This window comes from Embleya sp. NPDC008237, assembly GCF_042956465.1.
Taxonomy (GTDB): domain Bacteria; phylum Actinomycetota; class Actinomycetes; order Streptomycetales; family Streptomycetaceae; genus Embleya.
The window spans coordinates 337,309-394,743 of the sequence record NZ_JBIBGL010000010.1 but is presented as its reverse complement, the minus strand read 5'-3'; the positions used below and the strand labels follow the sequence as shown (position 1 = coordinate 394,743).

Here is a 57,435-nt window from a genome sequence, read left to right as displayed (position 1 = left end):
AGGGCGCGGGTGTCCTGGTGCTGGAACGGCTCGCCGACGCCCGCCGGCAGGGGCACCGGGTGCTCGCGATCGTGCGCGGGTCCGCCCTGAACCAGGACGGCGCCAGCAACGGCCTGACCGCGCCCAACGGCCGGGCCCAGCAGCGGGTGATCCGCCAGGCGCTCGCCGACGCCGGCCTGACCGCGGACCAGGTCGACGTGGTCGAGGCGCACGGCACGGGCACCACCCTGGGCGACCCGATCGAGGCGCAGGCGGTGATCGCCACCTACGGCCGGGACCACTCGCCGGAGCGACCGCTGTGGCTCGGTTCCGTCAAGACCAACATCGGCCACACCGGCGCCGCCGCCGGCGCGGCCGGGGTGATCAAGGTCGTCGAGGCGATCCGGCACGGCGAACTGCCGCGGACCCTGCACGTGGACGAGCCCTCGCCGCACATCGACTGGTCCGCCGAAACGGTGCGCCTGCTTACCGAACCCCAGCCGTGGCCGGCGACGACCGACCGACCTCGCCGGGCCGGCGTCTCGTCCTTCGGTGTCAGCGGCACCAACGCGCACGTGATCATCGAGGAGGCGCCGCCGACCGACGTCGGCGAGCCCGAGGCCGAACCCGATGCGGACCGGATCAACCCGGTCCTGCTCTCCGCCGGCAACGAGCCGGCCCTGCGCGCCCAGGCCGGTCGCCTGTACGACCTGCTCGACTCCGCCGACGCGCCCACACCTCTCGACGTGGCCTACTCGACCGCCGTCACCCGAACCGCCCTCGAACACCGCGTGGCGATCGTGGCCCGCGACCGCGAGGAACTCCTGGGGGCGCTGCGGGCGATCCGCGAAGACCAAGCCGCGCCGGGCATCCGGCGCGGCACGGCGGCGGCCGGGCGGCTGGCCTTTCTGTTCACCGGCCAGGGCAGTCAACGCCTGGCGATGGGCCGGGAACTGTACGACACCTTCCCGGTCTTCGCAGGCGCACTCGACGATGTCGCCGACTACCTGGACATACAACTCGAACCGCCGCTGCACGACGTGCTGTTCGCCGCGCCCGACACGCCCGAAGCCGCCCTCCTGGAGCAGACCGCGTACGCGCAGACCGCGCTGTTCGCGATCGAGGTGGCCCTGTACCGACTCCTCGAATCGTGGGGCGTGGTCCCCGACTACCTGGCCGGACACTCGATCGGCGAACTGAGCGCGGCCCATGTGGCCGGCGCGATGTCCCTGGAGGACGCCGCCCTGCTGGTCGCGGCGCGTGGTCGACTGATGCAGGAACTGCCGTCGACGGGCGTGATGGTCGCGATCGAGGCAAGCGAGGACGAGATCGGGCCGCTGCTCGACGATCGGGTGGGCCTGGCCGCGATCAACGGCCCCGACGCGGTGGTGATCTCCGGCGACGAGGACCGAGTCGCCGCCGTCGTGGCCCGATTCCCCGGCCGCCGGACCAAGCGCCTGCGTACCTCGCACGCGTTCCACTCGCCGCTCATGGCGCCGATGCTCGACGAGTTCCGGCGGATCGCGGAGGCGATGACCTACCGGACGCCGGCCATCCCCGTGGTGTCCGGCATCACCGGGCGCCCGTTCACCCCCGACGCGGCGTACTGGGTGCGGCACGTGCTCGAACCCGTTCGCTTTCGAGACACCGTGCGCCGGCTGGGCGCCGAGGGTGTGACCACGTTCCTGGAACTGGGCCCGGACCCGGTCCTGTCCGCGCTCGGCCCGGCCTGCCTGCCCGCCGACGGCCCGGACACGCTGTTCGTACCGGTCCTGCGGGCAGGGCGGTCGGAGGAACACGAATGCGTCGCCGCCGTGGCCGCCGCCCACGTGCGCGGCACGGCGGTCCACTGGGCGGCCTTCTTCGCCGGCCGCGGCGCCCGACGGGTGGAACTGCCCACGTACGCCTTCCAGCGCCGCCGGTACTGGCTGGACGGGACCGCACCCGCGGATGTCCGCGCGGCGGGACTGCGCAACCCCGAACACCCGCTTCTGGGCGCCGTGGTGAGCCTGGCCGGCTCCGACGGTGTGGTGCTCGCAGGCCGGCTCTCCACGCAGACCCAGCCCTGGCTGGCCGACCACGTCATCTCCGGCGTCGTGCTGCTGCCCGGGACCGCGTTCGTGGAACTGGCGATCCGGGCCGGTGCCGAGATCGGCTGCGCCACTGTCGACGAACTCACTCTGGAGGTGCCCCTCGCGCTGCCGGACAGCGGGAGCGTGGCCCTGCAGATCACCGTCGGCGCGGCGGACGATACCGGCCGGCGGTCGGTCGAGGTGCACGCGCGGGCCGACGACGGCGACGACTGGACCCGGCACGCGAGCGGCGTGCTGGCGCCCAGCGCGGGCGCGGAGCCGGCCGCGGCGGCGTTCGACCTGGTGGCGTGGCCGCCGGTCGGGGCCCAGCCGATCGACATCACCGACTTCTATCGCGACGACGCGCAGAACGGCTACGAGTTCGGCCCGATGTTCCGCAACCTGCGCGCGGTGTGGCGTCGCGGTGGTGAGGTGTTCGCCGAGGTCGCGTTCGCCGACGGGGAGCGCTCGCGCGCCGAGCGCTTCGGCCTGCACCCCGCGCTGCTGGATTCCGCGCTCCAGGCGATGGCTTTCGCCGACGACCGTGCCGACGACGGCGGGACCCGCCTGCCGTTCGCCTGGACCGGCGTCCGCCTGCACGCCGCGGGCGCCGCGGCGCTGCGGGTCGGGATCACCGCGACCGGTCCGAACGCGGTGTCGGCGTCGATCGCCGACGCGGACGGCGAGCCGGTGGCCACCGTACGCTCGATAGCCGTCCGTGCCGTCGACGCCGGGCAATTGCAACGTGCCCGGGCGGCCCGGGACGACGCGCTGCTGCGCGTGCGCTGGACACCCCTGGCGCCCGCGCCGCAGACGACCCGGGGAACCCGGGTCGTGCTGGGGACCGACCACCGCGACCTCGCCGCGGTCGGCGCGGCGATCACTGCGGGCGACCCGGTGCCGGACGCGGTGGTCGTACGCCTCGAACCGGCCGAGGGCGCCCCGCCCGTCGCCGCGCGGACGGCCACCACCGGGCTCCTCGACCTGCTGCGCGACTGGTCGAGCGACGAACGCTTCGCCGATTCGCGGCTCGTGCTGGTCACCACGGGCGCGGTGGCCACCGGCCCCGACGACGAGCCCGCCGATCCCGCCCTGGCCCCGCTGTGGGGCCTGGTGCGCTCGGCCGAGGCCGAGCACCCGGGCCGGTTCGTCCTCGCGGACCTGGACGACGACGCCGCACTGCCCGACCTGCCGGCCGGCGAACCCGAACTGGCGCTGCGGGGCGATACCGTCCTGGTACCGCGACTCGCGCGCGTCACGGAAAGCCCGCAGCCCGCGCCCTGGCCCGCGGACGGCACGGTCCTGATCACCGGCGGCACGGGCGGCCTGGCGAGCCACCTGGCCCGCCACCTGGTGACCGAACACGGCGTACGCAACCTGCTCCTGGCCGGTCGACGCGGACCGCAGGCACCCGGCGCGGACCGACTCCGGGCCGAACTGACCGAACTGGGCGCCGGGGTCACCATCGCCGCCTGCGACGTGGGCGACCGCACGGCGGTGGCCGAGCTGCTCGCCGCCATACCCGCCGAGCACCCACTGAGCGCGGTTGTGCACACCGCCGGCGTGGTCGCCGACAACCTGATCGGCGCGCTGACCGCCGACGACGTCGACACGGTCTTTCGGCCCAAGGTCGACGGGGCCTGGCACCTGCACGAACTCACCCGCGACCTCGACCTGTCGGCGTTCGTCCTTTTTTCCTCCGGCGCGGGCGTCCTGGAGGCGCCCGGGCAGGCCAACTACGCGGCGGCGAACGTCTTCCTGGACGCCCTGGCCGAACAACGCCGAGCGGCCGGCCTACCCGCGACCTCCCTGGCCTGGGGCCTGTGGGGCGGCACCGACGGCATGGGTGGGCGCCTCGACGACGCCACGCTGCGCCGCGCCGACCGCTCCGGCCTGGTGACCCTGTCCGTGGCCGAAAACCTCGCCCTGTTCGACCGCGCCCTGGGCACCGACCGAGCGACGTTGCTGCCACTGCGGATCGACCCGGCCGCGCTGCGCAACCGCCCCGGCGGGGTGCAGGCGTTGCTGCGTGAACTGGTACCCACCACCGTCCGCCGAGCGGGTGCCGGCCGTGCCACGGGGGCCGGCGCGCTGGCCCGCAGGCTGGCCGAACTCCCGGACGGTGAACGGCATCCATACGTCCTCGACGTGGTCCGCACCCAGGTCGCCGCCGTCCTCGGACACGAGGGCGCCGCGTCGATCGACCCGGACCGGGCCTTCACCACGATCGGCTTCGACTCGCTCGCCGCCGTCGAACTGCGCAACGCGCTCGGCACCGCTACCGGGCTGCGCCTGCCCGCCACCTTGACCTTCGACTATCCGACGCCCAAGGCGCTGGCCGACTTCATCCGGTCGAAGGCGACGAACAGCGAGTCCACGGTCGGCATCACCGCGCCCGCGTCGGTCGGCGGCGACGAACCGATCGCCATCGTGGGCATGGCCTGCCGGTTCCCCGGCGGCGTCGGGTCGCCGGAGGACCTGTGGCAGCTGGTCGCCTCCGGGCGCGACGGCATCACCCGCTTCCCCGACGATCGGGACTGGGACGTGGACGACCTCTACGACCCGGAACCGGGCAAGCTCGGCAAGAGCTACGTCCGCGAGGGCGGATTCCTGCACGATGCGGCGGACTTCGACCCCGCGCTGTTCGGCATCAGCCCGCGCGAGGCGCTGGCCATGGACCCGCAGCACCGGCTGCTCCTGGAGACCACCTGGGAGGCCGTGGAACGGGCGGGCATCGACGCCACGACGCTGCGCGGCAGCCGTACCGGCGTGTTCGCCGGCGTGATGTACCACGATTGGGCCACCCGTCTGGCCGAGGCTCCCGACGAACTGGCGGGCTACCTCGGCATCGGCAGCGCGGGGAGCATGGCCTCCGGACGACTCGCCTACACGCTGGGCCTGGAGGGTCCGGCGATGACGGTGGACACCGCGTGCTCGTCGTCGCTGGTGACCCTGCACCTGGCCGCGCAGGCGTTGCGGTCGGGGGAGTGCTCGCTGGCGCTGGCCGGCGGGGTGACCGTGATGTCCACGCCCAAGACGTTCGTCGACTTCAGCGCGCAGCGCGGCCTCGCGGCCGACGCCCGCTCCAAGTCCTTCGCCGCCGCCGCCGATGGCACCAGTTGGAGCGAGGGCGTGGGGATGCTCCTGGTGGAGCGGTTGTCCGACGCCCTGCGCAACGGGCATCGGGTGTTGGCGCTGGTGCGGGGTTCGGCGGTGAACCAGGACGGCGCGTCGAACGGGTTGACCGCGCCCAACGGTCCGGCGCAGCAGCGAGTGATTCGGCAGGCGTTGGCGGGTGCGGGGCTGTCCGTCGGTGATGTCGATGTGGTGGAGGCACACGGGACCGGTACGCGATTGGGTGATCCGATCGAGGCGCAGGCGCTGTTGGCGACGTATGGGCAGGATCGCCCGGAGGGTCGGCCGTTGTGGTTGGGGTCGATCAAGTCGAACATCGGGCATGCGCAGGCCGCCGCCGGCGTGGCGGGGATCATCAAGATGGTGGAGGCGATGCGGCACGGCGTGTTGCCGATGACGTTGCATGTGGACGAGCCGACGCCGGAGGTGGACTGGTCCGCCGGGGCGGTGGAGTTGCTGACGGAGTCGCGGGCGTGGCCCGAGGTGGGTCGACCGCGGCGGGCGGCCGTGTCGTCGTTCGGCGTCAGCGGCACCAACGCGCACGTGATCCTGGAGCAGCCGCCCGAGGCACCGGCTGCCGCACCCGAACCGCCGCACACCCGCCCGGTGCCGTGGGTGCTCTCCGGTCGGACCGAGGACGCGCTGCGGGCCCAGGCCCGTCGGCTGTGGTCGCACATCGGGCCGGACGAGGACGGGTTCGCCGCCGTGGGCCGGGCCCTGGCGACGACGCGGGTGGCGTTCGAGCATCGCGCGGTGGTGTCGGGGCTGGATCGGTCCGAGTTCCTGCGGGGGCTGGCGGCGCTGGCCGAAGGGACGCCGTCTCCCGGCGTGCTGCGCGGCACCGCGCATGTCGGCGGTACGGCCTTCCTGTTCACCGGTCAGGGAAGTCAACGGCTGGGCATGGGACGGGAAGCCGCCCGGGCGTTCCCGGTCTTCCGCGCCGCCCTGGACACCGTGTGCGCCGAATTGGACCGCTGGAGCGACCGCCCGGTGCGCGAGGTGATGTGGGGTGACAAGGCGGGTCTCGACGACACGGCGCGAGCCCAACCGGCGCTGTTCGCGGTCGAGGTGGCGCTGTACCGCCTGTTCGAATCGTGGGGCATCCGGCCGGACGTGGTGATGGGCCACTCGGTGGGCGAGTTGAGCGCGGCCCACGTCGCGGGTGTCCTGTCGTTGCCCGACGCGGCGCGACTGGTGGCGGCACGCGGCCGGTTGATGCAGGAACTGCCGACGGGCGGGGCGATGGTCGCGGTGGAGGCGGATCCCGACGAGATCGCGCCGTGGCTGACCGACCTGGTCGATCTCGCGGCGGTCAACGGGCCGAACTCCGTGGTGGTGTCCGGCGAAGAGGCCGCCGTCACCAGGTTTGTCGCCGAATTCGGCGCCCGGTTCGGCACGCGCCGGAGCAAGCGGCTGCGCACCTCGCACGCGTTCCACTCGGCGCTGATGGAACCCATGCTCGACGAGTTTCGCGAGGTGGCGCAGCAGGTTTCGTACGCGTCGCCGGTGATTCCGCTGGTGTCCAACGTCACGGGCGGCAGCGCCGATGTCACCTACGCCGAGTACTGGGTCGGCCATGTGCGGGAGGCGGTGCGCTTCGCCGAAGGTGTGCGCGCGCTGACCGCGCGTGGTGTGACCCGGTTCGTCGAACTCGGGCCGGACGGCGTGCTGTCCGCGATGGTGCGGGAGAACGTGGCCGAGGACGGCGCCGCCTACGTGGTGCTCCCCGCGCTGCGCAAGGGCCGCTCCGAGATGGCGACGCTCCTCGCGGCCGTGGGCGAATTGCACGTGAGCGGCGTGCCGGTGAACTGGGACGCGTTCTTCGCCGATCACGGTGCTCGCCACGTCGAGTTGCCCACCTACGCGTTCCAGCGGGAGCGCTACTGGTTGACGCCGGCGACCGGGGTGGGCGATGTGACGTCCGCCGGAGTGGACGCGACGGATCACCCGCTTCTGGGCGCGATGATGGCTTTGCCGGAGTCCGACGGCGTGCTGTTCACCGGCCGACTCTCGCCGGCGAACCAGACCTGGCTGGCCGACCATGTGATCCTCGGTCGAGTGGTGGTGTCCGGGTCGGCACTGGTGGAGTTGGCGGTCCGGGCCGGCGACGAGGTCGATTGCGCGATCGTGGAGGAACTCACCCTGGCGGCGGCGTTGGTGCTGCCCGAGGAGGGCGGCGTCCAGGTCCGGGTACAGGTCGGCGGACCGGACGAGAGCGGTCGACGGGTGCTGACCGTGCACTCGCGGGCCGAGGACGCGGTCGACGGCGGGTGGACGCGGCACGCCGAGGGTGTCCTGCGTCCGGCCGCGAACGCGGAGCCGCCGGCCGCCGACCCGCAACCATGGCCGCCGGTCGGCGCCACGGCGATCGATGTGTCGGGTTGCTACGCGGAGTTGGCCGGCCGCGGCTACGGATACGGGCCGACCTACCAGGGGTTGCGGGCGGCCTGGCGGCGTGGCGAGGAAGTGTTCGCCGAAGTCGCGCTGCCCGAGTCGGTACGCGACGAAGCCGGTCGCTACGGGCTGCATCCCGCCCTCCTGGACGCCGCGTTGCACGCCGAGGCGTTGGCCGAGGAAGGCGGAGCCACCCTGCTGCCCTACTCCTGGAACGGGGTCCGGCTGCACGCCGCGGGCGCCGCGTCGCTGCGGGTCCGGCTGCGGCGGGTCCAGGGCGCCGAGGTGTCCTCGATCGAGGTCTCCGACCACGACGGCCGGCCCGTAATGTCGGTGGAGTCGCTGGTCGCGCGGCCCGTGTCCGCCGAGCAGTTGGCGGACGAATCCGCCCTCGACGGCTCGCTGTTCCGGATGGCGTGGGAGCCGATCGCCCCGGCCGACGCGTTCGCGGGCGCGCCGTCGTTCGTGTCGGTGGGCACGGATCTGCCCGGCTCGTACGAGAGCCTGGCCGCGCTGGGCGAGGCCGTCGCGTCCGGCACCCTGGCCGGGCTCGACACGGTGCTGCTTCCGTGCGCGCCGCATGCCCTGGACGACCCGGCCGGGGTGCCCGACGCGGTACGAGCGGGCACCTCGCGCGTACTCGCCGCCGTGCAGGACTGGTTGGCCGACGAGCGGTTCGAGCGGGCCCGGCTGGTGGTGCTGACCCAGGGCGCCATGGCCCTCGACGGCGAGGCCCTCACCGATCCGGTCGGCGCCGCGGTATGGGGCCTGGTACGGGCCGCGCAGGCGGAGAGCCCCGACCGTCTGGTCCTGGTCGACGCGGACGGCCCGGCCGCGGTGGCCCGGGTGCTGCCCGCGATCGTGGCCGCCGGGGAACCGCAGGCCCTGATCCGCGACGGCAGGGGTTATGTGGCGCGTTTGCGTACCGCCGCCTCCGGTGCGGGCCTGGTGCCGCCCCCGGGAGCTTGGCGCCTGGAAGCCGGTGGCACGACGCTGGACCACCTGGCCCTGGTGGCCTCGGACGAGCCCGACGTCGCCTTGGCGACCGGCCAGGTCCGGGTCGCGGTGCGCGCGGCGGGGGTCAACTTCCGCGACGTGTTGGTCGCGCTCGGCATGTACCCGGGCGGCGGCCGGATCGGTGGCGAAGGCGCCGGGGTGGTCGTGGAGGTCGGCCCCGGCGTCGACGGGCTGCGCCCGGGCGACCCGGTGATGGGCATCTTCGAGAACGCCTTCGGGCCGGTCGCGGTGACCGACCATCGGCTGCTCGCCCGGATCCCGGACGGATGGTCGTTCGAGCAGGCGGCCACCGTGCCGCTGGTGTTCCTCACCGCCTGGTACGGACTGGTCGACCTGGCCGACACCCGGGCGGGCGCGCGCGTACTCGTGCACGCGGCGACCGGCGGCGTGGGGATGGCCGCCCTCCAGGTGGCCCGACACCTGGGCGCCGAGGTGTTCGGCACCGCGTCACGCGGCAAGTGGGACACGCTGGCGGGCCTGGGCCTGGACGGCGCGCACATCGCCGACTCGCGTACCCTCGACTTCGAGGAGCAGTTCCTCGACACCACCGACGGCGCGGGCATGCACGTCGTGCTGAACGCGCTGGCCAGGGAGTTCGTGGACGCCTCGCTGCGCCTGCTGCCGCACGGCGGGCACTTCGTGGAGATGGGCAAGACCGACCTGCGCGACCCCGACAAGGTCGCCGCGGACCACCCGAACGTCAGCTATCAGGCGTACGACGTGATGGACGCCGGGCCCGACCGGATCCAGGCGATGCTGGCCGAATTGACCGCGTTGTTCGCGACCGGGGCGCTGCGCCCGCTCCCGGTCCGGAGCTGGGACGTGCGTCGGGCGCCGGAGGCGTTCCGCTTCCTGAGCCAGGCTCGGCACGTCGGCAAGCTCGCGCTGACCATGCCGCGGCGCCCGGATCCCGAGGGCACGGTCCTGGTCACCGGCGGTACGGGTGCCCTCGGCGCCTTGGTGGCCCGGCATCTGATCACCCGTCATGGCGCTCGTCGGCTGCTCCTGGTCGGTCGGCGCGGCTCGGCCGCGCCCGGTGCCCGGGAGTTGGTGGCGGAGCTGCGCGCGCTCGGCGCGGAGGTACGGGCGGTCGCCTGCGACGTGTCCGACCGTACGGCGTTGGCCGACCTGTTGGCCGACGTCCCCGCGGCGCACCCGTTGACCGCGGTGATCCACACGGCGGGCGTGCTCGACGACGGGGTCTTCGCGGCGCTGACTCCGGAGCGGATGGATACCGTCCTGCGCCCCAAGGTGGATGCGGCCTGGCATCTGCACGAACTCACCCGGGACGCGGACCTGGCGGCATTCGTGCTGTTCTCCTCGGCTGCCGGGGTGCTCGACGGGGTCGGGCAGGGCAACTACGCGGCAGCCAACGTGTTCCTGGACGCGTTGGCCCGGCATCGACGCGACCTGGGCCTGCCCGGACAGTCGCTGGCCTGGGGACTGTGGGCAAGCGACGGCGGCATGGGCGGCGCGCTGGGCGAGGCCGACCTGGCGCGGATGGCGAAGAAGGGCGCCAAGGCGCTGACTCCCGACCAGGGCCTCGCGCTGCTCGACGCCGCCGCCACGTTCGACGAGGCCACCGTCGTGCCGGTGCCGCTGGACCTGCGGATACTCGCCGCGAGCGGTGAACTGCCGCCGCTGTTCCAGGGCTTGGTTCGCGGACCGGCGCGGCGAACCGTACGGGCGGCGACCGACGCGACGAACGCGCCGAGCCTGCCCGAACGGCTGGCCGCGTTGCCCGCCGACGAGCGCGGCGCGGCCGTCCTGGAGCTGATCCGGGAACAGGCCGCAGTGGTGATCGGCCACTCCGGGGCGGGGGCGATCGCGCCCGAACGGGCCTTCAAGGACCTCGGGTTCGACTCGCTTACCACGATCGAGCTGCGCAACCGGCTCGGCGCGGCGACCGGACTGCGGCTGCCGGCGACGCTGGTGTTCGACTATCCGGATCCGCACGTGTTGGCTCGCTACCTGCTCTCCGAGCTCGTACCCGACGCGGAGCCGTTGTCGGCCGCCGATCGGGAGGAGGCCTCCGTTCGCGAGGCGTTGGCGAGGATCCCGCTCGGTCGGCTGCGCGAGACGGGCCTGTTGGCCGCGCTGCTCGCGCTCACCGAGGCCGGTGACGGGGCGGCGGCCCCGGACCGGCCGGTCGAGGAGGATCGCGGCGCGGCGTTGCGGAGCATGGATGTGGCCGACCTGCTGCGGGCGGCCCGGCGGGACAACTCCGGCTGACCGAACCGGTATTCGGGTGCGCCCCTCGATCGCTGTTCGATCGAGGGGCGCTTCGGGTGGCGGGCGACCGCTTTTTGGAAGTGACCGACCCAACGAAAACGCCGCCGATTCCCGGGGGTTGGAATCGGCGGCGCTCTCGGTTTCTTCTCTGGGGTGGTCCGTCGACGAGAAGGGCGGGGCCGCCCCGCACTCGCCGCAGTACTCAGGAGAGGATCTCGCGCGCGATCGCCTCGACGTAGTCGGTCACGGTGATGTCCCGATCCAGGTAGGGGACCAGCGCACGGGTCCGCTCGTACAGCTCCCGCGTACCGGAGGACAGGCCCTCCACTCCGCGGATGTCCACCGCCTGGCAGGCACAGAGCAGTTCGAACGCCACCACGTAGGTGGCGTTCGTGAGCACCTCCCGGGCCTTTCGCGCGGCGACGAACCCGAAGGAGACGATGTCCTGGAAGTCCGCCGTCGTGGTCAGCGACTGGATCGACATCGGCACGGCCAGTGCGCGGGTCTCCGCGGTCACCGAGGCGGTCATGAACTGACCGCCCATCAGACCCAGCCGCAGCCCCGGCTCCTCGCGGCACAGGAACGGGGGCAGACCGTTGCTGTTGCTTGCGTCCATGAACCGGTCGACGCGGCGGTTCGACAGGTTCGTCAGCGTCGCCAGCGCGATCACCAGGTGGTCCATGGCCATCGCCACGTACTGCCCGTGGAAGTGCCCGTTGTGGAAGACGTCGTCCTCGTCGGGCAGCACGAGCGGGTTGTCGTTGGACGAGTTCAACTCGTCCGCCAGGGTGCCCGCGATGGTGTTCATGCTGTCCAGCACCGGGCCCAGGATCTGCGGCGTGCAGCGGATCGAGTACGCGTCCTCGATCGGTTCGGAGCCCTTCTTGACGATCGTGCCCATCTCGCTCGCGAGCACGTCCTCGGTGTCCTGCTCGTTGCGTGCGAGTCCCGAGTCGGCAAGCAACTCCCACAGCTTGGCGGCGACTTCCCGCTGTCCGAGGTGCGGCTTGAGTTGGTGCACCCGCGGATCGAACGGCTTGGTCATGCCGCGCAGGCCCTCGATCGACAGGGCCGACACCCGGAGGTAGACGTCGAGCAGACGGCGGGCCCGCTGGTAGACCAGGCTGCCCAGGCCGACCATGCCGGACGTACCGTTGATCAGCGCCAGGCCCTCCTTGAAGCTGAGCTTCATCGGCTTCAGGCCGGCCCGGCTCAGCGCCTCGGCGCCGGACAGCGTCTCACCGTCGAACCGCGCCTTCCACTGACCGGCGCAGACGAGTGCGATCGAGGCGAGCGGGCCGAGGTCGCCGCTGGTGCCGAGCGAGCCCTTCTCCGGTACGCACGGCACGACCCCGGAGTTGTACACCGCGATCAGCTTGTCGAAGTTCTCCTCGGAGATCGCGGAATTCCCGCGCGCCAGGGAAACGATGCGGGACAGCATGATCGCGCGAACGGTGTGGTCGTCCAGGTGCGCACCGACGTTGGTGGCCACCGCGTTGATCAGGTTCTCCTGCAACTCCTGCGCCATCGAGACCGGCACCAGCCGATCGACGAATCCACCCATGCTGGTGTTGACCCCGTAGACCACTCGCCCGGCGTCCACGAAGGACACCAACGTTTCCCGGGACCGGCGGACCCGCTTGCGGACATCGTCGTCCACGGCCACGGGAATCGAGTTCCGTACGGCCGACTCGATTTCGTCTAGGCTGACCCGCCGGCCGGCGGTGAGCGTGAATGTCACGGTGTCGAACCCCATTCTTGAAATCGATTGGAATCGGGACGCGAAGGCGCCTAATACATTTCATTGATGTCATGAGGGTGAAGGGTGGGCCAGGGGAATCGACCCCTAAGTGCCAGGGGTGTGCCCCTAGGTTCAACTCGCGTGTGTGGAAAGGCGTTTGGGTCCTTGCGCGAAGCGCGCGGAGGGTGCTCCGGATAGGGGGACATCGGTCGCGTTTAGGGGTACGCAGCCCTGGCACCGCGTCACGGGGCACGGATTCAATGAGGCGTATATCCGAATCGACGACGTGCCCGACACCGAACACCACGGATGAGAGAGATCACGACGACATGAGCCTTCTCGACCAGCGGAATCCGTTCTTCGCCCACCCGCACCTGGCGGGCTCGATCTGGCCCGAACCGGTTCGGGACTCGTTCAGGGAGCGGGTCGCCGCGGTGGCCGGGGTCGGTTCCACCGGGATGGGCATGGGCGGCTACGAGCTCGAACCGCTCCTGGCCACCGAGTCGGAGGCGACGATCCTGGGCATCCTCAAAGAGTATGGCGTCGTGGTCGGCGAGCTGGAGCTTCTGCTCGGCTGGCACGCCGACGGCGAGGAGGGCGCGAACGCGCGCGCGTCCGAGGAGCAACTGTTCGCCTGGGCCGACCTGTTCGGAGCCACTCGGGTGAAGACGTCGGCGGTGTTCTTCCCCCCGGCCGAGCTGCCGCCGATCGAGCAGATCACCGAACGCTTCGCCGCGCTGTGCGACCGGGCCGCCGTCCGCGGGCTGACCATGGAGCTGGAACCCTTCGCCGTGTTCCCCGCGTTCCACTACGGCGTCGCGGCCGAGGTGGTCATCGCCGCGGACCGACCCAACGGCGGACTCCTGATCGACGCGTGGCACCTGTCCCGCGACCCGCACGGCTTCGCCGCCCTGGACCGGGTCGAGGCCCGGCACATCACCGGCGTGGAGCTGTGCGACGGAGCCGCCGAGCCGAACGGCAGTCTGCAGGAGGACTGCGTCAACAGCCGGCTCCTGCCGGGCGAGGGCGACTTCGACCTGATCCGCATCGTGCGCACCCTGGCGGACAAGGGCGTCGACGTCCCGCTGTCGGTGGAGGTGCTGTCCGAGGACCTGCGCAAGGCGACCCCGGAGGAGAACGCGACCCGGACGACCGCGGCGGTCCGGGCCCTGCTGGATGCCGCACGCACGGCGTAGAGGGGATCCGACGGTGAACATTCCCGACCTGACCGGCCGCACGGCCGTGGTCACCGGCGCCAACAGCGGCATCGGCCTGCCCACCGCGCTCGAACTGGCCCTGCACGGCGCCCACGTGTTCGTCGCCTGCCGCAGCCCCGAACGGGGCAACGCGGCCGTCGCGCAGATCCGCAAGCGCGCCTCGTCCACCCGTGTCGAGTACGTCCCGTTGGACCTGGCCGACCTGGCCTCGGTCCGAGACCTGGCGAAGTCGCTGGTCGACCGGCTCGACCGGATCGACATCCTGGTCAACAACGCCGGGGTCGGGATGATCTCGCGCCAGGTCACCACCGACGGGTTCGAGAAGCAGTTCGGCACCAACCATCTCGGCCACTTCGCGCTGACCGGACTGCTCCTGCCGCTCCTGGTGGCCGGCCCGGGCGCGCGGGTCGTGACGGTGTCCAGCGACAACCACGCCGAAGGCGAGATCGACTTCGACGACCTCCAGGCGGAGCGCAAGTACGGCCGGAACTCGAGCTACGCCCGGTCCAAGCTGGCGAACCTGCTCTTCACCCTGGAACTGCAACGTCGCGCCGACGGAGCCGGCGTCGACCTGGTCAGCGTGGCCAGCGACCCGGGTACCACGGCGACCAACATCGGCGCCCTGCCGCGCGTGATGAGCCTGATGATGCGGCTGTTCCTCCAGTCCGCAGACAAGGGCGCGATCCCGTCGCTGTACGCGGCGACCTCGCCCGAGGCGCGCGGCGGGGAGTTCTACGGGCCCGGCCCCAAGCGGATGACCCCGTCCCCGAAAGCCCTCGACGAGGTCGTCGCCGCGCGCTTGTGGGACGTATCGGAAAACCTCACGGGCGTGCGCTTCGCGGCGCTCGATCACTTCACACCCTGAGGGTGGCGGTCACGAGCGCCGACCGGGCCTGGGAGGGCCCGGCCGGCGCTCGTGGACCGACCCGGTCAACCGGCGGCGGCCGGGACCCGCGATTCGGGTCGCGGATCGGCGACGGGGAAGAGTACGCGTTCCGCCAACAGCCCGAAGACCAGGCCGAACGTGGTCCAGATGACGGTATGGATACCGAGCGAGGCGACCCGGAAACGCCATACCACCGTGGCCGAGAACTCGGCCGGGATCTCGTTCACCGTGGGCATCGCCCACATCGCTACGCCGACCGCGACCACGAACGCCGCGACCGCGAGCGGGACGGCGTTCCAGACCCCCAGCCGCGGGGTCAGCCGCCGGGCGAGCAGTACCGAGGCCGCCGCGAACAGCACGGACAGCGCGAGCATGCCGAAGTACAGCGCGGTGCGCCGCCCGATGGTGTCCGGGTCGCCGACCGCCGGCGGGTTCGCCGGGTACTTCAGGAACGGCACCACGATCACCGTCACGAACCCGAGCAGCGCCAGCAGCCCGGCCGTGGCACGAGGGCGGAACGGCCCGATCCTGCCGTACGCGAAGGCGAAGACGAGGGCGAACAGGCCGCCGATGGCGATCCCGTACACCCCCACGCCGGTCAGCATGCCGATCGTGCTCTGCACGCCCCGACTGACGATCTCCTCTTCGGGATGGTCGCCGTGCGCGCCCGCCTCGTGTTCCTCGAACGCGATCGCGTTCCGGACCTCCGGCTCACCGAAGACCCACGCGAACACCCACGCCAGAACCCCGGCGAGCACGCCGGTGAGCATGCCGCGGATCAACAGATTTCGCACCATGCGTGATGTCGACTTCCTGTATGGCGACCCGCCTCGTCGACGGGTCGCGCGATACCTGTTCCCTACGTGTCGCGCGGTGTGACCGGGCAACCGTCAGTGGCAGGGGAAGCCGAGCAGGTGTCGTCCGTCGTGCACGAACTCGTGCACACCCGATCCCGAGAAGAGCGCGACCGCGCCCTGTTCGGAGGCGACGAAGTAGACGAGGAACAGCAGGAATGCCCCGGCGAACGCGGCCCAGGGCAGGATCGCCTTGACCGGAATCGTGATCGGTGTGACGGCGGGACGGGGAACGGCGGCCTGAGCCACGGAATCCTCCTTCGGGGCAACGCGCCCGGATACGGGGTGCGTCGCGGGAGGGTCTGACTCACGGCCCCGGATCCCGCTCGCGCGGGGTCGGTTGCTCGATCACAGTGGCGCGCCCGTGCCGGAGTTTCACCGGCTTCCTCGTCGCGACGCGAGGTCGATCGGAATCTAGGGGTCGCCCGCCGACGGGGTCAACGGGCGCGGGCCGCCGGCCGAGATCTTTGTGCAAGTCTTGAACCGGGTGGATCGGGCGGATCGGGCGGGGTGGATCATGGCGAATCGGGCAGATCGGGTGAATTGCGTCGGTTGGACTGGTTGGACTCGTCGGGCGGGTTGGGCTGGTTGGGCTGGTGGGGTGGATCGTGCCGGGTCGGTCGGGCGCCGGCTGCGCAGGGGCGTGTTGTGAGTACTCGGGTCACCCTGCTGTGCCACGCCGCCACCGCCGCCACCGGGCGGGCCGCCTTCCCGCTGGACGAACCGATCACGGCGCACGGTCGAGCGGCGGCCGAGCGGTTGGCGCCGCCGGTCGGCGGGAAATTGCTTCGGGTGGTGCGCGGGCCGGAGTTGCGCTGCGCGCAGACCTCGGTCGCGATCGGTCTGGTGGATGCGTTGATCGAGCCGGCGCTGCGCGACTGCGACCACGGGACCTGGGCGGGGCGGACGCTGGACGAGGTGCTGGCCGCGGACCCGGCGGGGGTGGCCGCGTGGCTTGCCGAACCGGAGGCGACCCCGCACGACGGCGAGTCGCTGGCCTCGGTGCTCGACCGGTCCGCGAGTTGGCTCGACGAGCAGGCGCGGGGCGGGCACGGGCGGGTGGTCGCGATCACGCACTCGATCGTCGCGCGGGCTGTCGCGGTGCATGCGCTGCGCGGGGCTGTGGAGGTGTTTTGGCACCTGGATGTGGGGCCGCTGGGGCGGGTTGATCTCAGTCGGAATGGGGCGCGTTGGGCGTTGCGGCTTCGGTAGCCGGGGCTTTTGGCCTCAAGCGCCGGCCGGGCTGAGTGGCCTCAAGCGCCGGCCGGGCTGATTGGCCTCAGGCGCCGGCCCGGCTGATTGGCCTCAGGCGCCGGCCGGGCTGAGTGGCCTCAAACGCCGGCCGGGCTGTCGATGGCTTGCCCGGGCTGTTGGTGGCGTGCTCGGGCCGTGGATGGCTTGCCTGGGCTGTAGATGGCTTGCCTGGGTTGTGGACGGCTTGCCTGGGCTGTGTAGATGGCGTGTCCGGGCTGTGTGGTGGCTTGCCTGGGCCGTGGAGGGGTTGGTCGGCTGTCGGTTTTTGGGGGTCGGTTCGGGTGGGGGTGTGAGGGGTGGTCAGGTTGTTGCGGTGCCGGTGAGTCGGGTTGGGGTGAGGCGGATGACGACTCGGACCGACTCGGGGGGCAGCGCCAGGTATTCCTCGCCCGCGCCGGGGCCCTCGTACTTCTCGGCCAACGCGACGGCGAGCCGACGGTCGACGTCCTCGGTGATCGTGGTGGTGCCGCGCACCTCCAGGTAGACGTCGGGATCGGCCGGATCGTAGATGGTCAGGCTCGCGCGCGGCTGCCGACGCAGGTTGCGCTCCTTCAGACGGCCGGCCTCCGACGAGATCAGCACGTCGTCCCCGTCGCGCCCGACCCACACCACCGAGGTCTGCGGCCCACCGTCACGATTGACGGTGGCCAACACCGCCGGGTGAGCCCCGTCGAGGAGCTTGCGGGCGGCATCGCCCAGCGAAATCGTCATGTTCGGGATCCTACGGCGTGCCCTCGACCCCGGAGGAGTGCGCGCGCACCTTCGCCGAGCGCCGTTCTCGCGCCTGGGTGCGCCCGTGCCGCGCCGTGATTACATGCCGAGCCGCATGCACCACGGCGCACACCACTACGGGGTCACTTCGTGGAACCGGGGGTAGTCGGCGGCCGCGTCGGGCCGACCGTAGGCATGCGCGGTTGGCGCGTCGGGTCGAGGACAGGCTTTGTGCGCACGAGCAGGTGTGCAGCGATCTTCAGGCGGTGTGTGACGAACTTGCGGCTCAGGTCGGGCTGGAGAGCATGCGGGTCCCCGACCGAGCTCAAGGAGCGACGGGAGCGACTTGTGGCCGGGCTCGAAGAGCGCCCGGCTGTGCGTGGCTGACGAGGGGCAATGCGGATCTACGGCCGGATGACGGTTTTGCCGAGGGGGCGGCCGGTGAGTTGCTCACGGAGGACGGTGGGGAGTTCGGGGAGGGTGATCTCGTCGGTGATCAGGCGTTCCACGGGCAGGCTCGGGAGAGTGGTCAGGGCGGTGGCGAAGTCGGCGGAGGTGGTGCCGTAGCTGCCGGCGACCGTGACCGGGCGGCCGGACCACGTGGTGTGGACCGCGTGTTCGTGCCGGCGGACATGGTCCAGGTCGACGGGCAGGCCCGACAGTTCGTCGCCGGGCGCGGTGCCGCCGTAGAGCAGGGCCAGGCCGGACGGGACGAGGACGTGCAGGGCGTCGGCCAGGACGTCCGGACGGACGAAGCTGGTGGCGATCACCGCCGCGTCGAAGGTGGAGGCGGGCAGCGCGGCGATGGCGCACACCTCGAAGCCCCGGTCCCGGAGGAACTTCGCCCGGTCGGCGCTGCGATTGGCCAACGTGACGTCGGCGCCCGCCAGTTCGGCCAGGCGGGCGATCAGCAGACCCGCTGCGCCCGCGCCGAGCACGACGACCCGGCGGCCGGCCGGCGACGTGCCCAGGTGGCCGGCCAGTGCCGCGACGCAGTGCCCGGCACACGCGAGCGGTTCGGCGAACACGGCCTGACGGGAGGGGAGCAGGTCCGGGACCCGGGGGAGTGCGGTGAGCAGGCGGTCGGCCGGCCCGGCCGCGTACATCTCGGTCGCGAAGCCGGTGGTGCGGGCGAGCCGGACGTTCGGGTCCAGGGCCACCCGCCGACCGGTGGGCAGCCGATCCGGAAGGGTGGATTCGGTGATCACGCCCACGAGTTCGTGCCCGAACTGGCTGGGGCCGTGCCGCTCGCGGGCCACCTCCTTGAGGTCGGAGCGGCACAGGCCGGCCAGTTCGACCCGGATCGACACCCGGTGCTCACCCGCCGGCGGGTCCGGCCGGTCGTGCCGCAGACAGGGGCCGTCCGGGCCCAACTCGACCCTCATTCCCGCGAGTCCGAGGGGGTGGTCGTGGTCGCCGCCGCGGGCTCGGCCGGTCGAACCGGCGGGCACGGTGTCCCCGCGGCGGGGCGACCCGAGCGCGCCTCGGGTACCGACCGTGTCTCCGGCCCCGACCGCGCCGCGGCGGCGGTGGGTGCTGCGGCAGCCGTACGGGCCGCCGGGGCCGGAGTCGGACCCGCGTGCGCCGCCGCAGCCGAAGCCGTGCGCGGCGCCGAAGCCGGAGCCGGACCCGTGCGCGTCGCCGAAGCCGAAGCCGCAGCCGAACCCAAGCGCGCCGCCGAAGCCGGCGCCGTCTGCGCCGTCGGCCCCGGGTGCGCCGTCTGCGTCCGCAACATCTCCAGCGCCTCGCCGAACCCGTCCGCGATCAGATGCGCGTCGGTCGGGGTCAGGATCAACGGCGGGCGCAACTCGATCACGTTGCCCAGGCCGTGTTCCGACACGCGGGTGAGGATGCCCCGCGCATGCAGGTGGCGCTGGAACGCCTGGGCCAGCTCCGGTGCCTTCGCGCCGTCCGGGCGGACCAGCTCCACGCCGATCATCAGGCCCGGCCCGCGGATGTCGCCGAGCACGGGGTGCTCACGCTGGAGCGCCCGCAGCCGCTCGCTCAGGATCGCCCCGACCCGGCGCACGTTGGCCAGGAACCCGGGTCGGCGGACGATCTCCAACGTCTTGACCGCCGCCGCCGCGGCAAGCGTGTGGCCGCCGTAGGTGAATCCGTGCAGCGACCGGTCCCAGTCGGCCATCCGCTCCTCGGTCAGGATCGCCGCGAGCGGCAGGCCGCTGCCGGTCAGGCCCTTGGAGACGGTCATCATGTGCGGGGCGACGCCGAAGTGGTCCGCCGCGAACATCTCGCCCGTCCGGCCGAACGCGGTCTGGATCTCGTCGAAGATCAACACGATCCCGTGCTCGTCGCACAGCGCCCGCAGCGCCTGGAAATACCCGGGCGGCGGCACGATGTTGCCGCCCATCCCGCTGATCGGCTCGATCAACACACACGCGACGCTGCCGGAACTCGCGTACGTGATGAAGTCCTCGATCCGCTCCACGCACAACATTCCGCAGGTGTCCGGAGTCTGCCGGTAGAAGCAGCGGAAGCAGTACGCATCGGGCACGTGCAGGGCGCCGGCGGCGTGTGCCGGAAACGGCGCGCGCATCCGGCTGCTGCCGTTGAACGCGGTGGCCGCGATGGTCTGCCCGACGTGGCCCCGGAACGGCACGATCACATCGCGCCGCCCGGTGTGGTGTCGGGCGATCTTGATCGCGCCCTCGTTCGCGGTCGAACCGCCGCTGCTGCGCAGGTTGACCCGGGTCAGGCCGGCCGGTGCCAGGTCCACCAAATCGCACATCAGCCGGTCGGTGGGCTCGGTGCGGAACGAGGAGGAGGCGAAGACCAGTTCCTCGGTCTGTGCGCGCACGGCCGCCATCACCTCGGGATGGTTGTGCCCGAGCACCAGGTTGAACGTCCCGGACACACAGTCCAGATACTCCCGGCCGGTGGAATCCCACGAACGAATGCCCTCGCCGCGCACCAACACCGCGTTGCCCAACTGGTATTGCGCGACCTGCACGGCCCCGGCCGACGGTTCGCGCGCCGGCTCAGTCATCGCGGTGGTCCGCGTCCAGCCAGGCCAACTGGGTGCGGACCCAGGCCTCCAGGGTCCACGGTTCGGCCACCCGGCGCCGCCGCTCGGCCGCCGCCTTGCGCTCGGCGGCGGGTGCGGTCAGCGCGGCGACCAACGCCTCGGCCTGTTCGACCAGGTCGAAGGGGTTGACCGTGCGGCAGACCGGACCCAGGATCTCCGCCGCACCGCACATCTCGGACAGGATCACGTCCGCATCCCGCTCGTTGACCAGCGGTGCCTCGAACGTGCTCAGGTTCTGGCCGTCCACCGTCGAGTTGAACATCAGCACGTCGGCCCGACGGAAGCAGCCGATGGTGTGCTCGACCTCGTTGTCGCAGTGCAACCGCACGGTGTCAGGGCCCAGTTCGGCGTTCGCCTCGGCGATCGTGTACTCCACGCGGCGCAGGTATTCGGCGTTCGCCTCGACGTAGAGCCGATTGGGATTCATCCGGATCAGCAACCTGGACGAGCGCACCGAGGGTTCCAGGCGATGAGCCGCCACGAAGGCCCGCACCGCACGTTCGGCGTTCTTCATCGGGTCGGTCCGGCCGCTGTGCACCACCAGCGGCGCGTCGCCCGCCCACTCCGCGATCCCCTCCGGGAGGCGGGGCCGGTCCGCCTCCAGGGCGAGCGGACTGTAGCCGAGCGGCATCGTGCGCACCCCGGTGCGCCGGCCGCGCCAACGCACCACGCCCGCGTTCCGGTCCACCTCCGCGTCGGGTATCAGATCCGCCACGCAGTCCAGGAAGTTGCGGCACCAGCGCTCCGCGAAGAAGCCGATGGTGGTCGCGGGCAACATGCCCTCCAGGATGCCGACCCGCATCGCCTTGGGCAGGATCCGCCAATAGTCCGGCGACGGCCACGGGATGTGTACGAAGAGCAGGATCGGCGCGTTGGTTCGCACGGCGCGCAACCTGGCGGGTACGCCGACGAGTTGGTAGTCGTGCACCAGGTAGGCCGGGTCCGCCACGTCGGCCGAGTCGGCGAGCAGCGCACCGGCGAAGTCCTCGGTGAACCGGGCGAACCGGTCCAGCGCGGCGTAGGTCTCGGTCCCGAAGGTCGGCGTCTTCCACCTGTCCCAGCCGTAGTTGTTCGCGGCCCACATCAGCTGTGCGGTGAGGAAGTTCTGCACCACCTCGAAGGTGTCCCGATCGTGCCGGAGCAGGCGGACCCGGATGTCGCGGCCGGAACGCAACCGCAGGTCCAGGCCGTTCGGATTCTCCCGGGCCGCCCGATGGTCGTCGTCGGTATCCGCGCTGGCGATCCAGGTGACGTCGAGCACGCCCGCCTGCTCGGCGACCACGTTTCCGGTGCCTCCGGGTGCGAGCCATGGTCGCAACGTGCCGCGCTCGGGATCCGGGGCGAAACTGACGGCGGCGCGCTTGCTGGCCAGGAACAGATGACGGTCCATCAGGGCTGGTCCCTTCCGAAGACGACGGGGGCGTCGAAGGCGGCTGAGGCGTCGAGGGTGGCTGAAGCGTCGGTGTTGAGTGCGGCTGCGGTGTCGGGGGTGTCCGGGGTCCGGTGCGGCCCGGGTGCGGGGTGCTCCGCCGGCGCGGCGATCAGTGCGGCGTCCGCGGCGAAGACGTCCACCGGTGCCAGCCCGCGAAGTTCGGGCAGGTGCGCGGCGCGCTCGCTGTGCAGGCACGCGTTGCGCGGGCGGCACGCGTACGCCGTGTCCCCCTGCGGCACGGCCGTCACCAGCGCGGGGTCGACGCCGTAGGTCGTCGCGATGTGCCGGGCCCACCGGACCCGGGAGAGCCGACGCGGACCGCCCAGATGCACCACGCCCGTGTGCGGCGAGTCGAGCAGCGCGGTGGTCCAGGCCGCCACGTCGTCGATCAGGACGGGCGTGTTCCAGTGTTGGTCCGGCACCGCGACCGGTGCGCCCACGGACAGGCGTTCGGCACACGTGGTGAAGAAGTTCGGCCGCAGCCCGGCCCGGTCCCACCCGTACACCAGGCTGACCCGCAGCACGAGCGCGTCGCCGCCGGCCAGATAGGCGGTCTCGGCGGCCAGTTTCGCGCGGCCGTAGGCGTTGGCCGGCGCGGTGGGGTCGGATTCGGTACAGCTGTCCGCGTGTCCGGCGAACACGTTGTCCGTGGAGATCAGCAGGGTCCGCGCGGTCCGACCCGCGAGCGCGGAGACCACATGCCGGGCCCCGGCCGCGTGTACGGCCGCCGCCCCGGCCGGATCGGCCTCGCACCAGGTGATGTCCGAGGGCCCGTGGGCGGCCACCACCGCGTCCGGGCGGACCGCATCGACGACGGTACGCACCTGGCCCGGATCGGCGACGTCCACCGGGAGCCAGCGCAGCCCGCGGGTCTCCGGAGTGCGCGGGCGGCGCCGCGAGCCGAGCACGACACCGTGGCCGAGGCGGCTCAACCGGGTGCCGACGTGGCCGGCTATGTACCCCGACCCGAACACCAGGACCCGGGTCATCGGGAAACCCCCTTCCGGTTCGGCCCATTGGGCCGGTCGGGCCGGTGCGAACCGCTCGGCCCGCCCGGTTCGCGCGATCCGCTCGGCTCGCTCGACCCGTGCGATCGGCTCGGGCCGTGCGGCGAACCTCGGTCGTCCGCACCGTCGGTCCGGCCGGCCGGATCCGTCGCCGGGTCCTCGCTCCGGCCCGCCGAGCCCACAGTCGGGTCCACCGGGCCCGCCGGGTCCGCCCTCGGATCCGTACCCGCATCGGCCTCCGGATCACCGGTCCCCTCGGTCGGCAGCAGCCGCAGCGCCTGACTTCCCGTCACCACCACCACCCCGCACAGCGCGACGAGGCCGAGGACGGTGCCCAGGCCGAGGTGCCCGGCCAGGGTGCCGACCAGCGGCGGAGCGCCCAGGAAGCCCGCGTACGAAACCGTCGTGACCAGCGAGATCGCCTGCGGGCGCTGCTGCGGGGCGACCGCGCGCCCGGTCGCCGCGAGCAGCGTCGGCACGACCGGGGCCAGCCCGACGCCGGCGAGCGCAAACCCGGCGAGCGTGCTCGCGGTGGACCAGGCCGCCGCCGCGACGGCGAGTCCGAGGCCGCCCAGTGCCCCGCCGACGAGCACCAGCGCCCGGTCGCCGACGCGTTCGCCGCGCCACTGGGCGAGCATGCGACCGACGGACAGGCCGGCCATGTAGGCGGCCGGGCCGCACGCGGCGAGGAACGAACCCGCGCCGAGGTCGTCCGCGAGATGGATCGCGCCCCACTGCTCGACGGTGTTCTCCATCAGCAGCACGGTGCCGCCGACCGCGCCGACCACGAGCAGGGCGACCAGAAGCCGGCCGTGCGCGCGGTCGGTCCGGGCGGCCGGCTCGGGGTCCAGCTCCTGCTCCTGCCACCGCCGCCGGTCGATCGCCAGGATCGCGCTGAGTGCGACCAGCACGGCGATCGCCACCAGGATCGCCCGTGCGGACGCGCCCAGATGCAGGGCCAGGCCGACCGCCGGGGCGGCGAGCACCATCGCCAGCGGGGTGGCCGCCTGGACCTTGTTGAACAGCCGCTCGCCGGTGAGCGCCTCGCGTGCGGCGGTGGTGGCGTTCAGCGCCACCTCGATCGCGCCGCTGGCCGCACCGATCAGGAGCAGCGCGGCGGCGAACGTCCACCGGGATCCGGCCGCCGCGACGGCGAGGGTGCCGAGCGCGAACGCGGCGGTCACCAACGGCAGCGTGCGCGGCCCGAGTCGCCGCGCGAGCGGCCCGGTGAGCAACATCGCGGGTACCGCCGCGACCGGGACCGCGAACAGGGCCAGGCCCAGTTGCCGGTCGTCCAGCGCCAGTTCGTCCTTGAGCGTGGGAATCAGCGCGGCCCAACCACCCCAGAACAGCCCCCAACTCGTCGCGGGAGCCACCAGCCCGAGCACACCGCCGCCGTGCCGCATCGACGCTCCGTCCGTGAGGGGTGACCGAGAGTGCCGCCCACCGTACTGCCCCGTCACCACTCTCGGCCGGCATCCCGCACGGGTAGCGTGACCTGGAGCATTGGATTTCGGCGCATTGCACTTCGACGGACCGGGGAGGCTTTCGACCGTGGGATACCGGGCCGGCAGGTATTGGGCGATCGACGCCGGCGGCACGCGCACCACGGCCATCGTGCTCGACACCATCCGGTACACCCGGGAGTCGGTGAACCCCGCCTCGGCCGGCGCGGCGGCCGAGCAGACGCTCGCGCAACTGTTGTCCGAGATGGCCGCAGACCTGGGCGGCGCGTCGGTCGGCTGGTTCGCGAGCTCGACGATCACCATGGACACCGCGCCCGAGGCGATCGACCGACTGGCCGCGCTCGCGCGCGGGCAGGGCTTCCTGGGCCGGCTCGTGGTCTCCGGCGACGTGCCGCCGCTGCTGTTGACGCCGCCGCTGTCCGGGCGCGGCGTCGTGGTGGTGGCCGGCACCGGCTCGGCCTGCGTGGCGAGTGCCGGGCCGGACGCGGGCCCACCCGTCGTGATCGGCGGGTGCGAGTATCTGGGCAGCGACGAGGGCAGCGCGTACGCGCTCGGCGAGGCGGGCCTGCGGGCCGCCGTGCGCGGGGCGGACGGGCGCGGGCGGCCGACGTCGTTGTTCGCCGCCTCCGGCCCGCGCGAACTCGCGCGCCGACTGGCCGCCGAGCCGTTCCCCAAGGCGGCGGTGGCCGCACTCGCCCCGGAGGTGTGCGCGGCCTGGCAGGCGGGCGACGCGGTGGCGGGCGAGGTGGTGCGAGCCGGCCTGGACGAGTTGATCGCGGGCGTGCGCGCGGCCCGGGACGCGGCCGGGCTGACCGGGACCTGGCGGGCGGTGCTCAACGGCGGCGTATTCCGCGGGTGTCCGCCGTACGCCGCCGAGCTGAGCCGGCGGATCGTCGGCGAACTGGGCGCGGCCGAACCGCCGACCGTGATCGCCGATCCGGTCGCCGCGGTGTATGCCGCGCTGCTGGCGAACGAGGGTTCACCACCCAAGAGTTGGGCACATATCCGCAACCTCTGATGGGCCGGGGCACAGCCGAGCGAGGGGGATCGCCGATGACCGGGCAACCGCACGAACGGGCACCACGAGGGGTCCCGCGACACCGGCAGCCCGGGACGGAATCCGCCGCCGGCCGAACGCACGCACGCGCGGACGAGGCCGGGCCGATCCGGCTCGGGCTGTGTCTGGCCGCACTGGCGCCCATGGGGCTGAGCGGGGCGTTGCGGGTGGCCCGGGATGCGGGGGTGGGCGTGGTGGATCTGCCCGCGGACGCCCACTTCGCGCTGGTGGACCGCGGGCGGCTCACCGATCCCGGGCTGCATCGCGAGGTACGCGAGGAATGCGCGGCGGCCGGGGTCGAGGTGGGCTGTGTGAGCAACAGCCGGGACACCCAATTGGTGCTGGGGCCGCACGGGCCGCACACCGACCCGGTGCTCGTCGGGACGGCCGAGGCCAAGCGGGCGTACGGGCTGCGCGCCGCGCTCGACACGGTACGGCTGGCCGCCGGGCTCGGCGCACCGCTGGCCCGGTTGATGCTGGGGGTGCCCGATCTGGCGCGCTGGTTGTCCTGGTCGGGCAGCGACGCGAGTTGGCAGGACAACGTGGATGCGTGGGCGCTTGCCGCGCGGCCGATCCTGGATCTCGCGGACGCGGTGGGCGTGCGGGTCGTGTTCGAGCCGCACCCCAAGCAGGTCGCGTACGACCCGGCAAGTGCGAGAACACTGCTCTCGGCGGTGAGCGGTGTTCGCCTGTGCCTCGATCCGGCCAACCTCGCCGCCACCGGACACGACCCGGTGGCGGCTGTGCGCGGTTGGGGCGAGCGGCTCGCGGCCGTGCACGCGAAGGACCTCCAGCGCTGGTCCGGCTCCGAATCGCCGCGCGGCGCCGGCTGGTCGCGCTATGGCCCCGGCCCGGCGATCCGCTTCCGCGCACTCGGCGCCGGCGAACTGCCGTGGCCGGCCATCGTGGCCGCGCTGCTCGACGACGACTACCGGGGAGTGATCTACGTGGAACACGAGGACGCCCTACTGCCCACGGAGCAGGGCATCACCACGTCGCTCGTACTGCTGCGCACCCTGATACCCGCCGGACCGGCCCAGGGGCGGACCTGGTGACGCTCGACGGAGTACGCGGCGCGCTGCTCGCGGGCGGCCTGGGCGAGCGCATGGGCCCGCTCACCGCCGACGTGTGCAAACCCCTGGTGCCGTACGCCGCGTCGTGTCGGCTGGTGGACTTCAGCGTGGCCAACGCGATCCGCTCCGGCCTGCCCGAACTGGTCCTGCTCTCCCAGCACCGGGAATCCGACCTGGTCCGGCACCTGGTCACACATTGGGACGAACATCCGGGCACCCGGCTGCACTTCGGCCCACACGACGCACTGGCCCGCAGCGGCCCGGGGGCGATCCTGCCCGCGCGCCCGGCCGAACGCGGCACCGCCGACGCGCTGCTCGCCAACGCGGAGTACCTGTTCGCCCCGGGCGCGAGCGACCTGCTGGTGCAACACGCGGATCACGTCTACGTGTTCGACTATGCGCCGCTGGTCGCCGCGCACCGGGCCGCCGGCGCCGACTGCACGATCGGCGTGCAGCGGATCGAGCGTCGCTACGTGCACCTGTTCGGGATGGTCGAGACCGATTCGGAACTGCGGGTCCGAGCGCTGGTCGAAAAGCCCGCGCGGCCGACGTCGGACCTGGTGTTCACCGCGTTCTGCGTGTTCCGGATCGACGCGCTGCGCGAGGTCCTGGCCGAGTTGGCCGCGCTCGGCGAGGACGGCTGGCAACACGACATCAGCCGCGACGTGCTGCCCGCGATGATCGCCGCGGGGCGCCGGGTGACGGCTTACCGGGTGCCCGACTACTGGGCCGACATCGGCACGGTCGAGCGCTACCGCACCGAGCAACTGCGGCTCGCGGAGCAACCGCACCCGATCGGGTCCGAGGCGCTCCCACGCACCCTGGCGGGCCTGCCGGACGGCTTCCCGCGCTACGTCGACGGGAGTCTGCTGGGCGCCGAGATACCGCCGGGGGCGCACGTCGAGCACAGCGTCGTGCACCCCGGTTGCCGGATCGAGCCGGGCGCGAGCGTACTGCACTCGGTGCTGCTGCCCGGCGCAACGGTCCGCGCGGGATGTACGGTTCGGGACGCCATCGTCACCCCGAGCGGCATTGTCCAGCCGGCCACACCCACCGACCCGCCGCCCCGGCCGGCCTCCGAGGCGCCCTGCGACCCGCCTCCGGAGCCGACCTGCGAGGCACCCGCCGACCGCTCTCCCGCCCCCGTCAGGAGAGCGCACGGTCCAACTCTTTCGCCGTGACGAACGACGTGTGCGTGCCCGCCGTCCGCACGGCGTGCGCGCCCGCGTGGGTGCCGGCGGCGGCGCAGCCCGCCCAGTCGCGGCCGGCCAGGTAGGCGTACAGGAAGCCCGAGACGTAGCTGTCCCCGGCGCCGTTGGTGTCCACCACCTCGTCGACCCGCATGGGCAGCGCCGGTACGTGCCGCATCGGTTGGTCCGCCAGTACCAGGAAGCTGCCCCGGCCGCCCGCCATGGCGACCACGATCTTGGCCCGGCCCCGGGCCAGCACGTCCCGCGCGGCCTCCTCGACCCGGTCGCCGAGCCGGTTCGTGGAGGTGAACACCAGGTCGGCCCCGTACGCGAAGTCCGCCCGGCCGGGGTCCTTCCCGTCCCAGCCGTGCAGGTCGGTCGAGGTGGACACGCCCGCCTCGATCGCCTCGGCCAGCGCGGGCCGGGACCAACCGCCGATCGACACGTGTGCATGTCGGGTGCGGGCGAGCGCGGGGCGGTACAACTCGGGGTCGACGACCAGGTCCGCGGGCAGCCGGCTGTCGTGCAGCGAGAGTCGTTCGCCGTCCGGGCCGACCAGGTTGACGCTGCGCGGGGTACCGCTGGGGTGGGACACGTGCGCGAAGGACAGGCCCTGTTCGGCGTAGTGGGCGAGCACGAAGTCCGCCTCCGGGTCGGCGCCGAGCACGGCCGCGAAGTGGGTGCGCAGACCCAGCGCCCGACAGCCGAGCGCCACCCCGTTGCCGGTGTGCGCGACGTACTGCCGGATCGGCGGGACCTTGAAATCGCTTATCGGCAGCGGCAGTTCCGGCACGCGGACGATGATGTCCACACCGACGCCGCCGACCACGAACACATCCAGCTCAGTCATCGGTGCCTCCGTGGCTGCGGGCGAACGAGACCTCGGCGGCGGGGGAGACCACGAGCGCGGCGTGGATCTCCTCGTCGCTGACGTCGTCGGTGATCACCGTCTCGCCGAGCGCGGTGGGCAGCACGAACCGCAGCCGGCCGTCTCGGATCTTGCGGATCTGGCCGAGCGCCTCGACGGTGGTCGCCGGGTCGAGCCGGGCGGGCAATCCGGCCAGCGTGGTGGGCAATCGCACCCGGTCCAGCAGCCCGGTCACCCGCGCGCACAGGGCCGGGTCGAGCAGCCCGCGTCGTTCGGCGATCCGGGCCGCGCAGGCCATTCCGAACGCGACCGCCTCGCCGTGCAGGACCGGGCCGTAGCCGGTCGCGGTCTCCACCGCGTGGCCGACGGTGTGCCCGAAGTTCAGCGGCCGGCGAAGGTCGCGCTCATAGGGATCACGGGCGATCAACCGGCACTTGAGCACGCTGGAGGCATGCACGAGGGCGGCGGTGGGCACCGGCTCGGCGGCCAGGATGGCCGCATGCCGATGCTCGATCAGCTCGAACAACTCCGGCGAGGCGATGATCCCGGTCTTGATCGCCTCGGCGAGCCCGGCGCGCAGCCCGCGACGGTCCTGGGTGCTCAGATACCCGACGTTGGAGACCACCGCCCTGGGCTGGTAGAACGCGCCGATCAGGTTCTTCGCGGACGGATGGTCGATGGCCACCTTGCCGCCGAGCGCGGCGTCCACGTGGGCGAGCAGCGTCGTGGGCACGTTGATGTAGGGGATGCCGCGCATGTACGCGCTGGCCACCCAGCCGACCGTGTCCATCACCACGCCGCCGCCGACCGCGAGCAGGATGTCGCGGCGGACGAGCGAGGTGCCGGCCAGCCAGTCCAGCAGGGTGCTCGCGGTGGGCAGGCTCTTGCTCGCCTCGCCGGCCGGGAACGAGGTGTGCACCACGTCCAGCCCGGTCGCGGACAGGCGTTCGGCGATCCGGCGCCCGTGCAGCCGGTAGACGGTGTCGTCCGTGATCAGGGCGACGCGCCGACCGTCGATCTCGGTGCACAGCCGCGCGAGCGCGGTGGCCTCGTCGAGGCACACGTGCACCGGGTACGTGTCGAGCCGCCGGGCGGAGGCCATGATCGGATCGACCGGACCGCGTGGCAGCGCCAACTGTTCGGACACTCGGACGTATTCGGTCATATATTCACACCCCGGCGGCTCAACGAAGACGTCGCAGACAATCCGGATATTCGCTGCCGAAATAATTACGGCGAGCGCTACGAAAAGTCAACAAGGACTCACCCAGAGTGCGTCCGCGCGGTTATATCAGACCCCTCGACGCTATTCCCGGCATTCGCCGATGCCGCAAACTTCGCCCGGAAACGGCCTACGCGGCGGGCTGCGCAGGGTTCTGCGCGCCGGCCGTCGCGGGCGCGGTGGCCACGATCTGCTCGACGTTCTCGTGCCCCCACACGCCCAGCGGCAACAGCGCCTCGTTGAGCGAGCGCCCCAGCGGGGTCAGCGAGTAGACCACCTTGGGCGGGACCTCGCGAAACACCTCGCGGTGCACGATTCCCCGGCCCTCCATCTCGCGCAGCTGCTGGATCAGCATCTTCTCGCTGATACCGGGCACCGCCCGGCGCAACTCACCGAAGCGCCGCTCCTGGACATGCAGCGCCCACAGGATCAACGCCTTCCACTTGCCGCCGATGACATCCATGGCGGCATCGAGGCCGCACTGGTAACGCCGAGCCATGCGCGTCTCCCGTTCCTGGCGATCCCTGCCGATCCCCACCGATCCCGAGCCATCCTTACCGACAGGTAGGTACTGCTCCATATTGTCCGTACGCATTCGGCCGAAGGCAAAGGAATCCCCACCGCGACCGTGTCGAGGACGCGGAACCGGGGTGTGACTGCGCGAGCATGGCGGGATGAGTGAGCGTGTCGTGTCGCAGGTTTTCCGGGTCAGCACCGGCCGGCAGGAGCGGGTGTACGACCTGAGCGGTATGTGTGCCGAGTTCCTTCGGGAGGTGGCCGGCGGCCGGGACGGATTGCTCAATGTGTTCGTGCCGCACGCCACCGCGGGCGTGGCGGTGTTGGAGACCGGGGCGGGCAGCGACGACGACCTGCTCGCACTGCTGGCGGATCTGCTGCCGGCCGACGACCGATGGCGGCATCGGCACGGCAGTCCCGGGCACGGGCGCGATCACGTGCTGCCCGCGCTGGTCCCGCCGCACGCGACGCTGCCGGTGATCGGTGGCGAACTCGCGCTGGGTACCTGGCAGTCGGTCACGATGGTGGACACCAACCGGGACAACCCGGACCGGACGGTACGGCTGACCTTCATGGGCTGAACCGGCCGGGGTCTTCCCCGCTCGTATGGGCCGACGCGCCCGGGTGTTCGGCCGTGGGTCGAACGCCCGGGCGCACTCGACGTTTTTCGACGCCCTCGCGCCGTTTTCGGCCACCGGGAGGCCCACCCCCGGCCGCTCCGGCCGCCGGGGAAATGTTCCGGCCAATCTGTCGAATGTGTGCATGGATCTCCTCGGCAATGGATATTTCTTGTATCGGCTCGATCACGTTCCGTTTTCCTGCCGGTCACGTATTTTCCACCCGAGAACTGCGAGGCGGTATTCCGCTTCCACCGGTGGACCGGCTGCCGGGCACCATCGACGCGGGGGAAATTCCATATGCCGAAAATGCCGACCGTGGCGGTCGACGGAAGCCGGATCGACGGATTCGCCGAGTGCGGATACCTGCTGTTACCGGGCTTCCTGCCCGGTGAATTGGTATCCCGGCTCGAAGTCGAGGTGGACCACTGGGTGGACTCCGGACTGCGCGAGCGGTCGATCGCCGCGTGTGTGGATCCGAGCCGGCCGGGTCCGCCCCCGTCGGTCGAGATCGAACTCGCCGCGCACGGCGAACTGGCCACTCACCCGCCCCTGTTGACCCTGCTCAGGGTGCTGATGGGCGCCGACTTCGTGTTCCATCACCTGCACAGCGACCGGCGCCCGGCAGGCGCGGACGGCAAGGCCTGGCATCACGACTACGAACAGACCCCGCAACACGATCGCACGTACACCATGATCCACGCGCTGCACTACCTCGGCGGACTGGACGCCTCCGTCGGCGGATTGGCGGTACTCCCGGGCTCACACCGCGAGGTCGCGGACAAGGACGCGAAGGCGCACCTGGGCAGCGCCGAACTGCCCGGCGAGGTGCTGATCGACGACCTGCCGCCCGGTTCCACGGTGCTCTTGCACTCGGCCCTGTTCCACACCCGCCGGCCGGGTCCGGCGTTCGGCGGCAGGCCGCGCTACATGGTGGACGGCTCGTACGGACAGTGCGGCACCCGCTGGCCGCCGGTGAAACCGTACTGGCGACACGTGCTCGATCGGGCCCGGGAACTGGGCCTCGATCGCGGACACTGGCCCGAACTCTTCGCGGAACACCACTTCACGCACTACCCGGCCTGAGGACCGACGGCCCGTTCCACCGTGCCCCCGCTGTTCGTTCGCCCGTTCGCCTTGCCGCCCGCCCGTCCGCCCGTCCGCTTGTCACCCGAATGGATCCGATTCTTGAAGGTTCTCGAAACCGTGCCCTTCGACGTCGTCTTCGACCGATTCCGGCACGACCACCCGGTCGACGGCGACCATCCGGAGAACAGCAACGCCGAAGGCGAGGAACTGCTGCGTCTCGCGGACGCGTTGCCGGGCGGATGGTTACGGGTCGAACTGGACCGCGCGACGCTGCTCGGCATCATCCTGCCGTGGCACCTGGGCGAGGGCGGCACCTTCGAACTGGTGCCGCCGTGCGGACTGACCCTGGCCGCGACGGTGCGCCGGCTGCGCTCGACCCAAGGGCGGTATACGCACAACAATCCGGTCTGTGCGGAGAAACTCGACTGGCAGCGGGACGCGCCGATGACGCCGCTCTACCTGTGCACCCGCGCGGTCGAGACGGTGGACTACGCGGGCCTGGCGGTGCGCGAGGGGATCGTGCACCTGGACGGGCTGCATCGAATGATCGCCTGGGAACTGCACGGCCGACTGGCGGGTGGGACCCTGGTCGAGGCGTATCTGGCCGGAGCCGGCGGCGAGTTCGGGATCGGGGCGGGGCGCGGGCCCGGGTTCGTGCCTCGCCTCGGCACGGTTGTCGGGCCCGGGTCAGCCGCGGCCGACGTAGGGCATCGCACTGGGGATGACGGTCACCGACTGCACGTTCACGCCGATCGGCAGCGCGGCCATCGCGACCACCATGTCCGCGACGTGTGCGACGTCCATGGTGGGCTCGACCCGCAGCGAACCGTCGGCCTGCCGGACGGCGGGCTGCGGCCGGTCGATCGGCGTGACGTTGCCGATGTCGATCTGCCCGCAGGCGATGTCGTGCGGCCGACCGTCCAGGGCCAGCGACCTGGTCAGGCCGGTGACGGCGTGCTTGGCGGCGGTGAAGGCGATCGAATCCGGGCGCGGGACGTGCGCCGAGGGGGCGCCGTTGTTGATGATCCGGCCGCCGCGCGGCTGTTGCTCCTTCATGATCCGGAACGCGGCCCGCGCACACAGGAATCCGCCGGTGGCGATCGAGTCGAGCACCCGCCGCCAGTCCCCGAGTTCGACGTCCTCGGTGGGTACGTAGGCCATCGTGTCGGCGGCGTTGTTGAAGAGCAGGTCCAGCCGGCCGAACCGCTCCACGACGGCGGCGAACAGTCGGTCGACCGCGTTGGGGTCGGTGATGTCGGTGGGCACCGGCAGGGCGAACCGGGAACGGGCCCCGGCCAGCGCGGCGGTCTCCTCCAGGTTGACCTTGCGCCGGCCGGCCAGACCGACCGACCAGCCCCGGTCGATCAGGGCGAGCGCGCACGCGCGGCCCACGCCGCTGCCCGCGCCGGTGACGACGGCGACCTTCTCGATCATGGGTGACCCCTCGGAATTGGTACGGCCGATCCGTTCGCATTCACCGCGACGGTACGGAGAGAAACCCTGCGTAGTGTCCATGGCGGGTGTCAAGAGCGAAGGTGGCGAATTCCGTGATCTCGGCCGAGTCGACCGAAACCAGTCGGGTCCTTTTCGATCGCGCCCGCCGCTCACTGGCGGGCGGAACGGCTTCTTCCGCACGCTCGACGAGCACCGGTCCCTTTCCCTATCCGCTCTATATCGCGCGCGGTAAGGGCGCGCACATTTGGGATGTGGACGGGAACGAGTATGTCGACTACCTGATTTCGTACGGCTGCGCGGTGATCGGCCATGCGAATCCGGCGATCGGCGCGGCCGTGTCCGACGTCCTGGCGAGCGGCACGATGTTCGGCGCGGGCACCGTTCCGGAGATCGAACTGGCGGAAACCATGCGGTCGATGATCCCGTGCGCCGACCTGGTCCGGTTCGCCAACTCCGGGTCGGAGGCGATCCAGGGCGCGGTCCGGGCCGCGCGCGGCTTCACCGGTCGGGACAAGGTACTCAAGTTCGAGGGCCACTACCACGGATGGGCGGACCCACTGGCGGTCTCGAACCGGCCCACCGCCGCCGAGGCGGGACCGTACGCCCGGCCGCACGCGCACCCGCACTCGCCGGGCGTGCCCGCCGGCGTGGTCGCCGACGTGGTGGTCTGTCCGTGGAACGACGCCGCTGCGCTGCGCGAGATCCTGGACGCGCATCGCGGCGAACTGGCCGCGGTGATCTGCGAGCCGATCGTGGCCAACAACGCGTGCACGATGCCCGTGCCCGGCTATTTGGAGACGCTGCGCGAAGAATGCACCCGGCGCGGGATCGTGTTGATCTTCGACGAGGTGTGCACCGGCTTCCGGACCGGACCGGGCGGCGCACAGGGCCTGTTCGGCGTGCTCCCGGATCTCGCCGTGTACGCGAAGGCGCTGGGCGGCGGGTTGCCGATCGCGGCCTTCGCCGGGCGCCGGGACATCATGGACGAGGTCGGCGCGAATCGGATCAAACACGGTGGGACGTACAACGGTTCGCCGCTGTGTGCGGCCGGCGCGCTGATCACGCTGGGCGAACTCGCCGAGCCGGCGGTGATCGCGCACATCGACGCGGCCGGGAATCGGGTGATGGAGGCGATCCGGCGAGCCGCCAGGGACCACGCGATTCCGTGCGCGGTGCAGGGGGTGGGGGCGATGTTCCAGGTGGTCTTCTCGGCCGACGGCATGGTGCCGCGCAACTACCGGGACCTCGCGGCGAGTGACGACGCGCGCTACGCGCTGTTCCGGCACGCCCTGTTGGAGCGCGGAGTACACGTCAACGCGGTCGGTTCGGCGTGCTGGTTCGTGTCCGCGGCGCTCACCGACGACGACGTCTCGGCCGCGTGCACGGCGGTGGACGCGGCGTTCGTACTGCTTGCCGGGGTGTGAGGGGTCGGCAGCCGGCGTACGGGTGGGCCGGCTTCGGCTGTTCGGGGGTCCGTCGGGGTGTCGTACGCGCGGGTCGCCCACGCGTCGGCCGGGGCCATGACTAGCCTTACGTAACCGTCCTGATCATCGGGACGGCGTCCCCCACACAGGTAAGGATTCGCCGATGGGTTTGAGGAGTCTGCTGCGCAACGTCTTTCGTTCGCGGACGTCCCGCGAGGCGGCGGAGACACCCGAGACGACGGACGTGGCCGCCGCGCCGACCGACCTCGGCGGCGCGCCGACCGAGTCCCCGGTCGTCGCGCCCGAGCCGGTCGCCGGAGCGGAGCCGAAGACACGCGTCGAGACGACGACGCAATTGGAGTCGGTGAGCCCGGAACCGGCGATCGCGCCCGAGCCCGAGCCGGTCGCCGTCGACGAACCGGTCGCCGTCCGCGAGCCGATGGTCGAGCCGGAACCGGTCACCCGTGCGGAACCGGTCGCCATCGAGGAGGCGACCAGCTCCGAGGAGCCGACCGCCCCTGAGAAGCCGACCACCTTCGAGGAGCCGGTCGTTCTCCCGGAGCCGGTCGTCATCCCGGAGTCCCGGGCGGAGTTCGACGCGCCGGGGCCGACGCCGACATCGATTCCCGTACCGGCACAGTCGATCGCGACACCCGCCGAGGTCGAACAGGTCCAGGCCGAGACCGTCGTCGATCCGGCCGCCGCGGAGGCCTCGGCGACCGAGGTCGAGGCCGAGCCGTTCGTGGTCGCCGAGGCCGCGCCGGTTCCGACCACCGTCGCGGTGGTGCCGCCGGCCCGGGCCGAAGAGGTCGCGCCCGGCCTCGGCGCTCGCGTGGAGGCCGCCGCGGCGGCGGTGGCCAAGTGCGGCCTCGCCGGCCGCAGCGTCGCGGTCTACCTCGTCCTGGACCGCTCCGGCTCGATGCGCTCCTACTACAAGGACGGCACCGTCCAGCACCTCGCCGATCAGACGCTCGCGCTGTCCGCGCAACTCGGCGAGGCCGTCGTGCCGTTGGTGTTCTTCTCCACCGACGTCGACGGCGTCGCCGACCTCGACCCCGGCAATCACGTCGGCCGGATCGAGGAACTGCACGGCTCCTACGGGCACATGGGCCGGACCAACTATCACTGGGCGATCGCCAAGGTGGTCGAGCACTACCGCGCGTCCGGCAGCACCGACCCGGCGCTGGTGATCTTCCAGACCGATGGCGCGCCGACCAGCCGCCCCGCCGCCGCGAAGGCGCTGTGCGAGGCCGCCGGGCTGCCGATCTTCTGGCAGTTCATCGGCTTCGGCGACCCGGAGGCCAAGGGTTTCGACTTCCTCCGCAAGCTGGACGAACTCACCGTGCCGGAGCAGCGTGTGGTCGACAACGCGGGCTTCTTCCACGCGGGACACGACCCGAGGCTGCTCACCGACGCGGAACTGTACGACCAACTCCTCCTGGAGTTCCCGGAATGGCTGAACGAGGCGGTCGCGGCGGGCGTCCTGGTGGCGAACCCGGTGGACGCGCTGGTGTAGTCGAAGGCGGGACCACGCCCGACGGTCGGCCGGATGGCCGACCGTCGGGCGTTTTGCCGTTGATCGGGGCGGCGGTCGGTCGTGGGCGTTCGGGACGGGGGAGCAGCAGGCCACGGCGCCGCGGCGCGGACGAGAGCCACCTCCGGGACGCATGCGGAGTCGGCTCGTGCGAGCCCACCGGGACCGCACACGAGGCCGCCGGGTCGGGGCGTCGCCGCACCGGCACCGTCACGCCGGATCCCCGGGCTCCTCCAGCGCGCGTACGGCCCGACCGATGTCCGCCTCCGTCGCGCCCGACAACACCACCTCGACGTCACCGCGCCGGATCACGATGTCGGGTCCGCCCGGGCCCGCCATCGGTGCCCGCGAACGGCGCCAGCCGGCGATCGCCACCACCAGGCCGCCCAGACCGATGCCATTGCTCAGCACGATGTCGACCACATCGAGCGTGGTCCCCATGGCGCCGACCGTGGCGTCCTCGGCGTAACTGGTCGCGGTGCCGCCCGAGACGTCCGGGTCCAGGGCCAACCAGCGTTGCAATGACGCGACTTCGCAGCCCTCGTCGCCGACCACGCGCACCTGCACCAGCACTTGCCGCCACCCTTCGGAGACCGTCGGGGGCCCGCGCGCGGCGGGCCGACCTGCCCGGCCATGATGCCGGCACACCTTCGGCGGCGATTCACGGCCGGTACGGGTCGGCCCGCCGTTCGATGCGGTGACCGGACATCGCCCTCGCGAGCGTTCAGCGACCCGGCGCCGCGGCCGCGCTCCGGTCCCGACCGCGCCGGCCACCGTACGGGGCGTCCGGTTCCGGACCGTCACCTCGTGTCCGGCCGTCGCCGGCGCGTCGGCGGCGGCCGTGCCCATCCGGCCCGGACCGCACCGGCGACTCTCATGCGCCGGCTCCGTTCGGGTCGTGGCTCGTGTCCTCGTTCGTGTCCGCGACCAGCGCGAACGCCTCGACCTCCAGGAGCAGATCGGGGAGGAACAGGGCGCCCACCTGGACCGCCGAACTGGCCGGCGGCCGGGTCGTGTCGACGAACTCGTCGCGAGCCGCGCGCACCGCCGGGAGATGCCCGACGTCGGTGAGGAAGTAGGTCAGCTTGATCACGTCGTCGAAGGTCGCCCCCGCGGCGGCCAGGCAGCGCCGCAGGTTCTCGAACACCTGGCGGGCCTGCGCGCCCGGGTCGCCCTTGCCGACCAGGTTGCCGTCCTCGTCGAAGGCGACCTGCCCGGAGACCGCGACCAGCCGGCCGGTGCCGGTGACCACGTTGGTGTAGCCGTTGCCCGGTCGCACGCCCTCGGGCGCCGGGATGTGGGTCAGGCGATGCGATGTCGTCATGAAGCCCATCCTCACCCGTCCGCCACCCATCCCACCAGCGCATCCTGCGCAGAGGAGCCATGCATGGAGCGCATGGCGCGAACAATCCCGGACAGGCCCTAGAGTCACCGCGCATGGACCTGCTCGCCCTGCGTTCCTTCGTCGAGGTGTGCCGGCACGGCTCGATCAGCGCCGCCGCGCACGCGCTCGGATACACCCAGTCCGCGCTCTCCCGCCAGGTGGCGGGCCTGGAGGCGCGTCTGGGCAGCACACTGCTCGACCGGCACGCGCGCGGCGTGCGCACCACACCCGCCGGCGACCTGCTGCGCGAGCACGCGACCGCGATCCTGGCCCGGGTGGAACGGGCCGAGGAGGAGGTGCGGGCCGCCCGCGATCGGGTCGGTGCCCGGGTCAGGGTGGGTGCGGTGCCCACCGCCGCGGTGTCCCTGCTTCCGGACGCGCTCACCGCGTTCACGGCCGAACTCCCTGGCGTGCGGGTCACCTTCGCCGAGGACTTCTCGCCCGGGCTGGTCCCGCGCCTGCTGGACGGCGAGTTCGACGTGGCCGTGGTCACCGATTACCCGCCGGGCCTGCCCGCGCACGCGGGACTGCGGCTGACCCACGTGCTCGACGACGAACTGCGCGCGGTGCTGCCGCCCGGCCACCGACTGGCCGACCGGGAGGCGCTGGATCTGGCCGAACTCGCCCAGGAGACCTGGGTGGAGGACTACGAGGGCGCCGCCGCGGTGCTCATCGGGGCCTGCGCACGGGCCGGCTTCATGCCGCGGATCGACATCGAGTGTGGCGGTTGGCTGGGCAAACAGGCTTTCGTGGTGGCCGGGTTCGGTGTGATGCTCGCGCCCGGCCTGCTGACCCGGGCACTCCACCCGCAACTGACCCTGCATCGGCTGAGCGAGCCGCCGCGCCGCAGCGTGTACGCGGTCCGCCCGCAACGCCCGGACCCGGCGCACGCGGACGTGGTGGACCGGTTCGTCGCGGCGCTCGTCCGTGTGGCCGCCGAACAAGATCGTTAAGCCTGTCGCGGCCCGTTTCACCAGATCGAGCGAGAACCGACCCGTCGCCCGCTCGCACGGGTTCGGGCGACCTAGCGTGTGCCCTGGCGAAAGGGGCGCACCGATGCCACAACCCTTCGAACTACCGCAGTTCTACGTGCCGTATCCCGCGCGACTGAACCCTCACCTGGAGGGCGCGCGCGAGCATTCCAAGGCCTGGGCCCGCCGGATGCGGATGATCGAGGGCTCGAACATCTGGGACGAGCACGACTTCGACTCGCACGACTACGCGCTGTTGTGCGCGTACACCCATCCCGACTGCACCGGGCCGCAACTGGACCTGGTCACCGACTGGTACGTGTGGGTCTTCTTCTTCGACGACCACTTCCTGGACATCTTCAAGCGCACCCACGACATGGCCGGCGCCAAGGCATACCTGGAACGCCTGCGCGCCTTCATGCCGGTCGACTCCACCGCCGCGATCCCCGCACCGACCAACCAGGTCGAGGAGGGCCTGGCCGACCTGTGGGCGAGGACCGTGCCGAGCATGTCGCGGGACTGGCGGGAGCGGTTCGCCGAGAGCACCCAGGCACTGCTCGAGGAGTCGATGTGGGAACTGGCCAACATCAACGAGGGCCGGATCGCCAACCCCGTCGAATACATCGAGATGCGTCGCAAGGTGGGCGGCGCGCCGTGGTCGGCCAACCTGGTGGAGTACGCGGCGAACGCCGAGGTGCCCGCGGTGATCGCGGCCTCACGTCCGCTGCGCGTGCTCAAGGACACCTTCGCCGACGGCGTGCACCTGCGCAACGACCTGTTCTCGTACCAGCGCGAGGTGGAGAACGAGGGCGAGAACGCGAACGCGATCCTGGTCTTCGAGAAGTTCCTCGGCTGCACCACCCAGGAGGCGGCCGAGGCGGTCAACGAACTGCTCACCTCGCGCCTGCACCAGTTCGAGCACACCACGTTCACCGAACTCCCGCCGCTGTTCCTCGAACACGGCCTGGACCCGCAGTCCTGCATGGACGTGATGGCCTACGTCAAGGGCCTGCAGGACTGGCAGTCCGGCGGACACGAGTGGCACATGCGCTCCAGCCGGTACATGAACGGGGCCGGTGCGGGCGCCGGTTCCGCCGATGGGCCCGCGGTGCCGACGGTGACCGGGGTCCTGGCCGGGCCGCAGGGGATGGGCACCTCGGCCGCGCGGATCCTGCCGGGCCTGGTGGCCGGGCTGCACAACGGGCTGCGCGCGTTCACGCACGTGCCGTTCCAACCGGTCGAGCCCTACGACATCCCGGACTTCTACCTGCCGTTCGCGCCGCGACTGAACCGACACCTGGACACCTCGCGGGAGAACCTGGTCGAGTGGGCGGCCCGGATGGGCATCACCCGCGAGGGCATCTGGGACGAGCGGGCGCTGCGTGCATTCGACCTGCCGCTGTGTGCGGCCGGCATCGCACCGGACGCGACGCTCGACCAACTCGACGTGGCCTCGGGTTGGTTGGCCTGGGGCACCTACGGCGACGACTACTACCCGATCGTGTTCGGCCGCTCGCTCGACCAGGCCGGCGCGAAGGTGTACACCGAGCGGCTCAAGACGTTGATGCCGATCGACGGCGAGCCGACGCCCGTACCGACGGACGCGATCGAGCGCTCGCTGGTGGACCTGTGGACGCGCACCGCCGGGCCGATGCCGCCCGCGTCGCGCCGCAGGTTCCGGCGCACCATCGAGGACATGATGGACAGTTGGCTGTGGGAGCTGGCCAACATGGCGCTCAATCGTATTCCGGACCCGGTCGACTACATCGAGATGCGCCGCCGCACGTTCGGTTCCGACCTGACCAAGAGCCTGTCCCGGCTCTCGCACGGCGAGGTGGTGCCGGACGAGGCGTACCGCTCGCGCGCGGTGCAGGCGATGGAGAACTCGGCCGCGGACTTCGGCTGGATGATCAACGACGTGTTCTCCTACCGCAAGGAGATCGAGGTCGAGGGGGAACTGCACAACCTGCTGCTGGTGGTGCAGAACTTCTTCGGTTGCGACTTCGCCCAATCGCTGGCGATCGTGAACGACCTGATGACCTCCAGGATGCGCGAATTCGAGCGGGTGGTCGCCGTGGAACTTCCGGCGATGTACGACGATTTGGCGTTGGACGCGGCGGCCAGGGCGGCACTGGACGGGTACGCGACGGCGCTCGGTGACTGGAACGCGGCGATCCTGAAGTGGCACCAGGACTGCCTGCGCTACGCGGATCCGAAGCCGCTGGTGCCCTTTCCCTGGCAGCCGGCCGGTGACCGCCTCGCACACGTGCCCGCGGCCCGCGGTGGGCCTGCGGGTGGGTCGGCCGCGCGGGCCGGGGCCGAGCCGCCGACGGTGCCGCGGGTGGGGTACGGGCCGCGTGGGCTCGGCACCTCGGCCGCTCGGTCGGCGGGCGTCCGGGCAGGGGTCCCGGGACGATGACCGGTGGCGAGCGGGCCGACTCGCGGCCCGCTCGCCCCTCACAGCCGGATGGGCCGCGGCCTGCCTGTTCTCAACGCCGGACGGGCTCCAGCCTGCTTGCCCTCGAATGCCGGACGGGCTACAGCCCGTCTGCCCTCACGCACCGGACGGGCTACAGCCCATGTGTCCTCAAACGCCGGACGGGCTACAGCCCATGTGTCCTCAAACGCCGGACGGGCTGAACTCGGCCCGTCCCGCGTTCGCCGGCGACGCTTGCGCCATCAGGTGGTCGACCAGCGCCAGCAGCACGTCCCGTCCCGACGAGCGCACGCGCACATCGCAGGGCAGGATCGGTACGGCCGGGCCGAGGTCGAGGGCGTCGCGGACCTCCTCGACCGTGTACTCCACCGCCGCGTCGAAGCGGTTGATGGCGACGACGAACGGGATGCCCCGGCGCTCGAAGAAGTCGATGCTGCCGAAGCCGGCGTCCAGGCGCCGAGTGTCCACCAGCACGATCGCGCCCAGCGTGCCGATCGCCAGGTCGTCCCACAACGACCAGAACCGCTCCTGACCGGGTGCGCCGAACAGGTACAGGACCAGGTCGTCGGACAGCGTGATCCGACCGAAGTCGAGGGCTACCGTGGTGCGCGACTTGCCCTCGACGCCCGCGATGTCGTCCACGCCCACGCCGACCTCGGTCATCACCTCTTCGGTGTGCAGCGGCGGTACCTCGCTGACCGTGCCGACCAGGGTGGTCTTGCCGACCCCGAACCCGCCCGCGATCAGGATCTTGACCGCCGCCGCATGCTCGGGCAGCCGGTCAGAGCCGAAGGAGACCATCACGTACCTTCTTCAACAGGGCGGGATCGGGGGTTCGGGCCAGAGCCAGCGGGGCGCGCACGGTCACCAGGCCGTCGCGGAGCAGGTCGTCGACGAGCACCTTGGTGATGCTCACCGGGAGATCGATCAGCGCGGCCACCTCGGCGACCGCCTGCGGCTCCCGGCACAGTTCCAGGATCTGTTGATGCTCGGGCTGCCGGCCGCGCCCGTCCCGAGCCTTGCGGCGCGCGGCCGCGGACGGATCGTCCGCGGCCTGGGCGCGGCCCGCGGGCTCGTCCGGCGCGACCGTGGTGACCAGGGTGATCAGGGTCAGATCCGCGTCGCGTACGGCCTTGGTCCGGCCCCGGGTGAGCGTGTAGGGCCGCACCAGCGGGCCGGCGTCCTCGTCCCAGGGCTGCTCCCAGCGGGACGTCATGCCCGACCGCCCGCCGGATCGCCGGCATCACTGCCGCGTGGGCGCGTCCCGAGGTACTCGCCGACCTTCTTCACCAACATGTTCATCTCGAACGCGACCACCCCCACGTCCGCGCTCTGTTCGGCCAGCACGGCCAGATGCGCGCCCTTGCCGGCGGCGGTGAGGAAGAGGAAGGCGTCGTCCATCTCGACCAGCGTCTGGCGCACCGAACCGCCCGCGAAACCACGGCCGATGCTGCGTGCCAGACTCTGCAACCCGGCCGCCGCGGCGGCCAACTGCTCCGCGTCGTCGCGCGGGATGGTCTCGGACCGGCTCATCAGCAGCCCGTCCTCGGACAACACGATCGCGTGCCGGGTCTGATGCACGCGCTTGACCAGGTCGGTCAACAACCAGTCCAGGCGACTGTCGGTTGCGGTGGTGGCCGTGCCGCCGGCGAGATCGTGCGTGTTCGTCATGACGGTTCCCCAGGGTGCGTGGTGCTTCCGGCGGCGGGGTTCGGACCCGGTGCGGGTTCGGTCCCGGTTCCGGGTTCGGTCTCGATCGCGGACTCGTCGCCGGCCGCGTTCGGTTCGGATGCCTCGCGTGCTCGTTGGCTCGCGAACCGGAACGAGGACAAGGTAGCCGCAGCTTCACGCGGAGAGGAGGGCTTCGACCCGGTTCGTGGGTCACTGTCGCTCCCGGTGGCCGGCTCGGCACGCAGCGGCATCGGCAGATTGCGCTGCCGGACCCGACGCGGCAGGGCCCGACGGCCGTCGGCGGTGGTCTCCTCGGCAGCGGCGGCGGGGGTGGGGGTGGGCGCCGCGGGCCGGGCGGGTTCGGGTGCGGCCGGGACCCGATCCAGCGATCGCACGACCGGCTCGGGGTGTTGCCGATCGGGCGAGCCCGACTCGGCGTCGTCCTCGGACGCGTGCGCGGACCCCACCGCCGCGACTCGCGCCGGTTCGGAGGCCGGCTCGGCCGCGGACTGCGAACTCGGCTGCGATTCCGGGTCCGACTCCGCCGCCAGGGCGTGCTCGAACGGCCCCGCGGTTCGGTCCGGTTCACCGGGTGCGCCGGAACTCCGGGTGATCAACTCCTCGGGCAGGAATACGATCGCCAGCGTGCCGCCGTAGGGCGACGGCCGCAGCGTCACCTCCACACCGAGCCGATCGGCGAGTTGGGCGACCACGAACAGGCCCATCCGCACGTCTTCGGCGAGCGCGATCACGTCGAAACTGACCGGGACGGCCAACTGCCGGTTGGCGGCCTCGTACTCGTCGGCCGACATGCCCAGGCCGCGGTCCTCGATCTCGATCGCGAGGCCCTTGGCCACCGACACCGCCCGCACGTGCACGGGCGTGTCCGGCGGCGAGAACGTCGTGGCGTTCTCCACGAGTTCGGCCAGCAGGTGGATCAACCCGCCCACGGCCGGCCCGGACAGTTGCAGGTCGCGGTCGGAATACACCTCGACCCGGTGATAGTCCTCCACCTCGCCGACCGCGCCGCGCACCACGTCGACGATGCGCACCGGGCGACTCCAGCGTCGACCCGGCCGGTTGCCGGTGAGCACCACGAGGTTCTCCTCGTAGCGGCGCAGGCGGGTGGCCAGGTGGTCGATGGTGAACAACTCGCGCAGCAACTCGGGGTCCTGGTGGCGGCGCTCCATCGCGTCCAGCTCACCGATCTGACGGTTCACCAGGGACTGGGTGCGCAACGCCGTGTTGACGAACACCTTCGCAAAACCTTCGCGCTGGCGTGCCAGTTGCACCGCGCCGTCGAGCGCGGCGCGCTGCGTGGTGTTGAACGCCGAGGCCACCTGGCCGATCTCGTCCGGACCCGCCGGAACGTCCGGCGCCTCGACGGCGAGGTCCACCCGCTCGCCGCGCTGCAACCGGTCGATGATCACCGGCAGTCGCCGCGAGCCCAGCTCCACCGTCGCGTCGCGCAGCCGGGACAACCGCAGCCGCACCGAGCGGGTCACCCGCCAGCACAGCAGGGCGCCGATCACCACGAAGCCCAGGCCGATCGCGCTCAGCAGATACACCTGGTTCCAGGTCTCCGAGGTGGCCTCGTCGCCCGCCGCGAAGACCTGATCGACCCGGGCGAAGTCGAAGGCCGAGTTCGGCAGTGCGATCTGGTCGAACGTCTCCCGCCACTTCGCCAGTTCGGCCGGCAGGGCCATCCCGGATCCGGCCGCGGCCCGCTGGTCCCGGGGGGCGTCGACCGCCGCGATGATGGCGTCCTCCATCGCGGCCAGGTCCCGCCAGGCCGGGCTTTCGGTGAGTGCCAGGTAGGTGGGACGCAGCCCGGCGGGCAGGTACGGCTCGACCTCGTCCTCCAGGGTGTGCCGACGCACGCCCACGTTCTGCACGAACGCGGCGAAGTCCGGCTGGGTCAACCGACCGCCGGGCTGCGCGAACGAGACCGTCATGTCCTCCTGCGCCAGTGCCTCACCGGCACGGAACTGGATGACCAGGAACTGGCCCGCGAAGGTGACATCGGTGTCCGAGGTCTCGGCCAGCGCCTGGACCATCGAGATCTGGTTGGCCACCTGCTTCGTGTAGTAGCCCAACCAACGGTCCCGCCCGGTCGCGCCGGTCGTGTCCACCTGGCGGCGGACGTCGGCGAGTTGCGCCAGCTGGGGCGCCACCTCGTGGGCCCGGCGCACCACGTGCCCGGGCGTTTCCCGCGCACCGCTGCCGGCGAAGGCGACGAACAGCCGTACGGCCTCGTCGGTCTTGACCCGCTGCGCGCGCAACGCCTCGGACGTCGCCGGCGACGGCTTGGCCATCCACGCCGCGGTCAGCCGCCGCTCCAGTTGGAGGTTCACCATCGTGTTGTAACTGGGTGTACCGGCCCGCTCGGCCACCGAGACCTCGTTGTCGAGGTTGCTCGCGTGGTCGGCCAGGCGGTAGGTGGCGATGCCCCACAGCGCGACCATGGCCACCGAGGGCACCACGGTCAACAACACCAGCAGGGTTCGGATGGACAGCGTACGACCCGGCCGCGAGCGAGCCGCTCGGGTTCGACCGACCCCGGGGACACGCATCAGTTTTCTCATCGACTCTCCCGCAAGGGCAACCCGGCCCGAAATGCGGTTGCCGCGACCCGGCCGAAGGTACCGGCGGGGCACCCGACAGAATCCACGCAGTCCGCGTGGGGAACTTCCCGCCCGTGCGGCACAAACGGCACAGAACGACGAACGTACGGCGGCGCGCGGCGACTCGGTCACCGGGCGCGCACTCGGCAATACCCAAAGGAGCGGCCCGACATGCATCCGGCGCCCGGAATCGGCCGACGAATCGCCTACTGGCGCGCGCGGCGCGGTCTGACGCAGGCCGAATTCGCCCGTCTGATGGGCCGATCCGTGCGCTGGGTCGAGGACGTGGAGGCCGGCCACCGACAGGCCGACCCGCGCCTGTCGGTGCTCGCCAAGGCCGCGCTCGTCCTGCACATCGGGATCGATCGACTGCTGCCCGCCGAACCGAACCGGGAGTACCACGACCACGATCCGCTCGCCGCGGTGCGGACGGCGCTGCGCCGGGCCGACACGGCGCTCGCGGTCGGGTCCGCCGCCGTCCCGGCCGACCTCGGGGTACTGCGGCGGGAGTTGACCTACGGGTGGACCGCGTATGCGGCGGCGGACTACGGATGCCTGGATCGTGTGGTGTCGTCCGTCCTGGGGGCGACTGCGGGGGCCGGTGGGGGAGTGGCCGTGGGAGCGCGCGGGGGACCTGCCTCGGGGCCGAGCGGGAGGGTGGCCGCGGGCGCGACGGTGTCGGCGGGCGGGCCCGGCGGGAGTTCCGGGGGCGCGGCGCTCACGTCGACCGTCGTGCGCTCCGCCGCGCTCGCTCTGGCCTCCGCCGTCGCGCACGTGTACGGCGAGCCGGATCTGGCCTGGCGTGCGGCCGACCGGGCGGTGACCTCGGCCGGCCGCAGCGCCGACGTGGTGGTCCTGGCCCGGGCCGCCCATCGGCTCACCGACGCCATGGTCGGGCACGAAGGCGCCGGTGCGGCCGTCGAATTCGCGCTCGGGGCGGAGGCGGACCTGGCACCGGCGCTGGATGCCCGCGGCCGGCCGGGCCGGGCGGCGCTGCGTACGCTGCGACTCGGGGCCGCGCTGGCCACGGCCCGGCTGGGCGATCGGCCCGCCACGCGTGACCTGTTGGAGGGGGCGGAGCGGGCCGACCCCGGCGCGATCCAGGTCCCGCTGCACCGGGTCACCACCCACGTACTGCTCGGCGAGTACGCGCGGGCCATCGCCGGCCGGTTCACCCCGGCCGCACTCGCCGTGCTCCCGCGCGGCCGGCAGGCGCGGCACCTGATCGACCTCGCCCGCGCCTTCGCGGCGGTCGGTCGCCGTGGCGAGGCGGTCGGCGCGCTCCTCGAAGCGGAGGCGGTCGCCGCCCAGGAGATCCGCTGCCGGCCGATGAACCGCCGCTTCGTCCAGGAGATCCTGCGGCTGGACTCGTCCACCGACGGCGACGAGGCCCGATTGCGGGCGCTGGCGGCTCGTTGTGCGGGAAATGGGTCACCGGGAGCGGAACGGGCATGGATCATGTAGAACGACCGTCACGTCGGACCGGGCAGTCCGAGACGTCGGACCGTGCAGACCGGTCCGCTGCGACGTCGGACCGGGCAAACCTCCAGGGAGCGCCATCGTGATCACGATCATTACTTTCGTCGCCGGCCTGATCGCCGTGGTCGCGGTGCTCACCGTCGCGGTCGGCAAACGCGGCCGCACCACGAGTCACGACGGTCTGCTGATCGAACGGGACCGGACCGGGCGGGCGGAAGCCTCCGGCGGCGTCTTCAGCGTGCACACCAACCACGGCTCCTTTCCCGGCGTGGACGAGAAGACCGGATACTTCGGCTGATCCCGATCCCGGGCGCCGGTTCATCCCGTGGACACCGACCCTGTTCGCGGCCGCCGGCGCGTGGCGGCGCCCGCGGCGGCAGTACCATCGGCGCGCGCCATCGTCGGCCGGCGCACGACACGGGAGGTTGTGCCGCATGGGGCTGTTCACGGTCGAGGAGGCGCGTGCGGAGTTGGACCGGCTGTTGCCGGTGCTCGACGAGCTGATCGCCGTCCGGGCGGACGCCGCGGAGGTCGCGGTGGCACTGGAGCGCGGCGAGGCGCGAACCGAGCTGGGCGGGCTGCCCGAACTCAAGGGCATGCAGGCGCGGCTCGACGAATTGATGACCCAGGTCCAGCAGACCGGCGCGGAGCTCAAGGGCTTCGCGCCGTTGCTCGTGGACTTCCCGGCCGATCTGGACGGCGTACCCGTGCTGTTGTGCTGGCTGGAGGGCGACCGCCGGCTGGGCTGGTACCACCGCCTCGACCTCGGCTTCGCCGGTCGACGACCACTGCCGTAGGGGCGGACGGCGCGCGACCGAGGGTGCGCTGCCGAGCGCGCGCGAGCCGAGGGTGTGCGGGCCGGGGCCGAGCGTGCCCAGGGGCGCGTGTCGAGGGTGTGCGTTGCTCGTGCCGAGGGTGTGTGTGCGCCACGGGCCCCGCGCGCCGCGAGTGCGCGAGAGTGCCCCGGATCGCGTCGAATCGGGCGAATGTCACCGGTGCCGCGTAGCGTGCCCGTGTACGGAACGCTGCCTGGAGGTCACCATGACGAACTCCGTCCTGCTCGCCATCGGCACCCGCAAGGGCCTGTGGATCGGTCGCTCGGGCGACGACGGATCCTGGGCGTACACCGGACCGCACCACCCGATGACGGGTGTCTACTCGGTCGCGATCGACACCCGAGGAAGCGCCCCCCGGGTGCTGGCGGGCGTGGTGCACGAACACTTCGGCCCGATCGTGGTCAGCAGCGACGATCTCGGTGAGACCTGGCGCGAGCCGGACCTGGGCCGGGTCGGCTTCCCGGCGGATGCGGGCGCCTCGGTCGAGCGGGTGTGGCAACTGGTTCCCGGCGCCGAATCCGAACCCGACGTGCTCTACGCCGGTGTCGAACCGTCCGCGCTGTTCCGCTCCGAGGACGGCGGGCGCTCCTTCGAACTCGTGCGCGCGCTGTGGGACCACCCGCACCGGCCGCACTGGGAGGCCGGTTTCGGCGGCCAGGCGATCCACACGGTGCTCCCGCATCCCACCGACCCGCGCCGGATCGTGGTCGCGATGTCCACCGGCGGCGTCTACGTCACCGAGGACGGCGGGGCGAGCTGGCGCCCGTCCAACACCGGCATCCACGTCACGTTCCAGCCCGACGAGTACCCCGAATACGGCCAGTGCGTGCACAAGGTGGCCCGGCACCCGGACCGCCCCGACCGGCTGTTCCTGCAAAACCACCACGGCGTCTACCGCAGCGACGACGCGGGCGCGACGTGGGCGTCGATCGCCGATGGTCTGCCCGCCGACTTCGGCTTCACCATCGTGGTCCACCCGCGTCGCCCGGACACCGTCTACGTGGTCCCGCTCACCGCCGACATGATGCGCTTCCCGGTCGACGGCCGATGCCGCGTCTACCGCAGCGACGACGCGGGAAAGTCCTGGACGGCCCTGGCCGACGGCCTCCCCGACGACTTCTGGACCGCCGTCATGCGCGACGCGATGTGCACCGACGACGCCGAGGACACCAGCCTGTACTTCGGCTCCCGCAGCGGCGAGATCTACCGCGGCCACCACGACGGCGACCACTGGGAACGCATTGCCCAACACCTCCCGGACATCCTCTCCCTCCGCGCGGCGGTGATTCCGGCCTGAGAGTTGTGTGATCGGGGGTGGTGACGGACCGTCAGTGCAGCAGGACATAGTGGCCGCATGACCGAGGACGACACATTCGCAGCAGCGGTCCGAGCGTTCGACCGCACGGCGGCAGCCGTTACCGAGTTACTGGCCGCCGCAACCGCCGAACGCGCCGACGTCCAGGCCAGGTTTCCGATCGAGGAGTGGCCCCAACTACCGCTGGAGCGGTACGCGCTTGGCCTTGATCAGAGCGACCAGGACAAGCCGCCCTATTGTCAGTTGATCGAGTTCCGCACGCCGGCGATCGGAAGCATGAAAGGTGGCAGTTCGGCCAAACACATCATGTTCTGGCACCGCAGTGGCGAGTGGCGGATGGCCAAGCCACTACACGGCATGCCGCCGGACGAAGCGTGGCAGCGCCTGAGGGGGGAGTTCGTCGCCGGTTTTCGGCATGTCGAGGAAGGGGCCTGGGATCGACTCGACAGCCTGCCGATCCTGCAATACGGTCCCGCGTTGGTCACCAAGACGTTCGCGACCTACTTTCCGGCTTCGTTCCTACCCATCTACTCCGCCGCACATCTGCGCCACTTCATCGCAACGGTGGGCGGTACGCCGGCTCCCGGGGCAGCCACTTGGCGGCTGAATCGCCACCTGCGGAAAATCCTGAGCGAGCGGCCAGAGGTCGACGGATGGCAACCCGACGAACTTGCCGCGTTGTTGTACGACGCCTTCGATCCGAGGCCGGCAGTCCCGACAATTCTCAAGGTCGCCCCTGGTGCGCAAGCCGTGTGGTGGCCGGACTGCCGCGACGACGGCTACATCTACGTCGGCTGGGACACGCTCGGTGACCTTGCGCAATTCAAGAACGACGCCGAGCTTCGTGACGCCTTGGAGCAAACACACAGGAGCCGCCCTGCCTACCATCTGAGCCTGGCGGGCCTCCTCCTGCGATATCGGGATTTGCAGCCCGGCGATTTGGTGGTCGCGAACCGCGGGCTGTCGGAAATCCTCGCGGTGGGACAGGTTACCGACGACGGGTACTCCTATGACGCCTCGCGCGAGGAGGGGCGCCACCGAGTGGCCGTGGTCTGGGACGAAACGTACGCCCAGCGGCTCGAATCCGAACAAGGTGGCTGGCGTCAGACGTTCGGTAAAGTCAGTCAGCAACTCTGGAAGACCATCAAGGCCGGGCGGCAGATCACCAGTGACGTGGTGCCGGACACGCCCGGCGTAGTCGATCCGCCGGCGGATGTGAAGCGCGTGCTGGACGCGTTGGAACGCAAGGGGCAGGTGATCCTGTACGGACCTCCGGGAACCGGCAAAACCCGGTTGGCCTTGAGCGCCGCCCTGGCCTTGAGCGGCTTCGCCGATGCCATCGAGGCCGCGCCCGTCGACCGAGACGAGGCGATCGGGAAGCTCCTTGCCGACGAGCGGGTCACCATGGTGACCTTCCATCCGTCATATGACTACGGCGATTTCGTCGAAGCATACAAACCGACGCCGGCACCGGCCCCGGGCGGGGGTTTGTCACTCGCATTGACCGCAGGCACCTTCCATACTGTCTGTACCGCGGCCGGCAAGCGGCCGACCGAGCAGTTCCTCCTCGTCATCGATGAGATCAACCGCGGTGACCTACCGCGAATCTTCGGTGAACTGGTGACGCTCCTGGAGACCGACAAACGGGGATTTCCGGTGACGCTCCCGGTGAGCAACGCTCCGTTCGTCGTCCCATCAAATGTCCGCATCATCGGCACCATGAATACTGCGGACCGCAGTGTCGGGCACCTCGACTGGGCGATCCGCCGCCGGTTTGCGTTCGTCGAGGTGCCTCCGGACGAGGAGGTCGTTTCCGGCTCGATCGGGGCCTTGAACCTCGGCGCGTTCCTTACCGAACTCAACTCCCGATTGACCCTGAACCTTGGTACGGATCATTGCATCGGTCACGCGTATCTACTGGCGGGCGGCGAGCCGCTGGGGACGGAATCCCAGCTCAGCGCCGTTTTCTACGATGACATCGTTCCGCTCCTGGAGGATTACACCCTCGGGCGAGCCGAGTTGATGAGGGAGATACTCGGGAGGTTGCTCGATCCCGAGACAGGACGTCCTGTTCGACACATGGCGCCCGCCGATTTGGTCATCGACCTTGCCGCCGAGTTCGGTGGCGTCGACTCCGAGGACGTCGATGGGTAAGGCGCTCGACGAGGTCCGGATCGGCGAGTACACGAGCGCGGACCTGGACTATGGTGCGCTGAGCCGGGTCGACCTCGTCCTGCTGCGAGCGCTGACCGAGCAGAACCGTCTGCATGTTCATCCACTGCGCACAGGTTGGCGAATCCAGAACAGGTCGACTGTGGGCGTGCTCGTGCTGGAGCGCATCCGACTGGTTCTTGTTCCCAAGATCGCATTCGGCGAAGACCGGCTGATCGAATGGTTGGCCTACGCAGTGGACACGGCCGTCCCGCATCCGCCAACGCCGAGGGCGTGGCAGATCGGCCCGCTCGGGGTGCCCGACCTGGTGGCCGCAGCGCTCGTCGCGGAGTGCCGCAAGCTATTGCGGCGCGGGCTGCGCCGGGACTACGTCGCGTGCGACAGTGTGACTCCCGTCCTGCGAGGTCGTCTCGACATCGCCGCGCAGGTCGGCCGACGCTATGGGCAGATCGACCGACTGCATGTGCGTACCTTCGAACGCGATTCGGCTACTTGGGAGAACCAGGTCTGCGCCTCGGCCTTGGCACAGGCGGTCCGGTTTGCCGAGGATCCGGCTGTCGTTCTCGACGCCGTCGAAACGCTGCGCGAGTTCCCGGCACCGTTACCCGCGGGCGAGGCCATCCGAGTGCTCCGCCGGGCTCGGCACAACCGCCTCGACATGCACTACCGGTCCGCGCATGCGTGGGCCCGCGCCATCCTCGACGGTGGCGGCATTACCGACCTGTTCACGGACGCCGGGTTGCCCGCCGGCAGCCTGCTGCTGAACATGAACACGCTCTGGGAGAGGGTGGTTCGCCGGTTGGCCGACACCGCGGCCGGTGGTCTTACGGTGCCGGCAGCCAATGAGGTGGTTCGGGTCGTCGGCGATCTACGAACGCGCCCACCGTTCCCCCCGGATGCCCTGGTTGCACTGCCCGGCCTGAGAGGTTGGCTGCCGGTGGATGCCAAGTACAAGGCGTACGCCACCAAGAGTGTGGCTGCCGATGATGTGCACCAGTTGCTCACCTATGCGGCCGGGTACGGCGATCCGGCGCAGGCCCATGCGGTCATCGTGCATCCGGCCCCGAATGGCGCTACCAGTCGCACGCTGCGGGTGATTGGCCCTCGCGGGCGGCTCGGCACGATCGATCTCGTGGGCATCCACACAGGGGAGCCGCCGAGTGACGTTGCAGTTGCCCAGATGGCGGCCTGTTTCACGCGGATCGGCATGCAGGGCACCGCTTGAGCTCGCGCGCGTTCATGTGATGGCAACCCCGGTGTGGTGTGCAGATCACATCGGTCTGGCAGCGTTCCCACTACGTCCTGCCAAGCCCATCGAAACGAGTCAGTGTGTTCGCCGTTTTGCCCGCCGCCGTGTTGTTCGACATGGATGGGACCCTCGTCGACACCGAGCAGTTGTGGTGGGAAGCGGTTGCGGACGTGGCCGGGCGGGTCGGGTACGTGTTGGGGGAGACGGACGCGGCGGATGTGGTCGGGCACGGGATCGGGCACACGGCGGGCTACCTGCACGAGGTGGTCGCCGAGGCGCCGTGCGTGCACGAGCTGACGGATGCGCTGGACGCGGCGTTCACGACCCGGGTGGAGGCCCGGATCGAGCCGCTGCCGGGGGTCTTGGCGCTGTTGGACGGCCTGGCCGCCGTCGGGGTGCCGTTGGCGATCGTGTCGGCGTCGCCGCGTCGGGTCGTGGACCTGGTGCGGGACGCGTTGGGGTCGGCCCGGTTCGCGGTCACCGTCGCGGCCGAGGACGTGGCGCGGACCAAGCCCGACCCCGCTCCTTATCTGGCCGCGGCGACCGCGCTCGGGGTCGAGCCGAGCGCGTGCGTCGCGGTCGAGGACACCATCGTCGGCGTCACCTCGGCGGAGGCCGCCGGGTGCGCCGTGCTGGCGGTGTCCTCGACCACTGCGATCGCGCCCGCACCGGGCCGCACGGTGGTCGCCTCCCTGGCCTCGATCGAGGCCGGGGATCTGGGCAAGTCCCCGGTACCGCAAGGGTGATCGCGGCCGGCGTCGCGTTCGTCAGCGCGCGGCGCAGAGCCGGTCGATCTCGGCGATCTCCGCGGCGGTCAGATCCGGCTGCCCGACGGCGGACAGGTTCTGTTCCAACTGCCGTACGCTGCTTGCCCCGACGATCACCGACACGACCCGCTCGTCGCGCAGGATCCAGGTCAGCGCGAGCTGCGCGAGGGTCTGCCCGCGGCCCCGGGCAAGCTCGTTCAGGGCGCGCAGCAGGGTCAGTCGTTCCTCGGTGAGTTCGTTCCGGGTGAGGAAGTGGCCCACCGCCATCCGCGAATCGGCGGGCACGCCGTCGAGGTATCGGTCCGTCAACAGCCCCTGGGCCAGCGGCGAATAGGCGATCAGCGCGGTTCCGGTCTCGCCGACCGCGTCCAGTACACCCTGCTCCGGTCCGCGATCCAGGATCGAGTACGCCGACTGGTTGAGCAGCACCGGCGTGCCGAGGTCGCGCAGGATCGCGACCGCCCGGCGGTGTTCCTCCGGGCCGTAGTTGGAGATGCCCGCGTACAGCGCGCGCCCGGAGCGAACGGCCGTGTCCAGCGCACCCATCGTCTCTTCGAGCGGGGTCTCCGGGTCGTACCGGTGCGAGTAGAAGACGTCGACGTAGTCGAGCCCCATCCGGGCGAGCGACTGGTCCAGACTCGCGAGCAGATACTTGCGCGAGCCCCCGTCGCCGTACGGCCCCGGCCACATGTCCCAACCGGCCTTGGACGCGATGAACATCTCGTCGCGATAGGGCCGGAAGTCGGCACGGTAGTGCACCCCGAAGTTCGCCTCGGCCGAGCCGTACGGCGGCCCGTAGTTGTTCGCCAGGTCGAAGTGCGTCACCCCGAGGTCGAAGGCCCGTCGCAGCACCGCCCGTTGCACTTCCATGGGCTGGGTGTCCCCGAAGTTGTGCCAAAGCCCGAGCGAGACGGCGGGCAACTTGACCCCACTACGCCCGGCCCGGCGATAACGCATGGATTCGTAACGATCATCGGCAGCAGAGTGGATCATGCCCCCATCTTCGCCTGCGCCGGTCCCCTTCGGGGCGTCATTTGCGCGCCCGTTTCTCGTGACCGCCGAGTACGACGCCGCCCGTCGGCGCCGTCGACATCCGGGTCAGAGGCCGCGCACGTGGAGCATGGTGACAACGAGGACCCCGGAGCTGACCTCGTACTCCGTGATCACCCCGGCCAGGACTGCGGTACGGCGATCGGGGTTGCCACGTATCGCGTCTCCGTAGGTGCGTGGCGAGTACGACATGGAGTCGACGGCGCGGTCGAATTCCCGGCGTGTCGAGGCAGACAAGGCGTTGTACCCGGCGAGCGCGTTGTCGGTGTATTGGATCCGGTATTTGGTCATGTCTCGACCGGTGTGCCATCGGGGTTGTAGAGGCCGTGATGGTCGCCGGTCGCGACACGGGCTGCGATGGCGTCGTCGTGGGCGCGCATTTCGGGGGTCTTGGCCCAGGCGGAGGCGACGGCCGGGAGATTGGCGACGGCGGCTTGCTCGATGTCTTGATCGAACGCGGCACGCTCCTCCTCGGGGAGGGCGGCGCGGATGTCTGCGATGGTGCCGGGCAGCTCGACCACACGGCCGTTGTGGTGGGCGCGGATGACGGGTCGGTCGCTCATGCGTACCAGCGTGGCACGGCAATGCCCGTGACCGACAGCCGGCGCATGCAAGCGCTCCACACGACCCGGCGTGCGCCCGAACAAGTGTTTGCATCACGTGGGGCGTCAAACCGTTTCGGGCGGTCCGCCGGGCGTGGCGGGAACCGGGTTCGTTCGTTTACGCACTCTTGACACCCCCAAATGTCCCTCATAAGGTCCAGATCATTCTTTGGCAGGAACAGACGAAGACCACCTGTCGGTGGCTTCGCTGTGCCCTCCTACGCGTTAGCGCTCGCGTGTCGCCGACTGGTCCTTTTTTCAGAGGACGGGTACATGGCACAGCAGCAGAGCGTCAGAGGCGTCAAGGACGTCGTCGCGCTCATCGACCGGCTGGGGAGAATCTCCGGCCGGGCCAAGGTCATCTGGTTCCTCGTGTTCGGGGGCCTCTTCCTCGACGCGTACTCCAACGCCGCGCTCGGCGCCGGGCTCGCCCCGATGACGAAGCAGATGGACCTGAGCAGTACTCAGGTCTCCATCCTCACCGCCACCGCGCCGGCCCTGGCAATCCTGTTCAACCCGATCGGCGGGTGGCTGGCCACCCGGATCGGGCGGGTGCCCCCACTGCTGATGGCCAAGCTGTTCGCGCTGGCCGGCGCGGTGATCGCGGCCACCGCGGACGACTTCACCGTCGTGTGGATCGGCCGGGTCCTGGTCGGTATCGCCTACGGCGTCGACTTCGCGGTGGCCATGGCGCTGCTCGCCGAGTACACGCCCAAGACGCTGCGCGGGCGGCTCAACCTGTGGCAGGGCATCTGGTACATCGCCACCACCGGCAACCTGCTGCTCACCCTGATCTGCTTCAAGTTCGACGTCGGCGCGGACATCTGGCGCTGGTCGGTCGGCTCGGCCGGGGTGATCGCACTGTCCCTGTTCGTGCTCCAGTGGGCCTTCCTCGTGGAGAGCCCCACATGGCTGGCCACCAAGGGTCGGCTGGAGGACGCGGTGCGCAACCTGCACCGGATCTACGGGATCGAGGCCGTCGCCGCGAAGCCGGCCGCCGCGGGAGCCGTGCACGACGACGCGGACGCGGACGAGGTGCCGCCGAACGTGGGCATGAGGCAGGCCGGGATCCTGTTCCGCGGCAAGTACCTGCCCCGCACCCTGCTCTCCTCGGCCATCTCGCTCGGCCAGTCCATGCAGTACTTCGCGGTCGGCTGGTACCTGCCGGTGATCAGCCTGGCGATCTTCGGCAACAGCTTCGAGAAGGCCACCCTCGGCTCGATGGTGTTCAACGCCTTCGGCATCGTCGGCGGCATCCTCTCCGCGTACTTCGCGCGCAAGCTGGGCCTGCGGATGAGCTCGGCGATCGGCTTCGGCGGCGTGTTCGTGATGCTGGTCGCCATGGGGCTGACCTTCGACCGGGTGCCGACCTGGATCGCGTTCATCCTCCCGGCGATGTTCATCTTCTGTCACTCGGCCGGCCCGGGCGCGAACGGCAAGTCCATCGCGGCGCTGTCCTACCGCAGTGAGGTGCGCACCCTGGGCACCGGCGTCACCGGGATGATCGGCAGCTTCGGCAGCGTGGCGGGGCTGTACCTGTTCCCGCAGATCAAGGACGGCATCGGCCTGGACAAGACCTTCCTGGTGCTGGCCATCGTGCCGCTGCTGGGCCTGCTGACGTGCATCGCGATCAAGTGGGACCCGACCCGGGCCGTCTCCCCGGACGAGGACCCGGACGTGCCGGTGCTCACCGAGTCGCCCGCGAATCCGACGAATCCCGCGAATCCCGCGTTGGTCACCCGCTGACGGAGACCTCCCGCGAAAGACTCACGCGGAGCTTGGAATCGGATATTTCGGACCGAAAGGGCTGTGATGACGAAGACGTTGCACGCTCCCGGACGGCGCCTCGGCATCCTGTCCGTGGACGAGGGCACCACGGGGACCCGGGCCGGAGTCGTGCTGGACTCCGGGACGGTGGGCCACGTGGCGTACCGGCAGATCGCGGTGCGGCATCCCGACGAACACTCGGTCGAACAGGACCCGGTGGAGATCTGGACCGCGACGTTGGCCGTCTGTCGCGAGGCGCTGGCCTGGGCGCGCGCGAACGACGTCGAGATCGCCGCACTCGCGCTGTCCACCCAGCGGGCCACCGCGATGTTGTGGGATCGGCGCACCGGCCGACCGCTGGTGCCGGCCTGTGTGTGGCAGGACCGGCGGTACGCCCGGGACCTGCTCGCCTACGAGGCGCAGTGGGACGAGCCGCTGACCGCCCGGCTCGGCCGGCCGGTGGGCAGCAGGGCGCCGTTCCTGTGGGCCGCCCGGCAGATCGCCGAGCAGCCCGAGGTGGCCGCGGCGCACGCCGCCGGGGCACTGCTGTTCGGCACCGTGGACACCTGGCTGGCCTGGAAGTTCACCGGCGGAGCCGCGCACGCCGTCTCGGCGAGCAACGCCGG

General features: G+C 71.4%; 44 protein-coding genes, 1 pseudogene and 1 riboswitch (2 of these 46 cut by a window edge). Of the genes and pseudogenes, 23 read left to right on the top strand and 22 right to left on the bottom strand.

Annotated features, from left to right (window positions below; genetic code table 11):
* A protein-coding gene (locus ACFZBU_RS26895; protein WP_391586227.1) for an SDR family NAD(P)-dependent oxidoreductase crosses the window boundary here: on the top strand, positions 1-10,829 show its 3' portion. It extends 1,108 nt beyond the left edge of the window; 10,829 of the gene's 11,937 nt are visible here — the last part of the coding sequence; its start codon lies beyond the left edge, outside the window; the stop codon is at positions 10,827-10,829.
* A 202-nt stretch (positions 10,830-11,031) separates the two neighbouring features.
* On the opposite strand, the gene ACFZBU_RS26890 is transcribed toward ACFZBU_RS26895, so the two are convergent.
* Positions 11,032-12,585, bottom strand: a complete 1,554-nt coding sequence (locus tag ACFZBU_RS26890) for a phenylalanine aminomutase (D-beta-phenylalanine forming) (protein WP_391586226.1) — start codon at positions 12,583-12,585, stop codon at positions 11,032-11,034.
* Positions 12,586-12,899: 314 nt separating this feature from the next.
* On the opposite strand from ACFZBU_RS26890, the gene ACFZBU_RS26885 reads away from it, so the two are divergent.
* Positions 12,900-13,766 (top strand): sugar phosphate isomerase/epimerase family protein, encoded by an 867-nt coding sequence (locus ACFZBU_RS26885; RefSeq protein WP_391586225.1) that lies wholly within the window; start codon positions 12,900-12,902, stop codon positions 13,764-13,766.
* A gap of 13 nt (positions 13,767-13,779) precedes the next feature.
* On the top strand, positions 13,780-14,652 hold the full coding sequence (locus tag ACFZBU_RS26880) for an oxidoreductase (protein WP_391586224.1): 873 nt from the start codon (positions 13,780-13,782) through the stop codon (positions 14,650-14,652).
* Between the two features lie 65 nt (positions 14,653-14,717).
* Here ACFZBU_RS26880 and ACFZBU_RS26875 read toward each other — a convergent pair whose 3' ends face one another.
* Together ACFZBU_RS26875 and ACFZBU_RS26870 are read right to left on the bottom strand one after the other, a co-directional pair.
* Complete coding sequence (locus tag ACFZBU_RS26875; RefSeq protein ID WP_391586223.1) at positions 14,718-15,470, bottom strand: CbtA family protein; 753 nt, start codon at positions 15,468-15,470, stop codon at positions 14,718-14,720.
* 93 nt (positions 15,471-15,563) lie between these two features.
* The gene (locus ACFZBU_RS26870) at positions 15,564-15,776 is read right to left on the bottom strand and encodes a CbtB-domain containing protein (protein WP_391586222.1); all 213 of its coding nucleotides are present in this window, start codon (positions 15,774-15,776) and stop codon (positions 15,564-15,566) included.
* A 51-nt stretch (positions 15,777-15,827) separates the two neighbouring features.
* Positions 15,828-15,914: riboswitch (cobalamin riboswitch) on the bottom strand.
* A 261-nt stretch (positions 15,915-16,175) separates the two neighbouring features.
* On the opposite strand from ACFZBU_RS26870, the gene ACFZBU_RS26865 reads away from it, so the two are divergent.
* Positions 16,176-16,739, top strand: a complete 564-nt coding sequence (locus tag ACFZBU_RS26865; protein WP_391586221.1) for a histidine phosphatase family protein — start codon at positions 16,176-16,178, stop codon at positions 16,737-16,739.
* A gap of 342 nt (positions 16,740-17,081) precedes the next feature.
* Here ACFZBU_RS26865 and ACFZBU_RS26860 read toward each other — a convergent pair whose 3' ends face one another.
* The 6 genes from ACFZBU_RS26860 to ACFZBU_RS26835 all read right to left on the bottom strand — a co-directional run bounded on the left by ACFZBU_RS26860 (position 17,082) and on the right by ACFZBU_RS26835 (position 24,380).
* On the bottom strand, positions 17,082-17,492 hold the full coding sequence (locus ACFZBU_RS26860) for a PPOX class F420-dependent oxidoreductase (RefSeq protein WP_391586220.1): 411 nt from the start codon (positions 17,490-17,492) through the stop codon (positions 17,082-17,084).
* A 404-nt stretch (positions 17,493-17,896) separates the two neighbouring features.
* A complete protein-coding gene (locus tag ACFZBU_RS26855) occupies positions 17,897-18,877 on the bottom strand; it encodes an alcohol dehydrogenase catalytic domain-containing protein (protein WP_391586219.1) in 981 nt (326 codons plus the stop codon).
* Positions 18,874-20,496: an aspartate aminotransferase family protein gene (locus tag ACFZBU_RS26850; protein WP_391586218.1), complete on the bottom strand. Its 1,623-nt coding sequence runs from the start codon at positions 20,494-20,496 to the stop codon at positions 18,874-18,876. The genes ACFZBU_RS26855 and ACFZBU_RS26850 overlap by 4 nt, the downstream gene beginning before the upstream one ends.
* Positions 20,489-21,925 (bottom strand): trehalose-6-phosphate synthase, encoded by a 1,437-nt coding sequence (locus tag ACFZBU_RS26845; RefSeq protein WP_391586217.1) that lies wholly within the window; start codon positions 21,923-21,925, stop codon positions 20,489-20,491. Before ACFZBU_RS26845 ends, ACFZBU_RS26850 begins: the two co-directional genes overlap by 8 nt.
* Positions 21,925-22,956: an SDR family oxidoreductase gene (locus tag ACFZBU_RS26840; RefSeq protein ID WP_391586216.1), complete on the bottom strand. Its 1,032-nt coding sequence runs from the start codon at positions 22,954-22,956 to the stop codon at positions 21,925-21,927. The genes ACFZBU_RS26845 and ACFZBU_RS26840 overlap by 1 nt, the downstream gene beginning before the upstream one ends.
* Positions 22,953-24,380, bottom strand: a complete 1,428-nt coding sequence (locus ACFZBU_RS26835; RefSeq protein ID WP_391586215.1) for an MFS transporter — start codon at positions 24,378-24,380, stop codon at positions 22,953-22,955. The genes ACFZBU_RS26840 and ACFZBU_RS26835 overlap by 4 nt, the downstream gene beginning before the upstream one ends.
* 148 nt (positions 24,381-24,528) lie before the next feature.
* On the opposite strand from ACFZBU_RS26835, the gene ACFZBU_RS26830 reads away from it, so the two are divergent.
* Genes ACFZBU_RS26830 through ACFZBU_RS26820 form a run of 3 tightly spaced genes read left to right on the top strand, consistent with a single transcriptional unit; the run spans position 24,529 to position 27,751 of the window.
* Entirely contained in the window at positions 24,529-25,458 is a 930-nt protein-coding gene (locus tag ACFZBU_RS26830; RefSeq protein ID WP_391586214.1) for a BadF/BadG/BcrA/BcrD ATPase family protein, read from the top strand.
* 35 nt (positions 25,459-25,493) lie between these two features.
* Positions 25,494-26,552, top strand: a complete 1,059-nt coding sequence (locus ACFZBU_RS26825) for a sugar phosphate isomerase/epimerase family protein (protein WP_391586213.1) — start codon at positions 25,494-25,496, stop codon at positions 26,550-26,552.
* Positions 26,549-27,751 (top strand): sugar phosphate nucleotidyltransferase, encoded by a 1,203-nt coding sequence (locus ACFZBU_RS26820; RefSeq protein ID WP_391586212.1) that lies wholly within the window; start codon positions 26,549-26,551, stop codon positions 27,749-27,751. Before ACFZBU_RS26825 ends, ACFZBU_RS26820 begins: the two co-directional genes overlap by 4 nt.
* On the opposite strand, the gene ACFZBU_RS26815 is transcribed toward ACFZBU_RS26820, so the two are convergent.
* From ACFZBU_RS26815 to ACFZBU_RS26805, 3 genes are all read right to left on the bottom strand, one after another.
* Positions 27,717-28,610, bottom strand: a complete 894-nt coding sequence (locus ACFZBU_RS26815) for a carbohydrate kinase family protein (RefSeq protein WP_391586211.1) — start codon at positions 28,608-28,610, stop codon at positions 27,717-27,719. The genes ACFZBU_RS26820 and ACFZBU_RS26815 overlap by 35 nt on opposite strands.
* Entirely contained in the window at positions 28,603-29,793 is a 1,191-nt protein-coding gene (gene aroB, locus ACFZBU_RS26810) for a 3-dehydroquinate synthase (RefSeq protein ID WP_391586210.1), read from the bottom strand. The genes ACFZBU_RS26815 and aroB overlap by 8 nt, the downstream gene beginning before the upstream one ends.
* Positions 29,794-29,980: 187 nt before the next feature.
* Positions 29,981-30,349 carry a winged helix-turn-helix transcriptional regulator gene (locus ACFZBU_RS26805; RefSeq protein WP_391586209.1) on the bottom strand — a complete coding sequence of 123 codons (369 nt, stop codon included), beginning with the start codon at positions 30,347-30,349 and terminating at the stop codon, positions 29,981-29,983.
* 175 nt (positions 30,350-30,524) lie between these two features.
* Here ACFZBU_RS26805 and ACFZBU_RS26800 point away from each other — a divergent pair, with 175 nt between their 5' ends.
* The 3 genes and pseudogenes from ACFZBU_RS26800 to ACFZBU_RS26790 form a co-directional block, all read left to right on the top strand.
* A complete protein-coding gene (locus ACFZBU_RS26800; RefSeq protein ID WP_391586208.1) occupies positions 30,525-30,947 on the top strand; it encodes a YjbQ family protein in 423 nt (140 codons plus the stop codon).
* Between the two features lie 345 nt (positions 30,948-31,292).
* Positions 31,293-32,069 (top strand): phytanoyl-CoA dioxygenase family protein, encoded by a 777-nt coding sequence (locus ACFZBU_RS26795; protein WP_391586250.1) that lies wholly within the window; start codon positions 31,293-31,295, stop codon positions 32,067-32,069.
* Between the two features lie 21 nt (positions 32,070-32,090).
* Positions 32,091-32,672, top strand: a pseudogene (locus ACFZBU_RS26790) (DUF6309 family protein); the annotation flags it as partial.
* An 87-nt stretch (positions 32,673-32,759) separates the two neighbouring features.
* On the opposite strand, the gene ACFZBU_RS26785 reads toward ACFZBU_RS26790, so the two are convergent.
* Positions 32,760-33,506, bottom strand: coding sequence for an SDR family oxidoreductase (locus ACFZBU_RS26785; protein ID WP_391586207.1), 747 nt, complete (start codon positions 33,504-33,506; stop codon positions 32,760-32,762).
* Between the two features lie 86 nt (positions 33,507-33,592).
* Between ACFZBU_RS26785 and ACFZBU_RS26780 the strand changes: the two genes are divergently transcribed.
* Together ACFZBU_RS26780 and ACFZBU_RS26775 are read left to right on the top strand one after the other, a co-directional pair.
* Positions 33,593-34,951, top strand: coding sequence for an aspartate aminotransferase family protein (locus tag ACFZBU_RS26780; protein WP_391586206.1), 1,359 nt, complete (start codon positions 33,593-33,595; stop codon positions 34,949-34,951).
* A 163-nt stretch (positions 34,952-35,114) separates the two neighbouring features.
* On the top strand, positions 35,115-36,467 hold the full coding sequence (locus ACFZBU_RS26775; RefSeq protein ID WP_391586205.1) for a VWA domain-containing protein: 1,353 nt from the start codon (positions 35,115-35,117) through the stop codon (positions 36,465-36,467).
* 228 nt (positions 36,468-36,695) lie between these two features.
* On the opposite strand, the gene ACFZBU_RS26770 is transcribed toward ACFZBU_RS26775, so the two are convergent.
* Both ACFZBU_RS26770 and ACFZBU_RS26765 read right to left on the bottom strand, forming a co-directional pair.
* Positions 36,696-37,058 (bottom strand): hypothetical protein, encoded by a 363-nt coding sequence (locus tag ACFZBU_RS26770; protein ID WP_391586204.1) that lies wholly within the window; start codon positions 37,056-37,058, stop codon positions 36,696-36,698.
* A gap of 301 nt (positions 37,059-37,359) precedes the next feature.
* Positions 37,360-37,818, bottom strand: a complete 459-nt coding sequence (locus ACFZBU_RS26765; RefSeq protein ID WP_391586203.1) for a RidA family protein — start codon at positions 37,816-37,818, stop codon at positions 37,360-37,362.
* 104 nt (positions 37,819-37,922) lie between these two features.
* Here ACFZBU_RS26765 and ACFZBU_RS26760 point away from each other — a divergent pair, with 104 nt between their 5' ends.
* Together ACFZBU_RS26760 and ACFZBU_RS26755 are read left to right on the top strand one after the other, a co-directional pair.
* Positions 37,923-38,822 carry a LysR family transcriptional regulator gene (locus ACFZBU_RS26760; protein WP_391586202.1) on the top strand — a complete coding sequence of 300 codons (900 nt, stop codon included), beginning with the start codon at positions 37,923-37,925 and terminating at the stop codon, positions 38,820-38,822.
* Between the two features lie 103 nt (positions 38,823-38,925).
* Positions 38,926-41,259, top strand: coding sequence for a germacradienol/geosmin synthase (locus ACFZBU_RS26755; RefSeq protein WP_391586201.1), 2,334 nt, complete (start codon positions 38,926-38,928; stop codon positions 41,257-41,259).
* A gap of 201 nt (positions 41,260-41,460) precedes the next feature.
* Here ACFZBU_RS26755 and ACFZBU_RS26750 read toward each other — a convergent pair whose 3' ends face one another.
* The 4 genes from ACFZBU_RS26750 to ACFZBU_RS26735 are packed head-to-tail and all read right to left on the bottom strand — an operon-like array spanning position 41,461 to position 45,521.
* Positions 41,461-42,078: an ATP/GTP-binding protein gene (locus ACFZBU_RS26750; RefSeq protein ID WP_391586200.1), complete on the bottom strand. Its 618-nt coding sequence runs from the start codon at positions 42,076-42,078 to the stop codon at positions 41,461-41,463.
* Positions 42,059-42,493: a DUF742 domain-containing protein gene (locus tag ACFZBU_RS26745; RefSeq protein WP_391586199.1), complete on the bottom strand. Its 435-nt coding sequence runs from the start codon at positions 42,491-42,493 to the stop codon at positions 42,059-42,061. Before ACFZBU_RS26745 ends, ACFZBU_RS26750 begins: the two co-directional genes overlap by 20 nt.
* The gene (locus tag ACFZBU_RS26740; RefSeq protein ID WP_391586198.1) at positions 42,490-42,948 is read right to left on the bottom strand and encodes a roadblock/LC7 domain-containing protein; all 459 of its coding nucleotides are present in this window, start codon (positions 42,946-42,948) and stop codon (positions 42,490-42,492) included. The genes ACFZBU_RS26745 and ACFZBU_RS26740 overlap by 4 nt, the downstream gene beginning before the upstream one ends.
* Complete coding sequence (locus tag ACFZBU_RS26735; RefSeq protein WP_391586197.1) at positions 42,945-45,521, bottom strand: nitrate- and nitrite sensing domain-containing protein; 2,577 nt, start codon at positions 45,519-45,521, stop codon at positions 42,945-42,947. The genes ACFZBU_RS26740 and ACFZBU_RS26735 overlap by 4 nt, the downstream gene beginning before the upstream one ends.
* Positions 45,522-45,743: 222 nt before the next feature.
* On the opposite strand from ACFZBU_RS26735, the gene ACFZBU_RS26730 reads away from it, so the two are divergent.
* The 7 genes from ACFZBU_RS26730 (at position 45,744) to ACFZBU_RS26700 (ending at position 53,369) form a co-directional block, all read left to right on the top strand.
* Entirely contained in the window at positions 45,744-47,036 is a 1,293-nt protein-coding gene (locus ACFZBU_RS26730; RefSeq protein ID WP_391586196.1) for a helix-turn-helix domain-containing protein, read from the top strand.
* 97 nt (positions 47,037-47,133) lie between these two features.
* Entirely contained in the window at positions 47,134-47,349 is a 216-nt protein-coding gene (locus tag ACFZBU_RS26725; protein ID WP_391586195.1) for a hypothetical protein, read from the top strand.
* 136 nt (positions 47,350-47,485) lie between these two features.
* Positions 47,486-47,848, top strand: a complete 363-nt coding sequence (locus ACFZBU_RS26720; RefSeq protein ID WP_391586194.1) for a DUF2203 domain-containing protein — start codon at positions 47,486-47,488, stop codon at positions 47,846-47,848.
* A 244-nt stretch (positions 47,849-48,092) separates the two neighbouring features.
* Positions 48,093-49,184, top strand: a complete 1,092-nt coding sequence (locus ACFZBU_RS26715) for a WD40/YVTN/BNR-like repeat-containing protein (protein WP_391586193.1) — start codon at positions 48,093-48,095, stop codon at positions 49,182-49,184.
* Between the two features lie 57 nt (positions 49,185-49,241).
* On the top strand, positions 49,242-51,356 hold the full coding sequence (locus ACFZBU_RS26710; protein WP_391586192.1) for an AAA family ATPase: 2,115 nt from the start codon (positions 49,242-49,244) through the stop codon (positions 51,354-51,356).
* Positions 51,349-52,599 (top strand): McrC family protein, encoded by a 1,251-nt coding sequence (locus tag ACFZBU_RS26705; RefSeq protein ID WP_391586191.1) that lies wholly within the window; start codon positions 51,349-51,351, stop codon positions 52,597-52,599. The genes ACFZBU_RS26710 and ACFZBU_RS26705 overlap by 8 nt, the downstream gene beginning before the upstream one ends.
* Before the next feature lie 104 nt (positions 52,600-52,703).
* Complete coding sequence (locus ACFZBU_RS26700; RefSeq protein WP_391586190.1) at positions 52,704-53,369, top strand: HAD family hydrolase; 666 nt, start codon at positions 52,704-52,706, stop codon at positions 53,367-53,369.
* Positions 53,370-53,390: 21 nt separating this feature from the next.
* On the opposite strand, the gene ACFZBU_RS26695 is transcribed toward ACFZBU_RS26700, so the two are convergent.
* The 3 genes from ACFZBU_RS26695 to ACFZBU_RS26685 form a co-directional block, all read right to left on the bottom strand.
* Positions 53,391-54,383, bottom strand: coding sequence for an aldo/keto reductase (locus tag ACFZBU_RS26695; protein ID WP_391586189.1), 993 nt, complete (start codon positions 54,381-54,383; stop codon positions 53,391-53,393).
* A gap of 105 nt (positions 54,384-54,488) precedes the next feature.
* Positions 54,489-54,731, bottom strand: a complete 243-nt coding sequence (locus ACFZBU_RS26690) for a hypothetical protein (protein ID WP_391586188.1) — start codon at positions 54,729-54,731, stop codon at positions 54,489-54,491.
* Entirely contained in the window at positions 54,728-55,003 is a 276-nt protein-coding gene (locus ACFZBU_RS26685; protein WP_391586187.1) for a hypothetical protein, read from the bottom strand. The genes ACFZBU_RS26690 and ACFZBU_RS26685 overlap by 4 nt, the downstream gene beginning before the upstream one ends.
* 312 nt (positions 55,004-55,315) lie before the next feature.
* Here ACFZBU_RS26685 and ACFZBU_RS26680 point away from each other — a divergent pair, with 312 nt between their 5' ends.
* Positions 55,316-56,788 (top strand): MFS transporter, encoded by a 1,473-nt coding sequence (locus ACFZBU_RS26680; RefSeq protein WP_391586186.1) that lies wholly within the window; start codon positions 55,316-55,318, stop codon positions 56,786-56,788.
* 66 nt (positions 56,789-56,854) lie between these two features.
* Positions 56,855-57,435: the 5' portion of an FGGY family carbohydrate kinase gene (locus tag ACFZBU_RS26675; RefSeq protein ID WP_391586185.1), read on the top strand. It continues 952 nt past the right edge of the window; 581 of the gene's 1,533 nt are visible here — the first part of the coding sequence; the start codon lies at positions 56,855-56,857; its stop codon lies beyond the right edge, outside the window.

What these genes read in the sequence shown, in the direction of transcription:
- ACFZBU_RS26890 (WP_391586226.1), bottom strand. Translation starts at nt 12,585, where the DNA reads ATGGGGTTCGACACCGTGACATTCACGCTCACCGCCGGCCGGCGGGTC.
- ACFZBU_RS26885 (WP_391586225.1), top strand. Translation starts at nt 12,900, where the DNA reads ATGAGCCTTCTCGACCAGCGGAATCCGTTCTTCGCCCACCCGCACCTG.
- ACFZBU_RS26875 (WP_391586223.1), bottom strand. Translation starts at nt 15,470, where the DNA reads ATGGTGCGAAATCTGTTGATCCGCGGCATGCTCACCGGCGTGCTCGCC.
- ACFZBU_RS26860 (WP_391586220.1), bottom strand. Translation starts at nt 17,492, where the DNA reads ATGACGATTTCGCTGGGCGATGCCGCCCGCAAGCTCCTCGACGGGGCT.
- ACFZBU_RS26855 (WP_391586219.1), bottom strand. Translation starts at nt 18,877, where the DNA reads ATGAGGGTCGAGTTGGGCCCGGACGGCCCCTGTCTGCGGCACGACCGG.
- ACFZBU_RS26850 (WP_391586218.1), bottom strand. Translation starts at nt 20,496, where the DNA reads ATGACTGAGCCGGCGCGCGAACCGTCGGCCGGGGCCGTGCAGGTCGCG.
- ACFZBU_RS26845 (WP_391586217.1), bottom strand. Translation starts at nt 21,925, where the DNA reads ATGGACCGTCATCTGTTCCTGGCCAGCAAGCGCGCCGCCGTCAGTTTC.
- ACFZBU_RS26840 (WP_391586216.1), bottom strand. Translation starts at nt 22,956, where the DNA reads ATGACCCGGGTCCTGGTGTTCGGGTCGGGGTACATAGCCGGCCACGTC.
- ACFZBU_RS26835 (WP_391586215.1), bottom strand. Translation starts at nt 24,380, where the DNA reads ATGCGGCACGGCGGCGGTGTGCTCGGGCTGGTGGCTCCCGCGACGAGT.
- ACFZBU_RS26825 (WP_391586213.1), top strand. Translation starts at nt 25,494, where the DNA reads ATGACCGGGCAACCGCACGAACGGGCACCACGAGGGGTCCCGCGACAC.
- ACFZBU_RS26815 (WP_391586211.1), bottom strand. Translation starts at nt 28,610, where the DNA reads ATGACTGAGCTGGATGTGTTCGTGGTCGGCGGCGTCGGTGTGGACATC.
- aroB (WP_391586210.1), bottom strand. Translation starts at nt 29,793, where the DNA reads ATGACCGAATACGTCCGAGTGTCCGAACAGTTGGCGCTGCCACGCGGT.
- ACFZBU_RS26805 (WP_391586209.1), bottom strand. Translation starts at nt 30,349, where the DNA reads ATGGCTCGGCGTTACCAGTGCGGCCTCGATGCCGCCATGGATGTCATC.
- ACFZBU_RS26800 (WP_391586208.1), top strand. Translation starts at nt 30,525, where the DNA reads ATGAGTGAGCGTGTCGTGTCGCAGGTTTTCCGGGTCAGCACCGGCCGG.
- ACFZBU_RS26795 (WP_391586250.1), top strand. Translation starts at nt 31,293, where the DNA reads ATGCCGACCGTGGCGGTCGACGGAAGCCGGATCGACGGATTCGCCGAG.
- ACFZBU_RS26785 (WP_391586207.1), bottom strand. Translation starts at nt 33,506, where the DNA reads ATGATCGAGAAGGTCGCCGTCGTCACCGGCGCGGGCAGCGGCGTGGGC.
- ACFZBU_RS26775 (WP_391586205.1), top strand. Translation starts at nt 35,115, where the DNA reads ATGGGTTTGAGGAGTCTGCTGCGCAACGTCTTTCGTTCGCGGACGTCC.
- ACFZBU_RS26765 (WP_391586203.1), bottom strand. Translation starts at nt 37,818, where the DNA reads ATGGGCTTCATGACGACATCGCATCGCCTGACCCACATCCCGGCGCCC.
- ACFZBU_RS26760 (WP_391586202.1), top strand. Translation starts at nt 37,923, where the DNA reads ATGGACCTGCTCGCCCTGCGTTCCTTCGTCGAGGTGTGCCGGCACGGC.
- ACFZBU_RS26755 (WP_391586201.1), top strand. Translation starts at nt 38,926, where the DNA reads ATGCCACAACCCTTCGAACTACCGCAGTTCTACGTGCCGTATCCCGCG.
- ACFZBU_RS26750 (WP_391586200.1), bottom strand. Translation starts at nt 42,078, where the DNA reads ATGGTCTCCTTCGGCTCTGACCGGCTGCCCGAGCATGCGGCGGCGGTC.
- ACFZBU_RS26745 (WP_391586199.1), bottom strand. Translation starts at nt 42,493, where the DNA reads ATGACGTCCCGCTGGGAGCAGCCCTGGGACGAGGACGCCGGCCCGCTG.
- ACFZBU_RS26740 (WP_391586198.1), bottom strand. Translation starts at nt 42,948, where the DNA reads ATGACGAACACGCACGATCTCGCCGGCGGCACGGCCACCACCGCAACC.
- ACFZBU_RS26735 (WP_391586197.1), bottom strand. Translation starts at nt 45,521, where the DNA reads ATGCGTGTCCCCGGGGTCGGTCGAACCCGAGCGGCTCGCTCGCGGCCG.
- ACFZBU_RS26730 (WP_391586196.1), top strand. Translation starts at nt 45,744, where the DNA reads ATGCATCCGGCGCCCGGAATCGGCCGACGAATCGCCTACTGGCGCGCG.
- ACFZBU_RS26720 (WP_391586194.1), top strand. Translation starts at nt 47,486, where the DNA reads ATGGGGCTGTTCACGGTCGAGGAGGCGCGTGCGGAGTTGGACCGGCTG.
- ACFZBU_RS26715 (WP_391586193.1), top strand. Translation starts at nt 48,093, where the DNA reads ATGACGAACTCCGTCCTGCTCGCCATCGGCACCCGCAAGGGCCTGTGG.
- ACFZBU_RS26710 (WP_391586192.1), top strand. Translation starts at nt 49,242, where the DNA reads ATGACCGAGGACGACACATTCGCAGCAGCGGTCCGAGCGTTCGACCGC.
- ACFZBU_RS26705 (WP_391586191.1), top strand. Translation starts at nt 51,349, where the DNA reads ATGGGTAAGGCGCTCGACGAGGTCCGGATCGGCGAGTACACGAGCGCG.
- ACFZBU_RS26695 (WP_391586189.1), bottom strand. Translation starts at nt 54,383, where the DNA reads ATGATCCACTCTGCTGCCGATGATCGTTACGAATCCATGCGTTATCGC.
- ACFZBU_RS26690 (WP_391586188.1), bottom strand. Translation starts at nt 54,731, where the DNA reads ATGACCAAATACCGGATCCAATACACCGACAACGCGCTCGCCGGGTAC.
- ACFZBU_RS26685 (WP_391586187.1), bottom strand. Translation starts at nt 55,003, where the DNA reads ATGAGCGACCGACCCGTCATCCGCGCCCACCACAACGGCCGTGTGGTC.
- ACFZBU_RS26680 (WP_391586186.1), top strand. Translation starts at nt 55,316, where the DNA reads ATGGCACAGCAGCAGAGCGTCAGAGGCGTCAAGGACGTCGTCGCGCTC.